The 55,461-nt window shown below is 71.6% G+C and carries 51 protein-coding genes and 1 riboswitch (1 of these 52 only partly in view); of the genes, 16 read left to right on the top strand and 35 right to left on the bottom strand.

The features are described 5' to 3' along the window. Positions 1-415, top strand: the 3' portion of a protein-coding gene (locus ACYVAP_RS10435; RefSeq protein WP_498860593.1) for an acyl-CoA thioesterase. Its footprint begins 65 nt before the window's first position; the window shows 415 of its 480 coding nt (coding positions 66-480); its start codon lies beyond the left edge, outside the window; its stop codon occupies positions 413-415. A 31-nt stretch (positions 416-446) separates the two neighbouring features. Here ACYVAP_RS10435 and ACYVAP_RS10430 read toward each other — a convergent pair whose 3' ends face one another. The 6 genes from ACYVAP_RS10430 to ACYVAP_RS10405 all read right to left on the bottom strand — a co-directional run bounded on the left by ACYVAP_RS10430 (position 447) and on the right by ACYVAP_RS10405 (position 9,286). Then, positions 447-923 carry a globin gene (locus ACYVAP_RS10430; protein WP_498860592.1) on the bottom strand — a complete coding sequence of 159 codons (477 nt, stop codon included), beginning with the start codon at positions 921-923 and terminating at the stop codon, positions 447-449. A 13-nt stretch (positions 924-936) separates the two neighbouring features. Next, positions 937-1,881, bottom strand: coding sequence for a mechanosensitive ion channel family protein (locus ACYVAP_RS10425; RefSeq protein ID WP_498860591.1), 945 nt, complete (start codon positions 1,879-1,881; stop codon positions 937-939). Between the two features lie 46 nt (positions 1,882-1,927). Continuing rightward, positions 1,928-4,483 (bottom strand): M1 family aminopeptidase, encoded by a 2,556-nt coding sequence (gene pepN / locus ACYVAP_RS10420; protein WP_498860590.1) that lies wholly within the window; start codon positions 4,481-4,483, stop codon positions 1,928-1,930. A gap of 295 nt (positions 4,484-4,778) precedes the next feature. Beyond that, positions 4,779-5,396 (bottom strand): ribonuclease FAU-1 family protein, encoded by a 618-nt coding sequence (locus tag ACYVAP_RS10415; RefSeq protein WP_240811133.1) that lies wholly within the window; start codon positions 5,394-5,396, stop codon positions 4,779-4,781. A gap of 234 nt (positions 5,397-5,630) precedes the next feature. After that, entirely contained in the window at positions 5,631-7,517 is a 1,887-nt protein-coding gene (locus ACYVAP_RS10410) for an ABC transporter ATP-binding protein (protein WP_498860589.1), read from the bottom strand. After that, positions 7,514-9,286 (bottom strand): ABC transporter transmembrane domain-containing protein, encoded by a 1,773-nt coding sequence (locus ACYVAP_RS10405; RefSeq protein WP_498860588.1) that lies wholly within the window; start codon positions 9,284-9,286, stop codon positions 7,514-7,516. Before ACYVAP_RS10405 ends, ACYVAP_RS10410 begins: the two co-directional genes overlap by 4 nt. Positions 9,287-9,377: 91 nt before the next feature. Here ACYVAP_RS10405 and ACYVAP_RS10400 point away from each other — a divergent pair, with 91 nt between their 5' ends. Genes ACYVAP_RS10400 through ACYVAP_RS10385 form a run of 4 tightly spaced genes read left to right on the top strand, consistent with a single transcriptional unit; the run spans position 9,378 to position 12,592 of the window. After that, on the top strand, positions 9,378-9,986 hold the full coding sequence (locus ACYVAP_RS10400) for a DsbA family protein (RefSeq protein ID WP_498860587.1): 609 nt from the start codon (positions 9,378-9,380) through the stop codon (positions 9,984-9,986). Between the two features lie 34 nt (positions 9,987-10,020). Then, the gene (locus tag ACYVAP_RS10395; protein WP_498860586.1) at positions 10,021-10,509 is read left to right on the top strand and encodes an RpiB/LacA/LacB family sugar-phosphate isomerase; all 489 of its coding nucleotides are present in this window, start codon (positions 10,021-10,023) and stop codon (positions 10,507-10,509) included. Then, positions 10,509-11,561: an Fpg/Nei family DNA glycosylase gene (locus tag ACYVAP_RS10390; RefSeq protein ID WP_498860585.1), complete on the top strand. Its 1,053-nt coding sequence runs from the start codon at positions 10,509-10,511 to the stop codon at positions 11,559-11,561. The genes ACYVAP_RS10395 and ACYVAP_RS10390 overlap by 1 nt, the downstream gene beginning before the upstream one ends. A gap of 11 nt (positions 11,562-11,572) precedes the next feature. Continuing rightward, positions 11,573-12,592 (top strand): alpha/beta hydrolase family protein, encoded by a 1,020-nt coding sequence (locus ACYVAP_RS10385; protein ID WP_498860584.1) that lies wholly within the window; start codon positions 11,573-11,575, stop codon positions 12,590-12,592. 165 nt (positions 12,593-12,757) lie between these two features. Here the strand turns inward: ACYVAP_RS10385 and ACYVAP_RS10380 are convergent, their stop codons facing one another. Next, positions 12,758-13,093 carry a cytidine/deoxycytidylate deaminase family protein gene (locus ACYVAP_RS10380; protein ID WP_498860583.1) on the bottom strand — a complete coding sequence of 112 codons (336 nt, stop codon included), beginning with the start codon at positions 13,091-13,093 and terminating at the stop codon, positions 12,758-12,760. 60 nt (positions 13,094-13,153) lie between these two features. Between ACYVAP_RS10380 and ACYVAP_RS10375 the strand changes: the two genes are divergently transcribed. Next, positions 13,154-13,621, top strand: a complete 468-nt coding sequence (locus ACYVAP_RS10375; protein WP_498860582.1) for a GNAT family N-acetyltransferase — start codon at positions 13,154-13,156, stop codon at positions 13,619-13,621. On the opposite strand, the gene ACYVAP_RS10370 is transcribed toward ACYVAP_RS10375, so the two are convergent. The 6 genes from ACYVAP_RS10370 to ACYVAP_RS10345 all read right to left on the bottom strand — a co-directional run bounded on the left by ACYVAP_RS10370 (position 13,594) and on the right by ACYVAP_RS10345 (position 20,250). Further along, a complete protein-coding gene (locus ACYVAP_RS10370) occupies positions 13,594-13,986 on the bottom strand; it encodes an ankyrin repeat domain-containing protein (RefSeq protein WP_498860581.1) in 393 nt (130 codons plus the stop codon). The genes ACYVAP_RS10375 and ACYVAP_RS10370 overlap by 28 nt on opposite strands. Further along, positions 13,983-16,016, bottom strand: a complete 2,034-nt coding sequence (locus tag ACYVAP_RS10365; protein WP_498860580.1) for an ATP-binding cassette domain-containing protein — start codon at positions 16,014-16,016, stop codon at positions 13,983-13,985. The genes ACYVAP_RS10370 and ACYVAP_RS10365 overlap by 4 nt, the downstream gene beginning before the upstream one ends. Before the next feature lie 10 nt (positions 16,017-16,026). Further along, on the bottom strand, positions 16,027-16,617 hold the full coding sequence (locus ACYVAP_RS10360; protein WP_264449638.1) for an ECF transporter S component: 591 nt from the start codon (positions 16,615-16,617) through the stop codon (positions 16,027-16,029). A 57-nt stretch (positions 16,618-16,674) separates the two neighbouring features. Next, positions 16,675-16,779: riboswitch (TPP riboswitch) on the bottom strand. A 14-nt stretch (positions 16,780-16,793) separates the two neighbouring features. Next, complete coding sequence (locus ACYVAP_RS10355) at positions 16,794-17,366, bottom strand: hypothetical protein (RefSeq protein ID WP_498860579.1); 573 nt, start codon at positions 17,364-17,366, stop codon at positions 16,794-16,796. Positions 17,367-17,385: 19 nt separating this feature from the next. Further along, entirely contained in the window at positions 17,386-19,356 is a 1,971-nt protein-coding gene (locus tag ACYVAP_RS10350) for a M13 family metallopeptidase (RefSeq protein ID WP_498860578.1), read from the bottom strand. A 51-nt stretch (positions 19,357-19,407) separates the two neighbouring features. Beyond that, entirely contained in the window at positions 19,408-20,250 is an 843-nt protein-coding gene (locus ACYVAP_RS10345) for a hypothetical protein (protein WP_498860577.1), read from the bottom strand. Between the two features lie 102 nt (positions 20,251-20,352). On the opposite strand from ACYVAP_RS10345, the gene ACYVAP_RS10340 reads away from it, so the two are divergent. Together ACYVAP_RS10340 and ACYVAP_RS10335 are read left to right on the top strand one after the other, a co-directional pair. Further along, positions 20,353-21,390 (top strand): ADP-ribosylglycohydrolase family protein, encoded by a 1,038-nt coding sequence (locus ACYVAP_RS10340; protein ID WP_498860576.1) that lies wholly within the window; start codon positions 20,353-20,355, stop codon positions 21,388-21,390. Beyond that, the gene (locus ACYVAP_RS10335) at positions 21,387-22,112 is read left to right on the top strand and encodes an endonuclease/exonuclease/phosphatase family protein (RefSeq protein ID WP_498860575.1); all 726 of its coding nucleotides are present in this window, start codon (positions 21,387-21,389) and stop codon (positions 22,110-22,112) included. Before ACYVAP_RS10340 ends, ACYVAP_RS10335 begins: the two co-directional genes overlap by 4 nt. 28 nt (positions 22,113-22,140) lie before the next feature. Here the strand turns inward: ACYVAP_RS10335 and ACYVAP_RS10330 are convergent, their stop codons facing one another. Further along, the gene (locus ACYVAP_RS10330; RefSeq protein ID WP_498860574.1) at positions 22,141-22,914 is read right to left on the bottom strand and encodes a PIG-L family deacetylase; all 774 of its coding nucleotides are present in this window, start codon (positions 22,912-22,914) and stop codon (positions 22,141-22,143) included. After that, entirely contained in the window at positions 22,911-24,149 is a 1,239-nt protein-coding gene (locus tag ACYVAP_RS10325) for a D-inositol-3-phosphate glycosyltransferase (protein ID WP_498860573.1), read from the bottom strand. The genes ACYVAP_RS10330 and ACYVAP_RS10325 overlap by 4 nt, the downstream gene beginning before the upstream one ends. A gap of 268 nt (positions 24,150-24,417) precedes the next feature. Here ACYVAP_RS10325 and ACYVAP_RS10320 point away from each other — a divergent pair, with 268 nt between their 5' ends. Then, entirely contained in the window at positions 24,418-25,017 is a 600-nt protein-coding gene (locus ACYVAP_RS10320; RefSeq protein ID WP_264449630.1) for a class I SAM-dependent methyltransferase, read from the top strand. 277 nt (positions 25,018-25,294) lie between these two features. Here the strand turns inward: ACYVAP_RS10320 and ACYVAP_RS10315 are convergent, their stop codons facing one another. From ACYVAP_RS10315 to ACYVAP_RS10285, 7 genes are all read right to left on the bottom strand, one after another. Then, positions 25,295-25,708, bottom strand: coding sequence for an SRPBCC family protein (locus tag ACYVAP_RS10315; RefSeq protein WP_498860572.1), 414 nt, complete (start codon positions 25,706-25,708; stop codon positions 25,295-25,297). 10 nt (positions 25,709-25,718) lie between these two features. Continuing rightward, positions 25,719-26,057, bottom strand: coding sequence for a hypothetical protein (locus ACYVAP_RS10310; protein WP_498860571.1), 339 nt, complete (start codon positions 26,055-26,057; stop codon positions 25,719-25,721). Between the two features lie 211 nt (positions 26,058-26,268). Beyond that, positions 26,269-27,138: a spermidine synthase gene (locus tag ACYVAP_RS10305; RefSeq protein ID WP_498860570.1), complete on the bottom strand. Its 870-nt coding sequence runs from the start codon at positions 27,136-27,138 to the stop codon at positions 26,269-26,271. Continuing rightward, complete coding sequence (locus ACYVAP_RS10300; RefSeq protein ID WP_498860569.1) at positions 27,138-28,172, bottom strand: NAD(P)H-dependent flavin oxidoreductase; 1,035 nt, start codon at positions 28,170-28,172, stop codon at positions 27,138-27,140. The genes ACYVAP_RS10305 and ACYVAP_RS10300 overlap by 1 nt, the downstream gene beginning before the upstream one ends. Before the next feature lie 252 nt (positions 28,173-28,424). Continuing rightward, positions 28,425-28,736, bottom strand: coding sequence for a putative quinol monooxygenase (locus ACYVAP_RS10295; RefSeq protein ID WP_047310908.1), 312 nt, complete (start codon positions 28,734-28,736; stop codon positions 28,425-28,427). A gap of 7 nt (positions 28,737-28,743) precedes the next feature. Beyond that, positions 28,744-29,292 carry a type 1 glutamine amidotransferase domain-containing protein gene (locus ACYVAP_RS10290; protein WP_137771137.1) on the bottom strand — a complete coding sequence of 183 codons (549 nt, stop codon included), beginning with the start codon at positions 29,290-29,292 and terminating at the stop codon, positions 28,744-28,746. 491 nt (positions 29,293-29,783) lie between these two features. Beyond that, complete coding sequence (locus tag ACYVAP_RS10285; RefSeq protein ID WP_498860568.1) at positions 29,784-32,462, bottom strand: excinuclease ABC subunit UvrA; 2,679 nt, start codon at positions 32,460-32,462, stop codon at positions 29,784-29,786. Positions 32,463-32,680: 218 nt separating this feature from the next. Between ACYVAP_RS10285 and ACYVAP_RS10280 the strand changes: the two genes are divergently transcribed. Further along, positions 32,681-33,874, top strand: coding sequence for an alcohol dehydrogenase catalytic domain-containing protein (locus ACYVAP_RS10280; protein ID WP_498860567.1), 1,194 nt, complete (start codon positions 32,681-32,683; stop codon positions 33,872-33,874). An 832-nt stretch (positions 33,875-34,706) separates the two neighbouring features. On the opposite strand, the gene hxlA is transcribed toward ACYVAP_RS10280, so the two are convergent. Together hxlA and hxlB are read right to left on the bottom strand one after the other, a co-directional pair. Further along, positions 34,707-35,330, bottom strand: coding sequence for a 3-hexulose-6-phosphate synthase (gene hxlA, locus ACYVAP_RS10275; RefSeq protein WP_024290845.1), 624 nt, complete (start codon positions 35,328-35,330; stop codon positions 34,707-34,709). Between the two features lie 53 nt (positions 35,331-35,383). Beyond that, positions 35,384-35,956, bottom strand: a complete 573-nt coding sequence (gene hxlB, locus ACYVAP_RS10270; RefSeq protein ID WP_498860933.1) for a 6-phospho-3-hexuloisomerase — start codon at positions 35,954-35,956, stop codon at positions 35,384-35,386. A gap of 92 nt (positions 35,957-36,048) precedes the next feature. Between hxlB and ACYVAP_RS10265 the strand changes: the two genes are divergently transcribed. After that, positions 36,049-36,900 carry a LuxR C-terminal-related transcriptional regulator gene (locus tag ACYVAP_RS10265; protein ID WP_498860566.1) on the top strand — a complete coding sequence of 284 codons (852 nt, stop codon included), beginning with the start codon at positions 36,049-36,051 and terminating at the stop codon, positions 36,898-36,900. A 210-nt stretch (positions 36,901-37,110) separates the two neighbouring features. Here the strand turns inward: ACYVAP_RS10265 and ACYVAP_RS10260 are convergent, their stop codons facing one another. Beyond that, positions 37,111-38,868, bottom strand: a complete 1,758-nt coding sequence (locus ACYVAP_RS10260; protein ID WP_498860565.1) for an oleate hydratase — start codon at positions 38,866-38,868, stop codon at positions 37,111-37,113. Between the two features lie 87 nt (positions 38,869-38,955). On the opposite strand from ACYVAP_RS10260, the gene ACYVAP_RS10255 reads away from it, so the two are divergent. Then, positions 38,956-39,687 carry a TetR/AcrR family transcriptional regulator gene (locus ACYVAP_RS10255; protein ID WP_498860564.1) on the top strand — a complete coding sequence of 244 codons (732 nt, stop codon included), beginning with the start codon at positions 38,956-38,958 and terminating at the stop codon, positions 39,685-39,687. 117 nt (positions 39,688-39,804) lie between these two features. On the opposite strand, the gene nhaA is transcribed toward ACYVAP_RS10255, so the two are convergent. After that, positions 39,805-41,649 (bottom strand): Na+/H+ antiporter NhaA, encoded by a 1,845-nt coding sequence (nhaA, locus tag ACYVAP_RS10250; RefSeq protein WP_498860563.1) that lies wholly within the window; start codon positions 41,647-41,649, stop codon positions 39,805-39,807. Positions 41,650-42,107: 458 nt separating this feature from the next. On the opposite strand from nhaA, the gene ACYVAP_RS10245 reads away from it, so the two are divergent. Next, entirely contained in the window at positions 42,108-42,635 is a 528-nt protein-coding gene (locus ACYVAP_RS10245) for a GNAT family N-acetyltransferase (protein WP_264449619.1), read from the top strand. 74 nt (positions 42,636-42,709) lie between these two features. Here ACYVAP_RS10245 and ACYVAP_RS10240 read toward each other — a convergent pair whose 3' ends face one another. Further along, positions 42,710-43,702: an ArsR/SmtB family transcription factor gene (locus tag ACYVAP_RS10240; RefSeq protein WP_498860562.1), complete on the bottom strand. Its 993-nt coding sequence runs from the start codon at positions 43,700-43,702 to the stop codon at positions 42,710-42,712. A gap of 66 nt (positions 43,703-43,768) precedes the next feature. On the opposite strand from ACYVAP_RS10240, the gene ACYVAP_RS10235 reads away from it, so the two are divergent. Next, complete coding sequence (locus ACYVAP_RS10235; protein WP_498860561.1) at positions 43,769-45,049, top strand: MFS transporter; 1,281 nt, start codon at positions 43,769-43,771, stop codon at positions 45,047-45,049. Between the two features lie 507 nt (positions 45,050-45,556). Here the strand turns inward: ACYVAP_RS10235 and ACYVAP_RS10230 are convergent. From ACYVAP_RS10230 to ACYVAP_RS10210, 5 genes are all read right to left on the bottom strand, one after another. Beyond that, positions 45,557-45,886 (bottom strand): metal-sensitive transcriptional regulator, encoded by a 330-nt coding sequence (locus ACYVAP_RS10230; RefSeq protein WP_264449616.1) that lies wholly within the window; start codon positions 45,884-45,886, stop codon positions 45,557-45,559. A 25-nt stretch (positions 45,887-45,911) separates the two neighbouring features. Then, the gene (locus ACYVAP_RS10225) at positions 45,912-48,098 is read right to left on the bottom strand and encodes a heavy metal translocating P-type ATPase (protein ID WP_498860560.1); all 2,187 of its coding nucleotides are present in this window, start codon (positions 48,096-48,098) and stop codon (positions 45,912-45,914) included. An 18-nt stretch (positions 48,099-48,116) separates the two neighbouring features. Beyond that, a complete protein-coding gene (locus tag ACYVAP_RS10220; RefSeq protein ID WP_498860559.1) occupies positions 48,117-49,310 on the bottom strand; it encodes an NAD(P)/FAD-dependent oxidoreductase in 1,194 nt (397 codons plus the stop codon). A gap of 301 nt (positions 49,311-49,611) precedes the next feature. Continuing rightward, a complete protein-coding gene (locus tag ACYVAP_RS10215; protein ID WP_498860558.1) occupies positions 49,612-51,174 on the bottom strand; it encodes a multicopper oxidase family protein in 1,563 nt (520 codons plus the stop codon). Further along, complete coding sequence (locus tag ACYVAP_RS10210) at positions 51,158-51,394, bottom strand: SHOCT domain-containing protein (protein WP_264449613.1); 237 nt, start codon at positions 51,392-51,394, stop codon at positions 51,158-51,160. The genes ACYVAP_RS10215 and ACYVAP_RS10210 overlap by 17 nt, the downstream gene beginning before the upstream one ends. A gap of 194 nt (positions 51,395-51,588) precedes the next feature. Between ACYVAP_RS10210 and ACYVAP_RS10205 the strand changes: the two genes are divergently transcribed. Together ACYVAP_RS10205 and ACYVAP_RS10200 are read left to right on the top strand one after the other, a co-directional pair. Next, complete coding sequence (locus ACYVAP_RS10205) at positions 51,589-52,272, top strand: MtrA family response regulator transcription factor (RefSeq protein ID WP_498860557.1); 684 nt, start codon at positions 51,589-51,591, stop codon at positions 52,270-52,272. 67 nt (positions 52,273-52,339) lie between these two features. Next, entirely contained in the window at positions 52,340-53,416 is a 1,077-nt protein-coding gene (locus ACYVAP_RS10200; protein WP_498860556.1) for a sensor histidine kinase, read from the top strand. Positions 53,417-53,435: 19 nt separating this feature from the next. Here the strand turns inward: ACYVAP_RS10200 and ACYVAP_RS10195 are convergent, their stop codons facing one another. The 3 genes from ACYVAP_RS10195 to ACYVAP_RS10185 are packed head-to-tail and all read right to left on the bottom strand — an operon-like array spanning position 53,436 to position 55,398. Continuing rightward, positions 53,436-54,203: a cytochrome c biogenesis CcdA family protein gene (locus ACYVAP_RS10195; protein ID WP_264449610.1), complete on the bottom strand. Its 768-nt coding sequence runs from the start codon at positions 54,201-54,203 to the stop codon at positions 53,436-53,438. Next, positions 54,203-54,865 (bottom strand): TlpA family protein disulfide reductase, encoded by a 663-nt coding sequence (locus ACYVAP_RS10190; protein WP_264449609.1) that lies wholly within the window; start codon positions 54,863-54,865, stop codon positions 54,203-54,205. The genes ACYVAP_RS10195 and ACYVAP_RS10190 overlap by 1 nt, the downstream gene beginning before the upstream one ends. Continuing rightward, positions 54,862-55,398, bottom strand: coding sequence for a CueP family metal-binding protein (locus ACYVAP_RS10185; RefSeq protein ID WP_498860555.1), 537 nt, complete (start codon positions 55,396-55,398; stop codon positions 54,862-54,864). The genes ACYVAP_RS10190 and ACYVAP_RS10185 overlap by 4 nt, the downstream gene beginning before the upstream one ends. Between the last annotated feature and the right edge of the window lie 63 nt (positions 55,399-55,461).

Raw genomic sequence — 55,461 nt, 5'->3', positions numbered from 1 at the left:
CGCCGCGATTCTGCGGCTGCTCGAGGAGGCCCGCATCGCGGCCTTCTGGCAGGTGCCGGAGGACCAGATCGCCCTCGGCGCCGAGGCGCCCCCGGCCGCGCTGCCCGTCTCGGGCGCCGGCGCACCGGTGAGCACCGTCATCGCCTCCCAGCGGGTGGAGTACGCCCGCCAGCTCGGCCACCGCCGCGACGGCGCCGTGGTGCGGCTGTGGATCTCGCGGATCGGCGGGGCGAGCCTCACGGTGGACTACCTCGTGCTCACCGCCGACGACCCCGACGGCGCCGCGCCGTACGCGCGGGCGCGCACCGTGGTCGTCATGGTGGACGCCGTGAGCGGGCGCCCGGTGCGGCTCGACGCCGCGGCCCGTGAGGCGCTCGCACCGTTCGCGGGCGAGGGGCTCGCCTTCCGCGACTGACGCTCCGCGCGGGGCGGGTCGCCGCCGGCGCTCAGGAGAGGCGGTCGGGGATCTGCTGGCCGGCCATCGGCGCGGCGCCGCCGTCGACCGTGTTGACCATCGAGTGAGCGGCGCGCTCGAGGTAGTCCCACAGGGTCGCCTCGTGCAGCGGCGAGAGCTCGAGCGAGTCCACGGCCGCGCGCATGTGCGCGAGCCACGCGTCCCGGGCGGCGGGGGAGACGGGGAAGGGTGCGTGGCGCATGCGCAGCCGCGGGTGGCCGCGCTGCTCGCCGTAGGTCTTGGGCCCGCCCCAGTACTGCTCGAGGAAGGTCTGCAGGCGCACCTTCGCGGGCCCCAGGTCCTCCTCGGGGTACATGGGGCGCAGCAGCTCGTCCTCCGCGACACCCGCGTAGAAGCGGTCCACGAGCGCGGTGAAGGTCGCATGCCCGCCCACCGCCTCGAAGAAGCTCGGGCCGGGACCGGAAGGCTCGGCGGGACCGACGGGGAGGCTGGGACGGGGATCGGTCATGACCGGGATGCTCTCACTTCGGGAGGTTGTCGGAGAAGCGGGGCTGCGCGAAGGCGACCCCCGCCTCGTGGAAGGCGGCGCGCACACGCCGGCGCAGCTCCTGCTCGGCGTCCCACTGGGCGCCCGCCTCGACGGGCACGACGATCCGGCGCTGCACGCGCGAGCCGTCCACGCCGAGGATGCCGCTCACGGTGGGCTCGCCGGTGACGCGGTCCGACCAGGCCGGATCCGCGACGAACTCGTCGGTCACGCCCTGCAGCAGATCGGTCACGGTGGCGTGGTCCGCCTCGGCGTCGATGTCGAACAGGGCGACGGCGTTGGAGTAGCCCTGGGTGAAGTTGCCGATCCGGATGATCTCGCCGTTGCGCACGGTCCACAGCGTGCCGTCGAGGGAGCGCACCTGGGTGACCCGCAGGTTGATGCCCTCGACGGTGCCGGTCGCGTACTCGAGATCCACGGTGTCGCCCACGGCGACGAGGTCCTCGAAGAGCATGACGATGCCGGCGACGACGTCCTTGATGAGGGTCTGCGCGCCGATGCCGGCGGCGAGGCCCACGACGCCGAGGGAGGCGATGACGGGCGCGACGTTCACGCCGATCTCGCTGAGGATCATCACCGACGCGATCGCCCAGATGACGAGTCGCGAGACGTTCCGGGCGACGCTCGAGAGCGTCTCCGTGCGCTGCTCCCGCCGGGAGCGGGCGGCCTTCGCCTGCCGGGAGTCCCGCTTCGTCATCGAGCCGGCGACGGTGGACAGCCGTGCGGAGGACTGGCTCATCGTGCGGAAGAAGCGCCGGATGAGCCAGCCTGCGACGGCGCTGATCACCGTCGCCGCCACGAGGATGACGACGATGGTCAGGCCTGAGCTCAGGAGCCAGCCCCAGGCGGAGTCCAGAAGGGTCAGCGCGGCGTCCGGGGAGGTTGGCGCGGACAGGTCCGGGAGTGCGCGATCGTCCATGCCGCGACTCTATCCATGCCCACGCCGACCGTCGCCCAGGGCGTCCTCAGGCGTGATCCGCCTCGCGCACCCGCAGCTGGCGGGCCACCGTGTCCCGGCCCTCGATGATCACGCGGCGCAGCCCGAAGGGGGCGTCCTCGTGGTCCGCGAGCCAGGCGTCGGCGTCGTCGAGCACGGACTGCCCGCCGAAGGTCGACGGGAAGTAGCCCTGGACGATCCGGTTGGCGATCTCGCTCGACCGGTCGGCCCAGACCCCGTCGATCATCGAGAAGTACGCGCGCTCGTAGGGGGCGAGCAGGGCCGGGTCGACGACGCGGCGCAGCCCCATGACGACCGCGGTGACGGACTCGTTGGCGAGCTCGTCACGCTCGACGGTGCGCCGCCAGGCGTCGGCCTTGGCCTCGGAGGTCGGCAGTGCGGCGTGCGCCGTGAGGGCGGACTTCCGGCCGGACTGCGTGTCGTCGTCCGCGAGCACCGCGTCGATCCCGGCGGCGTCGATCCCGCCGAGCGCCGCGAGGCCGATGACGAGCTTCCAGCGCTGGTCGGTGTCGATCGTGCGGCCGGGGAGCGTGCGGGAGCCGTCGAGCAGGCCCGCGAGCACCTCGCGATGCTCCTCGGTGGAGGCGAGGCGGGCGAAGGTCTCCACGAGCTGCAGCTGGGTGTCGGAGCCGGCCTCAGCGGCCTCGGCGAGCTCCCACACGGCGCTCGCGGCGCCCGCGGTGCGGGCGGCCCGCTCGGACTGCGCGGCGAAGGGACCGGCCACGGACTCGAGCTGCTGGAGCAGGGTGCGCACCACGCTCGAGGAGTCCTCCCCGGTGAGGTTCGCGAGCACGAGCTCCTGGAAGCGGCGGCTCGGCAGCTCGGCGTCGCGCACCATGTCCCACGCGGCGGACCACAGTAGCGTGCGGGCGAGGGGGTCCTCGAGGTCGCGCAGGTGCTCGGTCGCGAGGGCGAGGGAGGCGTCGTCGAGACGGATCTTCGCGTAGGCGAGGTCGTCGTCGTTGACCAGCCAGAGGTCCGCGCGCCTCCCGACCAGCTGCGGCACCTCGGTGAGCGGGCCGTCCACGTCGAGCTCGACCTGCTCGGTGCGCACGAGGCGCCCGTCCTGGAGGGAGAAGCCGCCCACGCGCAGGCGGTGCGCGCGCAGCGTCGGGTGCTCCTCCGCGGCCTCCTGGGCGATCGCGAAGCGGGTCACGGCGCCCTGGGCGTCGCGCTCGACGACGGGGCGCAGCGTGTTGACCCCGGCGGTCTGCAGCCACTGCCGGGTCCAGGCGCCGAGGTCGCGGCCGCTCGTCGCCTCGAGCTCGACGAGCAGGTCCTTCAGCTCGGTGTTGCCCCAGGCGTGCTTCGCGAAGTAGGCGCGCAGACCCTCGAAGAAGGAGTCCTTGCCGACGTAGGCGACGAGCTGACGCAGCACGGAGGCGCCCTTCGCGTAGGTGATGCCGTCGAAGTTCGTCTCGACCGCCTCGAGGTCCACCATGTCCGCGACGATCGGGTGGGTCGAGGGCAGCTGGTCCTGCCGGTAGGCCCAGGCCTTCTCGGAGCTCGCGAAGGTGGTCCAGGAGTCCGTCCAGCGGGTCGCCTCGGCGCTCGCGAGGGTCGAGGCGTACTCGGCGAAGGACTCGTTCAGCCAGAGGTCGTCCCACCAGCGCATCGTCACGAGGTCGCCGAACCACATGTGGGCGAGCTCGTGGAGGATCGTGAGGTCGCGGCGCTCACGGATCGCGTCGGAGACCTCGGAGCGGAACACGTAGGACTCCACGAAGGTGACGGCGCCCGGGTTCTCCATCGCACCCATGTTGTACTCCGGGACGAAGATCTGGTCGTACTTGCGGAACGGGAAGTCCTGGTCGAAGGCGTCCTCGTAGAACTCGAGGCCGCGGCGGGTCATGTCGATGACGTACTCGGCGTCGACGTGCTCGGCGAGCGAGGCGCGGGCGTAGACGCCCATCGGGATGGTGCGGCCGTCGCGCGAGGTCACGGTGCCCTCACCGCCGCGGTAGTCCCCCGCGATGAGCGCGACGAGGTACGTGGAGATCGTCTCGGTGGGCTCGAAGGCCCAGGTCGCGACGTTCTCGCGGTGGGAGAGCGGGACCGGCTCCGGCGTGGGGGAGTTGGAGATGACGCGCCAGTGGTCCGGGGCGGTGACGGTGAGACGGAAGGCGGCCTTGAGGTCCGGCTGCTCGAAGCAGGCGAACATGCGGCGCGCGTCGGAGACCTCGAACTGCGTGTACAGGTAGACCTCGTCGTCGACCGGGTCCACGAAGCGGTGCAGGCCCTCGCCCGTGTTCATGTAGACGCCGTCGGCGAGGACCCGCACGGTGTTCTCGCCCTCGCGCACGGCGGGGAGCTTCACCCGGGCGCCGTCGAAGCGGGAGGAGGGGTCCTCGAGCAGCTCTCCGTTGAGCTCGATCTCGTGGACGGTGCGGGCGATGAGGTCGAGGAAGGTCTCCTCCGCGGCGCTCGCGGTGAAGGCGATCGTGGTCTCCGTGCGGAAGGTCTCCGGCCCGGTGGTGAGGTCCAGTCGGATGTCATAGGTCGCGGTGGAGAGGAAGGAGGCGCGGCGGCGCGCCTCCTCGCGGGTGAGGTTCTCAGAGGTCATGGGTGCCATCCTGCCACCGCTGTGTCCGGGGTCTCCCGCGCTCGCGCGGCCGAGGGCTGATGGTGGCCGATCTGTGACGTGAGGCTGTCACGTCCGCGGTGGGCGCCATCGGCCCGGCGGGGTGTCCGGAGCGGACCATCACGAGCCAGGGGCACCCTGGACCGTCGCCGACGCGCTGCTCGCCGAGGACGCGATCTGCTCCCGCGCGAACGGATCGCCGCGAGCCCCGGCCTCCCGCGCCGGGAGCGGGTGTGTTGCGCCGTCCGCCCCGTGACGGGCGGGGCCCTCCAGGAGGTCAGCGCCGCGTGAGGTCCACGTCCCAGGTGTAGTGCGCGGGAAGGCGCGGGACGGGCCAGCGCGGGTCCGGGAAGAAGTACTCGTAGCCCGCGGAGAACGGATACGCCCAGCGCTCGATGTGCTCCTCCGCCTGCCGTCCCGCCGCGCGGATCTCCTCGACCTCCTCGGGGGAGAAGTAGCCGGTGCGCTCGGCGCCCTCGAGCTCGTCCTCGTCCTTGTAGTGCCAGTCCCGGCGGGGCAGGACCACGAGGTCGAGGACGAGGTCGCGCGTGCGCACGCCCTCCTCGGTCCGCTCGTAGGGGGTCTCGAGGTTCACGTAGTAGCAGCCGAGCGAGCCGTCGTCCTTGTAGAACAGCCAGACCGAGTAGGGCGAGTCCGGCAGACCGATCATGAGGATCCCGTTGCCGGTCCACAGCTGCTTGGACTGGATCCGCGGCGCGGTGAACATGCCCTCGTCGCCGGCGCGGCGCAGGGCCGCCCCGGATTCGAGGACGGGCAGGAGCACCTCGGTGCCCGGGGCGATCCAGACGACGATGCCGCGCTCGTCGTCGAGCACGACGGTGCCCGGCCTGACGGTGCGCGTGGGGTGCTGAGGGGTGTAGTAGGTCCAGGTCACCTGGTCTCCAGGCGACCACCGTGATGTGGTGGACATGGTGGGGTTCCCGGCCGGCTCGGCCTCCACGGGCGCCCCGTTCCGTCCGGCCGCGGGGCCGGGGCTTCACTGCCCGCGAAGGGGAAGGAGTATGGGCCGACCATACCGCGACCACCCCGTTCGCGGTGCGGGCGACCCGCCGTCGATCCGCGCCGGGGTCCCGGGGGTGGGAGCGCCCCGGGACCGGAGAGCGTCGGCTCAGTCCTCGCCGCTCCAGGCGGCCCAGAGCCGGGCGTACACGCCGCCGCGGTTCACGAGCTCCCGGTGGGGGCCCTGCTCGACGACGGCGCCGTCGGCCATGACGAGGATCCGATCGGCGTGCTCCGCCTGGGAGAGGCGGTGGGCGACGATCACGGTGGTGCGGCCGCGGGCCACCTCGAGCGCGGCGCGCTCGAGAACCCGGGCGCCCGAGGAGCCCTCGTCGGCCGTGGCCTCGTCGAGGACGAGCACCGCCGGGTCCTGCAGTGCGATGCGCGCGAGCGCCAGCTGCTGGGACTGCTCCGCGGTGAGCCGCTCGCCCTTCTCGCCCACCTCGGTCTCCAGACCCTTCGGCAGCGCGAGCGCCCACGCCTCCGCATCGACGATGCGCAGCGCCTCCCGCAGCTCCTCGTCGCTCGCCTCCGGGCTCGCGAGGCGGAGGTCCTCGGCGAGGGTCCCGCGGAAGACGTGCACGTCCTGGCTGACGATGCTCGCGTGGCCGCGCACCGACTCGAGGTCGGCATGGGCGAGATCGGCCCCGCCGTGGAGCACCCGGCCGTGGCGCGGCTCGAGGGTGCCCGCGATGATCGAGGCGAGCGTCGACTTGCCCGCACCGGAGGCGCCCACGAGCGCGATCGTCTCGCCCGCGGCGATGTCGAGGTCCATCTCGCGCAGCACCACGCGCTCCTCGCCCTCGGCATCGGTCCCGTAGGCGTGGGAGACGCCCTCGAGGCGGATGCCCGCCCCGGCCGGGACCTCGTCGCCGGGGGAAGGGGCGGGGTCGATCGCGTCGATGACGCCCACCATGCGGGTGAGCGAGGCGGCGGCGGACTGCACGTCGTCGAGGCTGAAGATGAGGTTCATCATCGGCCACAGCAGGCTGATGAGGTACAGCGCCGCCGCGGTCACGAGGCCCACCGGCGCACCGGAGACGTTGACCATGACGTAGCCGAGGATCAGCACGAGCGCGATCGCGATGTTCTCCGGCCACACCATGACCTTGACGAGCTTCGTCACGAGGGTCATCACGCGCATGCCGAGCACCACGGCGGTCTCGGAGAGCACCGCGACGTGCCGGGTCTCCCGCTTCTCGATGCCGTACGCGTGCACCGTGGGGATGCCGTGGATCGCGGAGAGCAGGCCCTGGGCGCGGGCGCCCATGGCGACCCGCTCCCGGCGGTAGATCGGCGCCGTGCGGCGCAGGTACCAGACCGCGGAGCCCACGTACATCGGCACGACGACCACGACGAGGATCAGCAGCCACGGCGAGAGCACGACCATGCCCACGAGGGTCACGACGACGTAGAAGCCCATCTGGATGAGGTTCGGGACGACGTTGTTCACCGCACGGGCGGTGACGTCGACGTCGTCGGCGACGCGGGAGAGGGCGTCGCCGATCCCCGTGATCTCCATGGTCTGCGCGGGCAGGTCCAGGGCGCGGTCGATGACGTCCTCGCGCATGCCGGCGAGGATCCGCTGGCCGAGCGCGCTCACGAGCGACCAGCCGAGCGCGGCGAGGACCGCCTGCAGCACGCCCGCGAGCATGATCAGGCCGCCCTGGCGCCAGAGCGCCGCGGAGCCCTCGCCGGACTGCACGACGTCCACGGCCCCGCCGATCAGGCGCGGCATCCAGGCGGCGGCGACCGCGCCCGCGGTGACCACGAGCAGCGTCGCGAGCGTCATCCAGCGGTAGCGCCAGAGGCGACCGCCCACATGGCGCAGCGCGGTGGGGACATCCGCGATCGGGAGGATCTGGGCGTGCTCGTCGAGCTGGCGGCGGGCGGTGGCGTCCGCCGCGAGGACGTCGTCGGTCGAGGCGTCCCAGTCCACGAGGCGGAGGTCGGCCAGACCGGTGGGGCCCGTGGGGGCCGTGCGCTGAGCGGTCATCGCTGCACCATCTCCCGGTAGTCGTCGCGGTCCATGAGGTCCTGGTGGTCGCCGGCGGCGGTCACGCGGCCGCCGCGGAGATAGACGACCTCGTCCGCCGCGCGCAGCAGCGCGGGCGCACGGGTCACGAGCAGGGTCGCCCGGTCCTCGAGGTGGCGGGCCGCGACGAGCGCCTCGGCGATGTGCTGCTCGGTGACCGCGTCGACCGCGGTGGTGGGGTCGTGGAGGACGAGCACGGGGGCGTCCGCCGCGACGGCGCGGGCGAGCGCGATCCGCTGGCGCTGACCGCCGGAGAGGTTCGCGCCGCGGTCGAGGATGCGGGTGTCGTAGCCGTCGGGCAGGATCCGCAGGAGGTCGTCGGCGCCCGCCGCGTGCAGCGCACGGTCCTCCCAGCCGGGACCGGAGCCGTCCGGCACCCGGGTCGCGAGCTGCTCGCGCAGCGTGCCGTCGAAGAGGTCGACGACGTGCGGCTCCACGAGGAGGTCCGCGCGGGTCCGGAAGCGCTCCTCGGCGGTGACCTTCATGTCGCCGAGGCGCACCCCGGCATGGCCGCCGCGCCCGCTCACGGCGGCCACGACGGACTCTGCGTCACGGGCGTCGGCGCAGGCGAGGGCGATCACGCGTCCGTCGGGCACGACGAGGTCGAGACCCTGCAGGGTGCCCGTGTCCACCCCCTCCAGGCGCAGACCGCCCACGCCGGGGCGGCGCTCGCCGCGGCGCTGCTCGCCGCGGTCGTCATGGGCGTCGCGGAGCGCGGTCAGAGTGAGCTCGGGGTCGTCGATCGTGCGGCCGAGGTCCGCGAGCAGGTCGCGGACGCGCCGCCCCGAGGTGGACATCGAGGCCCACCACACGGGCAGGCCCGAGAGGCCCTGCAGCATGCCCATGTTCGAGCGGGCCACGCCCACCACGGCGATGAGCGTGCCGATGGTCATCTCGCCGGTGATCGTGCGCTGCGAGGCGATGATGACGACGGCGGCCATCATGCCGGCGGTGACGAGGGTCGTCAGGCCGCCGGCGATGCCGGAGAAGCGGGCGTTCACGAGCGCCGCGTCGAGCGCGGTGCGCGAGCGGCGGCGGTACTGGGCGCGGGCGCGGGACTGCACGCCGAGGCCCTGCAGCACGCGCAGGCCGTGCACGAGGTCCGTCGCGGTCGCGGCGGCGTCGGCCGCCTTGGACTGCTGGGCGTCGTAGCGCGCGGAGAGGATCGGGGAGATCACCCGGATCACGATGATCATCACGACGATGCCGATGAGCGTCGCGACGCCGAGCCACGGATCGAGCCAGGCGAGCCAGCCGCAGGCGACGAGCACCACGGCGGAGGCCGGGAACGCCCAGGGCAGCATGTCCATGACGTCGGAGGCCTTGTCCGCGTCGGAGGTCGCGATCGAGAGCACCTCGCCGGAGGGCCGCTGGACGGGCGTGGAGCGCGGGTCGAGCACGGCGCCGGTGACGGCGACGCGCAGCCGGTGCCGCTCGAACATGCGGGCGCGCTGCGAGGCGGCGAACATGACGGTCCACGCCCATGTGCTCACCAGGCGCATCGCGAAGATGCCGGCGGCACCCGCGATCGTGAGGACGAGGTCGCCGCGCACGATGCCGGCGTCGATGATGAGGCCGACGAGCACGGGGACGAGCATGTCCACGCCCTCGACGACGAAGGACAGCGCCATGATCCAGGGGATCCGGCGGCGGTGGCCGCGCACGATCGACCGCATCACCGAGGGAGCGGCGGAGCGGGAGGGCGAGGGGGAACGATCACGGCGGGGCACCAGGGAATCCAACACCGGCGGACGCCCCTGCGCAACGCCTTTTGCGGGGTGACAGAATGGGGGCTCACCACCGCGAGAGAAGGAGCCCTCCATGAGCGCGCGTCCCGTCGAGCTGTTCTTCGATCCGATCTGCCCCTGGGCCTGGATGACCAGCCGCTGGCTGCTCGAGGCGTCGCAGGTCAGGGAGGTGGAGATCACCTTCTCCATCATGTCCCTGGCCGCGCTGAACGAGGGCCGCGATCTCCCCGAGGGCTACCGCCGCTCCATGGACGACGCCTGGGGCCCCGCCCGCACCGCGCTCGCCGTCGCGCAGCAGGGCTCGCAGGAGGACCTCGCCGCCTTCTACACGGCCTTCGGCACCGAGTTCCACGTGGGCGGGAACGGCGACCGCCGGGCCGCCGCCGTGGCGGGTCTCGCCGCGACCTCGCTCGGCGCCGATCTGATCTCCGCCTACGACGACGAGTCCCTCGACCCCGAGCTCCGCTCGCGCCAGAAGGCCGTCATCGAGCTCGTGGGCGACGAGGTCGGCACCCCCGTCATCTCCTTCGGCCCCGGCCGTGCCTACTTCGGTCCCGTCATCTCGCCCGCCCCCAAGGGCGAGGAGGCGGGCACGCTCTTCGACGGCCTCGAGCTGATGACCCGCACCGAGGGCTTCTTCGAGCTAAAGCGCACCCGCACCGTCGGCCCCATCTTCGACTGACCCGCCCCACCCCGCGAAAGGCACCACCACCCCCATGCGCGTCCACATCGGCACCGATCACGCCGGCTTCGAGCTGAAGAACCGGCTCATCGCCTCCCTCACCGCGAAGGGCCACGACGTGGTCGACCACGGGGCGTTCAGCTACGACCCGCTGGACGACTACCCCTCCTTCTGCACCGATGCCGGCGAGGCCGTCGTCGCGGACCCGGGCTCGCTCGGCGTCGTGATCGGCGGCTCCGGCAACGGCGAGCAGATCGCCGCGAACAAGGTCAAGGGCGTGCGCGCCGCGCTCGTGTGGAACGAGGACACCGCGCGCCTCGCCCGCGAGCACAACGACGCGAACGTCATCTCCGTGGGTGCCCGCCAGCACTCCGAGGAGGAGCTGGAGCACCTCATCGACCTCTTCCTCGCGGAGCCCTTCAGCGGCGAGGAGCGCCACCAGCGCCGGATCGACCTCGTTGCCCGCTACGAGACCACCGGCTCCTACGACCAGGGTGCGGGCTCCGCCGACGCCGCCTCCTGATGCCGGAGGGGCACACCGTCCACCGCCTCGCCGCGGCGCTGCGCCGCGGGTTCGGCGGGCAGCGCCTCCGCATGTCGAGCCCGCAGGGCCGTTTCCCGGAGGCCGCGGCGCTCTCGGGCATGGTGCTGCTCGAGGCGGAGGCGGCGGGCAAGCATCTGCTGCTGCACCTCGGCCCGGAGGAGGGGCTCGCCCCCGGTGCGCCCGGCACCCGCATGGTGCACGTGCACCTGGGCCTGTACGGCTCGTGGACCTTCGCGGGCGAGTCGGCCTTCGCGAGCGCCCACGCGATCGGCGCCCCGCGGCTGCGGGTCGGCGAGCGGGAGGAGGCCCTCCCCTCGGATGGCGGCACCGGGGCCGACGACGCCGCGACCGGGTCCTGGCGGGAGATCATCCCGCGCGAGACGGTGCGCCTGCGGATCGTGGGGGAGAAGGGCCTCGCCGACCTCACCGGCCCCACCGCCTGCGAGCTCTATGACCCGTCCCAGCGCACCTCCCTGCTCGAGCGGCTGGGACCGGACCCGCTGCGCGCGGACGCGGATGCGGACCGCTTCGTGGACCGCGTGCTGCGTTCCCGCACGGCGATCGGCACACAGCTGATGGACCAGTCCGTCGTGGCGGGGATCGGCAACATCTACCGCGCCGAGCTGCTGTGGCGCGCGCGGCTGGATCCCTGGGTGCCGGGCCGGGACCTGTCCCGCGGCCTCGTGACCGGGATCTGGGAGGATCTCGTGCCGCTGATCGGCTACGGGGCCCGCACGGGCAGGATCGTCACCACGCAGCCCGAGCACCGGGCGATCGAGGCGAGGATCGTGGAGCCGCGCCGCGCGACCCGCCAGAACGGGGACGAGCGTGAGGGCGTGGTCCCGCGCGAGGAGTCCTTCTACGTCTACCACCGCCAGACCCTGCCCTGCCGGGTCTGCGGCACCACGGTGCGCAGCGCCCCGATGGCGGGACGCACCGTCTACTGGTGCCCTCGCTGCCAGGGCGTGCGCACGCGCCGCTCGCCGTGGGCGCGCGAGCACCCGGCGGCGGGATGGGCGGCGGCGGGCTAGGGTCGCCGGTCATGGACCCCGACGCGCTCCCGCCGCTCGCCCCGCTGCTCGGGACCGGCCGCCTCCCCGTCGGCGACGGGCACGAGATCGCCTACGAGACCTCCGGCGACCCCGACGGCGTGCCCGCCCTCTACCTCCACGGCGGTCCGGGAGGGCGGCTGAGCTCCGGCTACCGGCGCAACGTCCCTGCCGATCGCACCTACCTCGTGGGCCTCTCCCAGCGCGGCGCGGGGGAGAGCACGCCGAGCGCCGGCGCGCCCGGGCCCGTGGACCTCTCCGCGAACACGACCGCCCACCTCGTCGCGGACATCGAGGCGCTGCGCGAGCACCTCGGGATCGACGCCTGGATCGTCCAGGGCGTCTCCTGGGGATCGACCCTCGCGATCGCCTACGCGCAGGCCCATCCCGAACGCGTGCGCGGCGTGGTGCTCATGGCGGTCACCTCGACCTCCCGCCGGGAGGTGGAGTGGATCAGCGAGGGCGTCGGCGCGCTCTTCCCCGAGGCATGGGACGAGCTCGCCGTGCTCGCCGAGGAGCGGACCGACTACCGCCGCGGCGGGGACCTCCCCCTCGTCGAGGCCTACCGGCGGATGCTCACCGCGGAGGACCTCGAGCTCGTGGACGCCGCCGCCCGCGCCTGGAACGCCTGGGAGGACGAGCACATCCGCATCGGCATCGGGCAGGCGGCACGCTCCCACGCGGTGCCCGAGGACGAGCCCGTGGCCGAGCACGCCCGCGGCTTCGCCCGGCTCGTCACCCACTACTGGGCGCACGACGGCTTCGTCGCGGACTGGGCCGTGCCCTGGGGCGCGGCCCCCGGCAGCGGCCTGCTGGGTGGCATGCAACGCATCGCCCATGTCCCCGCGGTGCTGATCCACGGCCGCCGCGACGTCTCCGGCCCCGTGCTCACGGCCTGGGAGCTGCACCGGGCCTGGCCCGCGAGCGAGCTCGTGGTGGTCGAGGAGGAGGGCCACGGCGGCCCCGTGATGGCGGGCGCCTGGCGGGAGGCGATGGACCGCCTCACGCGGTGACGGGCTCCGCCCTCTCCGGCGTGCGGCTCCCGGTGACGCGGCCCAGCAGCCACGCGAGCACGAGCGCCACGAGGATCCCGTTCAGCGGGGCGATGCCGAGCGCGAGGGCGGCGCCCGCCCCGTCGGTCGTCTCCGCGTCGGGGGTGCAGAGCGGGGAGTGGGGGCTCAGCGCTCGAGCTCCGCGGCCTCCATGCCGACGTCCTCGCTCCAGATCTCCGGGCGCTCGGCGATCATGCGCTCCATGAGCGCCACGCATTCCGCGTCGTCCACGACATCGACCTGCACACCCCGATCGCGCAGCAGCGCCTCGGACATCTCGAAGCTCCGGTTCTCGCCCACCACGATCCGCGGGATCTCGTACAGCAGGGACGTGCCCGCGCACATGATGCACGGCGAGAGCGTCGTGGAGAGCACACTCCTGCGGTACACCGGGGCGCTGCGCCGGCCGGCCCGCTCGATCGCATCGGTCTCGCCGTGCAGGATCGCGGAGCCACGCTGCACGCGCTGGTTGTGGCCCGCGCCGAGACCGGATCGACGCCTCCGGTGTCGTACCGTGGGACCATGTCCGACCTGCACTCCGCGCACCTGCGCGACATCGATCCCACCACCGTGTACCTCCTGGCGAAGCTGCGTCAGGACGTCTTCACGATGGAGCAGGGCGCCACTGATCCCGACCTCGACGGCCGGGACCTCGAGGACGGCACGACCATCCTGTGGATCGAGGCGGGCGGTGTGCCCGCGGCCCACATCCGCGTGCTGACGGAGGCCGACGGCACCCTGCGGATCGGCCGTCTCGCGGTCGCCGCCGCGCACCGCCGCGACGGGTTCGGCGGGCGGATCATGCGCGCCGCCCTCGACCTCACCGAGAAGATCGCCCCCGAGGCCGAGGTGCACATCGACGCCCAGGCCTACCTCGAGAAGTGGTACCAGGGCATGGGCTACGAGACCGTGGGCCCGATGTTCCTCGAGGCCGGGATCGAGCACGTGCCCATGGTGTTCCGTCACCCCAGCAGGTCGACGATCTCCTGACGCCCGAAGTACGCGGCGGTGTCCCTCGCGCTCGGGGTGCCGGCCGCCGGATCGGCGCCCGCGTCGAGCAGCGCCTGCACCACGGCCGTGGCGCCCTTGAAGGCGGCGCCCGCGAGCGGGGTCTGCCGACGGTCGTTCGCGAGGTCCACGTCGGCCCCGCGAGCGGCGAGACCCCGCACGAGCTCCGCGTGCCCGTGGTAGGCGGCGAGCATGATCGGGGTGTTGCCCGCGGCGTCCTGCATGTCCACCGGGGCACCCTGGTCGATGATGGCGAGGAGCGCCGCGTCGCCCTGGCGGGCGAGGTCCATGATCTGCTGGGCGAGGGCCACGACCTGCTCGTCGGCAGGATCGGTCTGGTCGTTCATCCGGGCAGGCTAGCCCAGAGCAGCTGCGCGAGGGCGGGCCAGACCAGCAGCAGGACCGCGACCGCGCCGCCCACGAGGTCCGCCCGGGTGAAGCGGCTGGGCAGCGCCCAGGTGCGCCGGGTCGCGGTCGCGAAGCCGCGCGCGTCGAGGGCGAGGGCCTGCTGCTCCGCACCGCGCAGGGAGTCCACGAGCAGGGCGAGGGTCGCGCCGGCGAGCATCCGCGGGGAGCGGCGGCCGCCGCGGCCGCGCAGCACCCGGGTCGAGGTGATGATCTCCCACTGGCGGCCCGTGTGCCCGGCCCGCACGAGCGCCGCGACGACCGCGACGACGGGCCGCGCCGGCCAGCGCAGCCGCCCGCCCAGCGCGTCGCCGAGGGCCGTGACGTCCAGGCTCGTGAGCGCGATGACCCCGGGGGCGACGAAGGCGGTGATCCGGCAGGCCTCCTTGAGGCCCAGCAGCCAGGCCTCACCGCTGAGCGCCGGGGCCTCGCCCAGCAGGGCCGTCGTCCAGGCGAGGCTCACGGCGGAGAGCAGCACCGGGGCGAGCCGCCAGACCGCGCCGCGCACGGACCGGAGCGCGAGCGGCGCGAGCAGCACCGTGGGCAGCAGGGCGAGCAGCCCGCCCTGCAAGGTGGAGACGGCGTAGGAGCCGACCGCCGCGAGGATGCCGATCAGGCAGAGCGTCAGCGGGTTCAGGGCGTCCGCGGGCCGGCGCGCGGCGCGGGGGACGGGGAGGATCCGACGATCGGGTTCGGCGGAGGCCCCGGGGGCGGGGGGCGTTGCCCCGGCCGACGCGCTCGCCGCCGTCGGGGCGGGGGAGGGGGTGCCCTCCAGGTTGTGCCGGGACCCGGCGGCCGCGACGAGCACCGGGTCGTGGGAGGCGGCGACGACGGCGGTGCCACGGTCTCGGGCCTCCTCGAGCAGGGCGAGGACTGCCGCTCGCCGCTCGGCGTCCAGGCCCACGGTCGGCTCGTCGAGCAGCAGCACCTCGGGCCGCGCCGCGAGGGCGGCGATGATCGCGAGGCGTCGCTGCTCGCCGCCGGAGAGCCGATGCGGGTTCGCGCCGGCGAGATGGGCGAGGCCAGCGCGGTCCAGCAGCGACTGCGTATCCGCCGCGGCCGCGGGATCCGCTGCGTCGCCGAGCTCACCGCGCACGGTCGAGGCGAGGAAGAAGTGCGCCGGGTCCTGGGGGACCAGCAGCAGCGAGCCGGGCCGCCGGCCGGCCTCCGCGGCGAGGGAGCGCAGCAGGGTCGTCTTCCCCGCGCCGCTCGCCCCGGTGACGGCGGTGAGCAGGCCCGGATCGATCCGCAGCTCGGCCTCCGGGGCCGGGCCCGGGGCGGGCTCCGTCTCCTGCAGCTCGGGACGCCGGGCGAGGACCTCCGCGGGTGGGCCGTCGGCGAGCACCTGCGCGCCGGGGCCCAGCACGACGATCCGGTCGAGGTGCTCCCGCCACGGCTCCACGTGGTGGTCGGCGATGACGAGGGTCCGCCCGGCGGAGGCCTCGAGCACGGCGCGGCGCACCGCGGCCGCCGCCGCCGGATCGAGCATGCTCGTGGGCTCGTCGAGCAGCATCGCCTCGGGGTGCAGGGCGAGGGCGCCCGCGAGGGCCACCCGCTGCTGCTGCCCGCCGGAGACGGCGAGCGGGTCCCGGGAGCCGTCGACGTCGACCGCTGCGGCCTCCAGGGCGCGCCGCACCCGCTCGTGGATCTCGGGGCGGGGGAGGGCCGCGTTCTCCGGGCCGATCGCCGCGTCGCGCGCGACGGTCGCACCGACCACCGCGTGCGCGGGGTTCTGCAGCAGCAGCCCCCGCTCCCCGGGGCGGGAGGGCCCGGCGGGGGCCTGCTCGAGATCCCCGGCCTCGGGGTCGAGCAGGCCCGCCAGGGCGCGCAGCACGGTGGACTTCCCGCTCCCGCTCACCCCCGTGAGCAGCACCCTCTGCCCGGCGGGCACGCGCAGGCGCAGGCCGTCGAGAGTGGGCTCGTCGCGGCCCGTGGGGCGCCAGCGCACCCCGTCCAGGAGCAGGTCCCTCACGCAGCCGCCCTCACGAGACGGTCGTGGCGGCGGCGCGGCGCTCGCGATCCCGGTCCCGGCCCGCGGGCAGCGCGTCGAGGGCTCCCGTCGCGCCGAGGGCCCGCACGGCCGCCCAGCCGAGGGCTCCGCACAGCAGCGCACCGGAGACCAGGAAGAAGGCCAGCAGCAGAAGGGCGAAGGTCCAGCTCATCTCGGGGTAGTAGGAGAAGCGCTCCCACACCCATTCGAGCGCCGCCGCGATCACGCCGCCGAGCATCGCGACGGGCAGCGTGAAGCGGCGGTAGACGAAGAGCAGGAAGCCGATCTCGACGCCGCCGCCCTGCAGCAGGCCCGAGACGACGGTGCCCCAGCCCCACTGGCCGCCGAGGATCATCTCGAGGGTCGCGGCGACGAGCTCCGCGAGAAGCGCCGCGCCGGGCTTGCGCACGATGAGCGCGGCGAGCACGGCGGGCAGGAACCAGATGCCCGCGAGGATGCCCTCGGCGGGCTTGAAGGCCGCGGTGAGCGGCCCGATCAGCGAGTACAGGGCCCCGTAGCCCAGGAACGCGACCCCGAAGGCCGCTCCGATCGCGACGCTGACCAGCAGGTCGATCGTCCTCATGCGTGTCATTCCGACTCCTCTCCTCGTGGAAAGGGGCGTCGGGGCACCGGAGGCGCCGCGACGGATATCCCGACTCCCTCCGCCGGCATGACCCGGTTCAGGTTCGAGGGTCTGCGCATGCGCGCACTCTCAGCACCGTGCGGTGCTCCCCTGTCAGTGGATGACCGCGGGCCAGTCTACCGCCGCGCGCGGATCGCCTGGTCGATCGCCTCCGCGGTGGACCGCGGGTCCGTGGGGGAGAACAGGTAGTGGGTGCCGCCGCGACCGATGATCTCGACCTGGGTGCCCGGCCGGGTCACGAGCAGGCGGTAGGTCGCCTGCGTCTCGGCCAGGGTGAGGGTGCGGCGCGAGCCGACGGCGGTGAGCTGCTCCGGGGCGGGGGTCAGCGCGCGGCCGCGACGCCAGCCGTAGCCGCCCACGGTGACGCCCACGACCGTGGCGTCCAGCTCGCGCAGCTGCACGCCGCGGAAGTCCTCGACGGGCCAGGTGGCCTGCGGCCAGAACCCGCCGAGGCTCACGGTCACCCCGCGGCCGTCGACCAGGATGCGCGTCGCATGGTGCATCCACGTCCACACGGCGAGCAGCGCGAAGAGCACGGCCGCGGCGACCAGCAGCGGCGGCGGGACGGTCGCCCGCACGAGCGCGAGCACCAGCAGCACGACCCCGGAGGCGGCGGTGAGCGCGATCCGCGTCCAGCCCACGGCCGAGGGCCGGGTCGTGTCGGTGTACGAGGGCGCCTCGGGCCTCATGCCCGCCCCGCGTGCGCGCTCACCAGATGCGGACGCGCTCGGCGGGCGCCCGGTACATGCCGTCGCCCTCGCGCACGTCGAACGCCTCGTGGAAGGCGTCGAGGTGGCTCACCACCGTGTTGCAGCGGAACTCCATCGGCGCATGGGGGTCGATCGCGAGCCGGCGGATCGCCTCCTGCGGCCGGGTCAGCCCGCGCCACACGGTCGCCCAGGACCAGAACACGCGCTGCAGGCCGGTGAGGCCGTCGAGCTCGGGGGATCCCTCGCCCGCCGTCGCGAGGTAGGCCTTCACCGCGATCGTGAGACCGCCGAGGTCGCCGATGTTCTCGCCGACGGTGAGGGCGCCGTTGACGTGGTGGGCGTCGTCGAGGTCCCGGGGCGAGAGCGCCGAGTACTGCTCGATGAGGGCCGCGGTGCGCTCGTCGAAGGCGGCGCGGTCCTCCTCGGTCCACCAGGTGACGAGGTTGCCGTGGCCGTCGAACTTCGAGCCCTGGTCGTCGAAGCCGTGGCCGATCTCGTGGCCGATCACGGCGCCGATCCCGCCGAAGTTCACGGCGTCGTCGGCCTCCGCGTCGAAGAACGGCGGCTGCAGGATCGCGGCGGGGAAGACGATCTCGTTGCGACCGGGGTTGTAGTAGGCGTTGACCGTCTGCGGGGTCATGTGCCACTCGGTCTCGTCGACCTCGCCGCCCACCTTCGCGTACTCGAACCCGGCGTCGAAGCGGCGCGAGGCGCGCACGGTCGCGACGAGGTCGCCCTCGACGATCTCGAGGCCCTCGTAGTCCCGCCAGGTCTCCGGGTAGCCGATCTTCGGGACGAACAGGGAGAGCTTCTCGAGCGCCTTCGCGCGGGTCTCCTCGGTCATCCAGTCCAGGCCCTCGATCGAGACGCGGTACGCCTCGAGCAGCGCGGCGACCAGACGCTCCATGTGCGCCTTGTGCTCCGGCGGGAAGTGGCGGGAGACGTACTCGCGGCCCACCTCGAAGCCGACGGCGCCCTCGACGAAGCCGACGCCGCGCTTCCAGCGCTCACGCAGCTCCTCCGCGCCCGAGAGCACGGTGCCGAAGAAGGCGAAGTTCGCGTCGACGAGCGCCGCGGGGAGATAGGGGGCGTAGGCGGAGACGGTGTGCACGGCCATCCAGGCGCGCAGCACCGCGAGGTCCTCGGCCGCGAGCAGCTCGGCGGCCGCGGAGACGAACTCGGGCTGTCCCACGGAGACCACGTCGAAGGTCCCCGCGGGGGCGCCGGTCCCCTCGACGAAGGCGTCCCACGGGAAGGCGGGGGCGAGCTCCGCACGCTGCGCGGCGGTCATCGGGTTGTCGGACTTCTCGCGGTCGCGCACACGGACGACGTCGACGTGGCACGCGGCGAGGCGGGTCTCGAGATCCAAGACGGCCGCGGCGAGCGCCTCGGCGTCGCCCTCGGGGAGGCCGGGGCGGCCGGGGAGGTCGGCCAGGCGCGCGAGCTCGGCGAGGTGCGCGACGTAGGCCTCGCGGATCGCCGCATAGGACTGCTCGCGGTAGTAGGACTCGTCCGGCAGACCCAGACCGCCCTGGTGGATCTTCACCTGGTAGCGGCTGGAGTCGTGGTCGTCGGTCCACACGTAGGCGAGGACGGCGGAGGTGCCCGAGTCCGGGGAGGCCATGAGGCGCACGAGGTCCTCGAGGGAGGCCGCCTCGCCGATCCCGCCCAGCAGCGGCTCGAGCGGCGCGATGCCCGCCGCCTCGATCGCCTCGGTGTCCATGAACATCCGGAACAGGCGGCCGATCCGTCCCGGCTCCTCCGCGCCCGCGGCATCCTCGACGATCTCGCGGACCTGCTCCTCCGAGAGGTCGCGCAGCGCGTGGAAGGCGCCGTCGGTCGAGCGGTCCGCGGGGATCGTGTGCTCCCGCAGCCACGTGCCGTTGACGTGGCCGAAGAGGTCGTCCTGGATCCTCACCGCCTCGTCACGGGTGCTGAGGTCGAGGCCGGAGGGGCGGGGTGTCGTCATGAGGGCGACCTTTCTGACGGTCAGCGGGCGAGGGCGGTGGTCGGGCGTGGGTCAGGCGGTGGCGAGACCGAGGACGGCGAGCAGCAGGGTGAGCACGCCCACGCCGAGCGGGACGTACGCCCAGGCGGTGCCGGCGCGCTCCGCCGGCGGGCGGCGCTGGAGCACGAGCGTGGAGAGGCCGGAGCCGATCGAGAGCACGGCCGTGCCGATCACGAGCACGGGGGAGAGGATGACCAGCACCGTCGCCCCCACCTGGAAGCAGGCGGTGCCGATGACGTCGAGCAGGCGCATGACGACCGTGGAGCGGGCGCCCACACGATGGTGCAGGAGCGTCGCCACGGCGTCCTCCGCCCACTGCGAGGGGCTCGCGATCCGGCGCCGGGTGGAGACGGTCTGCGCGGTGGCCAGCACGAGCCACACGATCGCGGCGCCCGCGCCGATCCACACGCCGAGCTCGCCGCGCAGCTCCCCGGGCCACAACAGCAGGCCCAGCAGCACGGACGCCACGCGCAGCAGCTCCTCGACCGTGCTGCGCACGGCGAGCAGCCCCGGGTTCACGGCCAGCTGGCGGCGCGTGCGGCTCACGAACAGGCTCGTCACCACGAGGGAGAGCAGGTGCGCGGCGCCGAGCCCGAGGCCCAGCACGAGCGGCAGCGGGGTCGAGGGCGCCATCGGCAGGATCGCGAGCAGCAGGACGACGATCACGACGGGGATCAGCAGCGCGACGATCGAGAGCCCGCGCACGAGGTCCCGGACGAGGTCCGCGCCCGTCGGCGGATGGTCGTGGTCGGAGTGGTCGTGCGGGTCGTGGGCCGTGTGCGGATCCTGCGGCGTCGCGGCGCAGGAGTCGGCGGTGCCCTCCACGCGGGGGGAGGTCCCCGGGGTCTCGGTCATGGAGCTCCTTCTGGTCCCCACCAGGGTACCGGGATCAGGGTGGCCCCGATCCGATGTGCGACGATGCCCCCTGTGACGTCGGACGGCAGGAAGGTCGAGGGCATGGGGCTGACGCCTGCGCAGAGGCAGCGAGCGCTCGGTACCGTGGTCGCCGCGGCGACGGGGGACGCCCTCGGCGCGCCCTACGAGTTCCAGGCGCCGGTGGCCGCCTCCGACGACGTCGACATGGTGGGCGGCGGCATCCTCGACTGGCAGCCCGGCGAGTGGACCGACGACACCTCGATGGCGATCGTCGTGCTCGAGGCGGCGGCGACGTCCCCGGGGCTGCACGACCTCCGCGTCGACTCCGCGCAGGACCAGATCGCCCGCGAGTGGTACTCGTGGTCCCTCGGCACCCCGGACATCGGCACCCTCACCTCCTCCGTCATGCGCCGCGCCGCGGACAACGCCCGTGAGGACGGCCACTTCGCCCCGCGCGCCGCGGACCTCCGCCGCGCCGCGGAGGCCGCCCACGAGGCGACGCCCCGCAACGCCGGCAACGGCTCGCTCATGCGCACCCACGCCGCCGTGCTCCCGTACCTCCTCACCTCCGAGGACGACGCCGTCTCCGGCATCGAGGCCGTGTGCACGCTCACCCACGTCCACCCCGACACGGTCGAGGCGTGCATGCTCTGGGGCCTTGCCGTGCGCCATGCGGTGCTGACCGGGGAGATCGACGTGCGGCGCGGCCTCGAGCGGCTCGACGAGGACCGTCGCGCCTTGTGGAGCAGCCGCATCGACGAGGCGGAGGGCGCCGCGCCGGAGGACTTCCGGCGCAACGGCTGGGTCGTCCACGCCTTCCAGGCGGCGCTCGCCGCCGTCCACGGCGCCGGGCCGATCCCCGAGGACCGCTTCGCCCGCCGCGACATGCTGCGCCGCGTGCTCGACTCCGCGGCGCGCGCCGGCTACGACACCGACACCGTCGCGTGCATCGCGGGTGCCCTCGCCGGCGCCGCCCTCGGCGTGAAGTCCGTGCCGCCCGAGTGGCGGCGCATGCTCTTCGGCTGGCCCGGCTACGAGCTCGACGAGCTGGTCAGCCTCACCGACCGCGTGATCGGTCCGGTCGGGGGTGCCGGCGAGGGGCGGGAGCGGTCTGCATGAGCGACGCCGGCTGGGACCTGCGGATCCTCTCCTGGAACCTGTGGGAGCTGCGCGGCGACCTCCCCGCGATCATCGACACCGTCGAGGACCTCGCCCCGGACGTCCTGCTCGTCCAGGAGGCGCCGCGCTTCGTGCTGCCGCGCGCACGGCTCGGCTGGTTGTCCCGGCGGCTGGACCGGCGCGTGCTCGTGGGCGGCGGGGCCCGCGGCCGCGGCCTCGCCGTGCTCGGGACCGATGCGGTCGCCGCGCAGGTGGTCCGCCGCGGGGCGCACGGGGTCTCCCAGAGGGTCTCGGACCTGAACTCGACCTACCCGCGGGGCGTCGCTGCGCTGCGGCTCTCCGTCCCGGAGGGGGACGGCCGCTCGGTCGTCGTCGCCGCGACGCACCTCGCCCTGCAGGAGGACAACCGCCGTGCCCACGCCGAGCACCTCGCCGCGCTCGTGCGCGGCGCCGGGTCGCCGGTGATCCTCGGAGGGGACCTCAACGAGACGGCCGACGGCACGGCCCGCACGCTGCTCGCTCCGCTGTGCGACGATCCCGCCGACCAGGGCGAGTGGACCTTCCCGGCGCGCCGGCCGCAGCGCCGGATCGACGCGGTCCTCGCCTCGCCGGGGGTGCGGGTCCGGGCGGCGCGGTCGGTGCACGCCACGGAGCGCGTGAGCCGGGACCGGCTGGCAGGGGCCTCCGACCACCTGCCGACCCTGCTCGACGTCACCCTCTGAGCGTCACCGCCCCGACCCTGCCCCGGGCTCAGGACCGAGCGTCGGTCGCCGCGGTGCGGAAACCGGCGGCGAAGGGCACGAGCTGGTCCTGTCCGCCCACATGGCGCACGAGAACCCCCGCGTCGTCGGCCGAGACGACCGTGAGCTGGGTGCGGTAGCAGCGCAGCGCCGCCGTCACCGCCGCGGCGGTGCCCGGCAGCTCCCGCACCGCGCCGTGCTCGGAGATCTCGAGCATCGGGACGGAGCTCTCCGCGCTCGCCGCGCGCGCCAGGTGGTGGGTGCGCACGTGGTCGGGATGGCCGTAGGTGCCCTCGTCGTCGTAGCTGACGATCACGTCGGGGCCGGTGGAGGCGATCAGCGCGAGGAGGTCCGCGACCTCCGTCTCGAGGGGCCGACGGGTGAGGCTGTCCTCCCCGGCGGTGTCCGAGGGGCCGGCGAGCCCCTCGCGGATCCACTGCATGCCCGAGTCGCGGTAGCGGCGCGGGGCGGCGCCCGCGGCGAGGGCCGGCGCCGTCCCCAGGAGGTGCCGGGCCGCGAGGCCGAGTGCGCGGGTCGCCCCGTCGATCTCCGCGGCGCGGACCTCGTCGAGCGGTCGGTCGTCGTCCTCCGCGATCGCCCCGGGGACCACCTCGCCCTCCTCGCCGCGGGTCGCGGTGACGAGCTCGACGTGCACACCGCGCGCGGTGAGATCCGCGACGAGCGGGCCGGTGGAGAGGGTCTCGTCGTCCGGATGGGCGTGGACGACGAGCACCCGGCGGGCGGCGTCGAGCAGCGCCCACGGGTCCTGCGGGGAGGGGGTCATCGCCGGGCCTCCGAGCGCGCGAGCTGCTCGCGGTACAGCGCGGCGAGGGCCTCCCCGGAGGCCTCCCAGGTGCGGGTCGTCGCGAACTCGCGGGAGGCGGCGACGGACTCCGCGAAGTGCGCGGGGTCGCCGAGCAGCGACTCCACGGCCTCCGCCCAGACGTCCGGGTCGCGGCTGCCGAGCACCACGCCGCCCGGTCCCACCGCCTCCTTCACGCCGCCCGCGCAGCGCCAGGCCACGACGGGGGTGCCGCTCGCCTGCGCCTCGAGCGCGACGAGGCCGAAGGTCTCCGACCAGCTCGTCAGCAGCAGCACGCCGGCCCCGCGCATGGCCGCGGCGAGCTGCTCCCGGCCCATCGATCCCGCGAACTCCACCCGGTCCTCGACGCCGAGCTCACGGGCACGGTCGCGGAGCTGCTGGAGGTACGGGGCGAAGTCCTGGGAGACGCCGCCCGCGAGCACGAGCCGGGCCCCGATCGCGGGGTCGAGGTTCGCGAGCACCTCGAGCGCGAGATCGGGGGCCTTGAGCGGCTGCAGGCGTGCCGTGAACAGGAGCATGGGGCGCCGGCGGCGCTCCTCGGGATCCTCCGGCGAGGGGCGGAAGCGCTCGACGTCGACCCCGGGGCGGACGATCGTGATGCGCTCCCCGGGCACGCCGTAGCGCTCGGCGACGGTGCGCGCCTCCGCCTCGGAGACCGCGACCACGAGGTCGGAGCCCTCCGCGACGGCCGCCTCGCCGGGGATCCGGCCGGGCGACTCCGCGGGCTCGCCCGCGTCGAGCGAGCCGGAGCCCTCCGGGGCCGCGACCGAGTGGAAGGACTGCAGGTGCGGGATCCCGAGCTCGCGCGCCACGGGCAGGGCGGCGACGCCGCTGAACCAGTGGTGGGAGTGGACGAGGTCCACGTCGAGCTCGGCGAGCAGGCCGCCGAGGTGCTCGCGGAACGGGGCGATCGCCTGCTCCATCGCGCTCTTCGCGAGCGTCGCGGGCGGGCCCGCGTCGAGGTGGTGCAGGCGCACCCCCGGGGCGACGTCGACCACGTCCGGGGCGTCCGGCGCGGCGCGGCGCGTGATGAGCTCGACGGTGTGGCCCGCCCGGGCGAGGGCGAGGGACAGTTCGAGCACCACGACGTTCATGCCGCCGGCGTCGTCCCCGCCCGGGTCCTCGAGCGGGGAGGTGTGCAGCGAGATCGCGGCGATCCTCAGGGGAGCGCCGCTTCGCGAGGTGGTCTCCGGCATGGGAGCCATCCTAGGTGGGAGCACGGTCGGTGCCGTGCCGGCACTCGGCCCCCGCCGGTGCCGGGAGACGTCCCCGGTGCGCCGCCGGGCGGGGTCCGCGACCGCGGCGAGGGCCCCGGCGCGGTCCTCGTCCGGAGGTCCCGAACCCATACTCCCCGGGGGTCCCGTCTATTCCCCGCCGGCACCCGTGTTCGCCCGTGACGAAAACCGGGGCGGCCTGGGTCACGAGAAGTTGAACACGCCCCGACAAGGGTCCAGAGTCGTGGGCATGGACACAGCCCAGACGGTGGATTGGGGGGCGCTGAACGCGAGCGCCGCCGGGCGACCCGCGCGCCGCCTGGTGGACCGCGCGATCACCGCCGCCGGTGGCGCGCGCCGCCCCGGCACCGTGCTGGACATCGGCGCCGGCGCCGGCGCCGACTCCCTTCAGTTCGCCCGCCGCGGCTGGACCGTGCACGCCTACGACGCGGACGACACGCTGGCCGCGCGGCTCGTCGAGAACCAGCGGATGAGCGGCAGCGTGCGCTTCCACCACACGGACGTCACCTCGGTGCTCGAGTTCCCGCCCGCGCGGATCGTCTACTCGACCTACACCCTCTCTCTGCTCGGCGAGGAGGGACTCACCCGGACCTGGCCCCGACTGGTCTCCGCTCTGCCCCGCGGCGGCGTGATGGCCGTCGACGTCATCGGCCGGAACGACTCGTGGGCCGAGCGGGACGACATCGCCGCTCTCGACGCCCCGCAGATCGACGCGATGTTCCGCGGCTTCCAGGTCCTGGATCGCTCGATCCGCGACGAGGACGGCCGCTTCCAGGCGGACAAGAAGCACTGGCACGTCATCACGACGCTCGCGCGGAAGACCGCCTGACCGCCGTCGCGGTCCTCAGCGCACCGAGGGCCCCGTCGCGGAGCCGTGCGGGAGCGCCGTCCACCATCTCCGTGCGCGCCCTGACGGTCGAACCGAGCCGCCGCGCCTGAGCGGCCGGTCCCGCCGCCGCGCGTGCGCGTCACGGGCGACATCGCCCGACTCCAGCAGGTGCTCGTCCACCGCGAGATCGGGATCCCGCTCGCCCGGATCGCCCTCATGAGCGAGAGCGCCGCCTGCTGGGACTGAGCGACCGCCGCCGGCGGGGGCGAGCCGCGGGTCAGCGCTCCTCGAGCAGGCCCTTCAGGGTCACGAGGTCCGCGCTGACCGCGGCCTCGTCGGCCGCGAGCTCGTCCTCGCCCATCGTGCCGCGGCGCAGGGTGAAGACCACCTCGCTGCGCTCCTCGCCCAGCGGCAGCACCCGCATCGGGTTCAGCGTGGACTCGCCGCTCTCGAGGGTGACGGTGTGGTCGAGCACCCCGTACGGGTTCTCGGGCGCGAAGCTCACGAGCACCCTGCCCATCGGGGAGCTCATCGACCACTGCTCGATCTCCCGCTGCGGGTCGCTGCCCGCGAGGCCCGCGGCCCAGCGCGGCAGGTTCCGCGGATCGGCGGCGAAGGCGTAGACGTCCTTCCAGGGACGCTCCACGACCACGCTGAGGTGCCGGCTGTCGCTGCTGCTCGTCGTGCTCATGCGATCGACGCTAGCAGGCGCGGTGCACGGGGAGCCCGGCTCCGCCCGCGGCGCCGTCGAGGGCGCGCAGCACCGTGCGCACGAGCGCGGCGGTGCCACGTGGCTCCTGCACCATCGCCCCCTCGCCCGCGGGGGAGACGACCACCCAGCGGGCGCGGCCCCGGCGGGGCAGGCGGCCGATCTCCACGTGCCGCCCGCCCGCGAGCGGGATGGTCAGCGCGCCGCTCGGGCCGCGGGTGATGTGCGCGGCGAGTGCCGGGCGCGCCTCCAGGAGGCCCTCCAGGATCCGGTCGCGCTCGACCTCGGCGGGGCTGCGACCGGAGGACCGGTCGAGGATCGTCGGGGACATCGGCTGCCTCCTTCCGTGGCGTGATGCTCACGCTAAGGAAGGGGGCCGACGGACGAACGACGGCCGCGGACGGGGCGGAGGTCTCCCGGTCCTTCCCTCGCTCCATCCCCCCGGGCCGGTGCCCGGCGAGCAGTCGGCGTCCCCTTCCCGTCAGCGGAAGAAGACGCCGACGGCGCACGCGTCAGCGCGTCATGGCGCGGGGTCGCCGGGATCAGCGGCCGCGCCTCCAGACGAAGCGGGCGGTCTCCTCCGGATCGAGCACCGCCGCGGGATGGGGGCCCGCCGCCCACCAGTGCTGCGACTGCTCGTCGATGTCCGCCGCGGCGAGGGCGCCGCCGGCGAGGAGCACGTAGTTGCCGAAGTCGCCGCGCTCCACGAGGGCGGCCGCCGTCAGCATCCACACGCCCGGCAGGCCGAGGGAGACGCTCGCCGCCTCGAGCGCCGCGGCCTGGGCCGCGATGAAGCGCTGCCCGGCGTCGTCGCCGACGTTGACCAGCAGCAGACCATCCACCTCGAGGTGCTCGAGCGCCTCGACGTAGAACTCCTCGGCGGCGAGGTGCGGGGGAGAGGCCTCACCGGAGAAGACGTCGAGCACCACGACGTCGAAGAGGCGGCCGGGCATCTCGCGCAGCCGGTCGCGCGCATCGCCCACCACCACCTCGAGCCGCGTGCCCGCGGGCAGGGGCAGCGCGCCGACGACGAAGCTCACGAGCTCGCGCTCGAGCTCGAACACGAGCTGCTCGGAGTCGGGCCGCGTGGCCTGCACGTAGCGCACGAGGGTGAGGGCGCCGCCGCCGAGGTGGGCGATCGTGAGCGGTTCGCCGCGGGGCCGCACGGTGTCCACGGCTGCGGCGATGCGGCGGAGGTACTCGTGGGAGATCCGCGAGGGATCCGCGAGGTCCACGTGCGACTGCTCGATCCCGCCGATCCTCAGCACCCACCCCTCGTCCCAGTCGGAGCGCTCGACCACGGCGGGCAGGCCGCTCTCGGACAGGTGCACGGTGCGGGGCCGGGCCGGGCCGTCCGGGGTGCGGGGCAGATCGTCGTCCGGGGGGCCCGTGACGGGGTGGGTGCGTCCCATCAGAGGTCGCGGGCGAGGTCGTCGATCACGGTGCGGGCGGAGACCGCGCGTGCCGCACGGAACCCGGTGCCGGCCCAGAGGTGCACGAGCTCGGCCAGGCCGCGCCGGCTCGCCTCGGCCCGCAGGGCACGGGTGAGGTGGTGCACGGCGGGATAGGCGGCGGGCGCCTCCGCCTCGTGCCGCTGAAGGAACGGGGTGCGCAGCGCGCGGGCGGGTCGTCCGGTGAAGGCCCGGGTGACGGCGGTGGCGGTGAAGCGCGGGTCGGCGAGGGCGTCGCGGTGCGTCGCGGAGGTCCCGGCCTCCGCGGTGCGCAGCAGCAGGGTGCCGACGGCGACCGCCTCGGCCCCGGACTCCCGGAGCGCGGCCACGGCGGCCGGGCCGTCCACGCCGCCGGCGGCGACGAGGGGGAGGCGGGTCTGCGCGCGGACGGCGCGCACCACGGCGGCGGTGTCCTCCTCGCCGATCCGCCGCCCCGGGTCCCAGGTGCCCGAGTGGCCGCCGGCGCGCGGACCCTGCACGACGAGGCCGTCGGCCCCGCGCGCCTCCGCCTCGCGGGCCTCCTCGGGCGTCGTCACGGTGACGAGCACCCGGGAGCCGGCGCGTTGCAGGGCCGCGACGTCGGACGCCGCGGGCGGGGCGAAGGTGAAGCTGACGAGCGGGACGGGGTCGCCGAGGAGCAGCGCGAGCTTCGCGGGATAGGCGTCGTCGTCCATGCGCGGCGCGGGGTCGAGGCTGATGCCCAGCTGTTCCGCCTCGGGGGCGAGGCGCTCCGCGTAGCGGGCGAACGCGTCCCGGTCGAAGTCCGGGGGACCGGGTACGAAGAGGTTCACGCCGAAGGGGTGACCGGTGGCCCGCGCCGCGGTGACGCGCTCCCCGAGGGCCCCGGGGGAGAGGTAGCCGCCCGCGACCATGGGCAGGGCGCCGCCGGCGGCGAGGGCGGCGACGAGCGCGGGGGAGCCGGGCCCGCCGGCCATCGGTGCCCCGACGAGGGGGAGGTCGACGCCGAGGGAGGACAGCAGCGGGGACGGGGTCATGGTCCGACGGTAGCGCTCGGCGGCCGGGGACGGGTGCACCGGGAGCGCTGGTCGGAAGGCTCCGCGATCCGATGCCGATGCTGCCCGTCCGTGCGCGGCGACGATCGCATCACCGCTGCAGGCCGGTCGGCCGCGGGGCCCCGTCCCTCGCGGCATCCGGGATCGGCAGGTGCGATGAGTCGGCTCCACAGCCGGGTTCACGGCTGTGGAGCCGATCGGGGCCTCATCCCGATGTCGATCGACGCTGATGCTCTAGGCGGTCTCGCCGGGCAGCTTGTACGCGATCACGTCGACGTTCTGGATGCTCGGCTCGGTGCTGAACAGATCAGCTCCCTGCGCAGCGAGTGCCTGACCGACGCCACCCGAGAGGTGGGTCTGGCGGGCCTCGTCGTCGGGGAACACGTCGAAGATCCCGAAGGTCGATGCGTCGAACTGCAGGGCGAACCAGGCCTGCGTCCCCTCCTCCTGCTCGACGATGGGGCGGGCGCTGCGGAGGAAGTCCGCGACGTCCTGCTCCTTTCCCGGCTTGGCGTGAACGACGACCGACAATGCAACGTTGACCATGTTCTCCTCACTTGTCCTGGCTGAACAGCTCGACCATCGCGGCGTTGAAGGCCGGGAGATCCTCGGGCGAGCGGCTGGTGATCAGGTTCCCGTCGCGCGCCACCTCTTCGTCGACGACGTTCGCTCCGGCATTGCGCAGGTCGGTGCGGATGCTCGGGTACGAGGTCAGCGTCCGACCCTTCGCGACACCGGCCTCGACCAGCGTCCACGGTCCGTGGCAGATCGCGGCGACCGGCTTGTCGGCGACCATGATGTCGCGCACGAATCCGACGGCGTCGGCGTCCATGCGCAGCTGATCGGGGTTGACCGTGCCGCCGGGAAGCAGCAGGGCGTCGTACTCGTCGGCCGAGGCGGACTTCACCAGGGCGTCGACCGAGAACGTTCCGGCCTCGTCCAGGTCGTTCTCGCGGGCCTTGATCTCGCCATCGTGCAGCGAGAGCAGCACGGTCGTGGCCCCGGCGTCCTGAAGAGCCTGTCGCGGCTGCTCGAGCTCCACGCGCTCGACGCCGTCCGCGGCCAGGATCGCGATCCGCTTGCCATGCAATTCGTCTGCCATGTTCTGCTCCGTTCTGCGAGAGATGACGGCTCGCCCGTGGGGGCGAGCCGCACGCCGTCCGTACCGGGCGGCGTGGTTCGGGTGCAGGACGACTCGGGTGCAGTCGTCATTGCGCTCATCGAGGTCCCGGCAGGTGGTGGCTGCCGATTCTCGGGCCGGGTGGTGGGGGACGGAGAAGAAGCTTCGGCCCGGAGGTCGTCGCTGACGTTCCGCCATCGACGGTGGGGCTTCTTCACCGAGGCCTGGCCGAATGTGAGCGTCTGGCCCGTCAGCCAGTGTAGACCTCGCACGTCAGCGACGGGGCGCCCGTGGCCATCTCATCCGGGACGCCGGGACGCCGGGACGCCGGGACGCCGGGGCACGAGGACGTCGACGACGCCGCAGGACGTCCGGTCAGCGTCGTCCGAGGGTCGCCGATCTGGCGACGCAGCCTGTTCGTCCGATGCGCTCCCTGCGACGAGGTCATCGACCCCGTCGCAGCCGTCCGACGCTCACGCCCGGGAGGCGGCCTCCCGGAGCGCGGCCTCGAGGTACGGTGCCGACGCACCGGCTCCGGACGAGGCGACCTGCGCGGGCGTGCCTGAGGCGACCACCGTGCCGCCATCGTCCCCCGCCCCGGGCCCGAGGTCGATGACGTGGTCGGCCACGGCGACGATGCGCATGTCGAGCTCGACCGCGACGACGGTGTTGCCTGCGTCCACGAGGGTCTGGAGATGCGTCACGAGCCGATCGGAATCGGCGCTGTGCAGCCCGGACGTCGGCTCGTCGAGGACGTAGAGGGTGTCACCGCGCTGGGATCGTTGGAGCTCGGAGGCGAGCTTCACCCGCTGCGCCTCGCCTCCGGACAACTCGGTGGCCGGCTGTCCGAGACGGAGATATCCGAGGCCGACGTCGACCAGCGCCGCGAGCGACCGCATGATGTCGAACTCGCCCTGGAAGAAGTCGTGGGCCTCCTCGACGCTCATGGCGAGGATCTCCGCGATGTTGCGGCCGCGCCAGGCGATCTCCAACGTGCTGGACTGGTAGCGGGTGCCGTGGCAGTCGGGGCACTCGGTGTAGACCGAGGGGAGGAAGAGCAGCTCCACCATGACGGATCCCTCGCCCTTGCAGGTCGGGCAGCGACCGCCGGTGACGTTGAAGGAGAACCTGCCCGCCTTGTACCCGCGAGCGCGAGCCTCGGGCGTCTCCGCGAACCTCCGCCTCACGTGGTCGAACAGGCCCGTATAGGTGGCGACGTTCGAGCGCGGGGTGCGCCCGATGGGCTTCTGGTCGATGCTCACGACGCGGCGCACCCCGTCGACGTCGCCGCGGATCTCTCCCTCGAGCTCGTCGGGCTCGTCCGACAGCAGGAGCTCGTCCCCTTCGGCGGCGTCAGCGTCCTCCGCCTGGTCAGCTCGTCCCTGCCGTTCGTCGAGCAGTGCGGGGAGGGCCTGGCTGACCAGGCTGGACTTGCCTGATCCCGACACTCCGGTGACGGCGGTGAACACCCCGAGCGGGAAGGAGATCGACACGTCGCGCAGGTTGTTGCGCGTGACGTGCTCGAGCTTCAGCCATCCCTGCGGCTCGCGAGGCGTCCGGTGGGGCAGGCCGCTGCCCCCGAAGACGTACCCGCGGGTGACGGACTCCTCCACCTCGGCGAGCCCTTCGTAGGGCCCGCTGTAGACGACGCGGCCGCCGCGCTCACCCGCGCCGGGCCCGATGTCGACCAGCCAGTCGGCGTGCCGCATCACGTCCACCGAATGCTCCACCACGAACAGGCTGTTGCCCCGGCGCTTGAGCCCGTCGAGGATGCCGAGCAGCGCGCTGACGTCCTGCGGATGAAGCCCAGCGGACGGCTCATCGAGCACATAGACCACACCGAACAGCTCGGAGGTCAGCTGGGTCGCGAGTCGCAGTCGCTGCAGCTCCCCGCCGGAGAGCGTGGGTGTGGTGCGGTCCAAGGACAGGTACCCCAGACCGAGATCGATGATCGGCCGCAGTCTGTTGACGAGTTCCGCGCCCAATCGCGCTGTCGCGGCCAGCTTCTCGACCGATCGGTCAGGCGCCGGGCTCACGCCGTCGGCGGCCGCGGGCGCTGATCCCGCGGAGTCGGCCCGCTGCCCGGCGTCGCGTCGGGCAGCCCGGCCACCGGTGCTGCCCGCCGAATCGGCGCCGTCGAGAGCGCTGGTGGCCCGTTCGACCGCCCGGTCGATCAGCGTCGAGAGCTCCGCGAGCGGCAGAGCGGAGAGATCGGCGATGTCGAGGCCGTCGAACGTCACGGACAGGGCCTCCGGCTTCAGCCGCTTCCCATGGCAGGCGGGGCAGGGAGCAACCGTGAGGAACTCCGCCACGCGACGCTTCATCGACCCGCTCTTGGTGTTCGCGAACGTGTCCAGGACGTACCGACGAGCTCCGACGAAGGTGCCCGAGTAGCTCGGTTCCACGCCTGCCGCGGTCGCGGCCTGCGCCTCGGAGAGCGTGAGCCGCGAGTGGACCGGGACGTACGGCGTCTCGTCCGTGTAGAGGATCCAGTCCCGATCCTCCTTCGGCAGGTCCTTCCAGGGCACATCGACGTCGTAGCCGAGCGCGACGAGCACATCGCGCAGCTGATGACCGTGCCAGGCCGTCGGCCAGGAGGCGATGGCCCGCTCGCGGATCGTCAGTGAGGGGTCCGGCACCATCGTGTCCTCGGTGACCGCGTACACCCGGCCGATGCCGTGGCACTCCGGGCATGCGCCCTGCACGGTGTTGGCGGAGAAGTCCTCGGCGTAGAGCATCGGCTGGTCATCGGGGTAGTGGCCGGCCCGGGAGTAGAGCATGCGCACCAGTGACGAGAGCGTGGTGATGCTGCCCACCGAGGACCGCGCGCTGCGGCCCCCGCGCTGCTGCTGAAGAGCGACGGCCGGCGGCATGCCCGTGATGGAGTCGACGTCCGGGACGCCTGCCTGGTCGATGAGGCGACGAGCGTAGGGGGCGACGGACTCGAGATAACGGCGCTGGGACTCCGCGAACAGGGTTCCGAACGCCAGAGACGACTTCCCCGAGCCCGAGACGCCGGTGAACACCACCAGCGCGTCGCGGGGCACCGTGAGGTCGATGTCCTGGAGGTTGTGCTCCCGTGCGCCGAGAACCTGCACGTCGGGCTGGACGGGTGAGGAGTCCGACGGTGCGGACCTGCGTGCTTCGACCATGCCGGGGACACTAGCAACGCGTTCCACCGATCGGTCGGAGCATGGCCCCGTCCTCCACGGCCCACCTGCCCGTGGCGCCTGTCGCCGCAGCGGCGGCAGGGTGGAGCACGGGGCTCCGTCTGTCCTATGCTCGAAACGAGCCGAGGTCACGGGCGACGGGCATCCGAATGACCGTGGCACTTCCGCGACCGGGCCATCCACAACTGGAGGAGATCGTCATGGCAAGCAGCAACCGCGCCGTCGTGTTCCAGAACGTCAAGGACATGCGCGTCGAGACCCTCGACTTCCCGAAGCTCGAGATGCCGAACGGCAGGAGCGCCCCGCACGGCGTCATCCTCAAGATCGTCGCCACCAACATCTGCGGCTCCGACCTGCACATCTACCGCGGTTCCTTCCCCGTCCCCCAGGGCATGGTGATGGGGCACGAGATGACCGGCGAGGTCGTCGAGATCGGCGCCGACGTCGAGTTCCTCTCCGAGGGCGACCTGGTCTCGGTCCCCTTCAACGTCGCCTGCGGCCGATGCCGCAACTGCCGCGCCCGCCACACCGAGGTGTGCGAGACCGTGAACCCCGACGTGTCCTGCGGCGCCTACGGGTTCAACCTGGGCGACTTCCAGGGTGGGCAGGCGGAGTACCTGTTCGTCCCCTACGCCGACTTCCAGCTGCTCCGCTTCCCCGACAAGGACCAGGCCATGGAGAAGATCCGTGACCTCGCCCTGCTCTCGGACATCCTGCCCACCGCGTTCCACGGCCTCGTCGAGGCCGGGGCGAAGCCCGGCTCGACCGTCTACATCGCCGGCGCCGGTCCCGTCGGACGCTGCGGCGCCGCGGCGGCCCGTCTTCTGGGGGCGTCCTGCATCATCGTCGGTGACTACCACCAGGACCGGCTGGACCTGATGAAGAACAACGGCTGCGAGACCATCGACCTGAACCAGGACGTGCCGCTGACCGATCAGATCGAGGCCATCCTCGGCGAGCCCATGGTGGACTGCGCCGTCGACTACGTCGGCAACGAAGCCCACGGGATCGGCCGCGAGGCCGAGGACATGAGCCCCGCACACGCCATCAACCAGGTCATGGACGCCACCCGCGCAGGCGGTGCCACCGGCATCGTCGGCGTCTACGGCCCCGACCCGCTGGCCTCCTCCAAGGCCGAGCAGCAGGGCACCTACCCGCTCGACTTCGGCAAGGCGTGGATCAAGTCGCCTCGGATCTCCGGCGGCCAGGCCCCGATCATGCACTACAACCGTGAGCTGATGATGTCGATCCTGTGGGACCGCATGCCCTACCTCAGCGACATGCTCAACACCCAGGTCATCAGCCTTGACGAGGCCCCCGACGCCTACGCGAAGTTCGATACCGGTGTCTCGGAGAAGTTCATCATCGATCCCCACGGCATGATCCCCGCCTGATTTCGGGCCGTCACGCACCCGGCCCGCGATCGTCGCTCCAGCGGCGGTCGCGGGCCGGCTCTGTGCACGGACCCGTCGCCCCTGGACGATGCCCGGCGCGGGCCCGGCGCCGGTGGGGCCGGCATGCCGGAGCTCAGCGGCGATGACGAGTGCGCAGGGGCGTGTTCGGGGGAGACGGTGCAGGTCGCTGCGACGCTCCTGACTGGACGCCCCTCACCTCCCGATCCGGGTCGCCTCGCGGGGCGAGGTGGATGATCACCGGCGCCCGGGCCGTCGGGACGCGCTGCGGCGCCGCCAGGAACGTCTCGATCATCATGACGCGGATCGAGCGCTTCTGCGAGAGCATCGCCGCCGCCCGCGCCGGACGCTCGGTGAGATCGCGTGCTCCGAGGCCCCGACGGCGGTCGATGAGCCGGAGTCCACTGCTGCCGATCGAGCCGTTGCGGGGAGTCCGGCGTCGGCGCGTCAGGACAGCAGTCATCGCCGGGATCGAGCGGACCTCCGAGCGACGCCGATGCCGGGCACGCCTGGGTCGGTCGACCCCCATCGGGGAGACGGACCGCCCTGCACCCCGTCGCGGCCCGGCACCTCGTCGTGCAGCACCCCCGTCCCTCGTTCTGCCCGGCGCCTCGCGGGGGAGTGGACGGGTGCTGGTGGGCGAGCGTGGCGTCGGGAACCGATCACCGTCCGGCACGTCTCTGGGGCTGAGGCCATGTGGCTCTCTGCGCCACGGGGCAATCGTCTGCGGCATCAGTCCACCGCACCCGGGGAGGGGACAAGGTCCGGGCGTGCCGTCACCTGCCCCCTCATCACGGGATGCGGTGGGCGGTGGTCACCGGATGGCGGAGCGGATGGCGGCGGCCGCGGCGGCGACGTCCGATGCGCTGTAGATGGCGCTGCCCGCGACGGCCACGTCGGCTCCCGCCTGCTGGACGGCCTCGACAGAGTCCGCGCTGACGCCGCCGGCGACGGAGAACGGGACCTCGGCGGCCTTGCCGGCGGAGAGCAGGGCGTCGAGGCTGTAGCCGTCCTCCGCCTGCTCGTCGAGGCCGGCGTGCATCTCCACGAAGACGGCGCCGAGGGCGACGACCTCTCGGGCCCGTGCGGCCTTGTCGGACACGCCGATCAGATCGACGACGACGCCCTTGCCGTGCTTGGTCGCCGCGGCGACCGCTCCGGCGATCGTGCTGTCACCGGCGACGCCGAGCACGGTGACCAGATCGGCTCCGGCGGAGAAGGCGATGTCAGCTTCCAGCTCGCCGGCATCCATGGTCTTGAGATCGGCGAAGACGGTCTTGTCGGGGTGGGCGGCCTTGACCGCCGTGATCGCCGCGAGGCCCTCGCTCTTGATCAGAGGGGTGCCCAGCTCGAGGATGTCGACGTAGGGGGCGGCCTTCGCGGCGAGGTCGAGGGCGGACTCGGTGGTCAGGGTGTCCATGGCGAACTGCAGTCGCATGTCAGGGTGTCTCTTTCTCGTGGTGGTGTCGATGGTGGAAGGGGGAAGAAAGGTCATTCGAGGTTGGCATGACGTGGCCAGAGCGCATCCGCGCTCACTCCGCTCTTCTCCCACAGGACGTCGAAGAGAGCGTCGCCGACGAGGACGAGGAGCTGCTCGAAGAGGCTGCCGGCGTACTGGGCCGACTGCTGCTCGGACCGGTCCGTCTTCGTCGCCGCCCGGATGACCAGGACGGCGTGGGACAGCTGAGCAAGCGGTGACTCGGGGTCGGTCGTGATCCCGATGACGCGGGCACCGACGGATCGCGCCGTCTCGGCCGCGCTCACCACCCCCGAGGTCGTGCCGGAACCGCTGGCGGTCAGGAGCAGGTCGCCCTCTCCGATCGCCGGGGTCGTCGTCTCACCGACGACGTGGACCTGCAGCCCGAGATGCATGAGGCGCATGGCCGTCATCCGCAGCGCGAGCCCGGACCGTCCAGCGCCGTGGACGAAGACTCGCCGGGCGTCCGCTGTCAGCTCGACGGCGGCCGCGAGCGCGGGCGCGTCGGGAAGGGCAGCTGCCCCCCCGATCTCGTTGATGATTCGCGCCAGCGAATCCTGGATACCTCGTTCTTCCATGTCGACCAGCATGGACCGGCCCGCGGCGCTCCACTGCTGCCCGATGAGCGGGGCGCCCTCTCCGATCGGGTGGGCCTCCCGGATCGAGCTAGGCTAGGGGAGTGAGCGACCTCCCGACCCCGCTGGAACGTGCCCGCTCCCTGTCACGGGACCGTGCCCTGACCGAGCAGGCCGATCAGCATGCGATCACCCTCGAATCGATCCTCGCCGTGCTCCGCTCCGGCCGACTCGCGGATGCGGCCGCGCGCAGGGAGGCCACGGAGATCGCCTCCTCGGCGCTCATCCGTGCTCGTTCGGTCCACGAGCAGCAGGAGAGCGTGCTCGAGCCGGTGGCCGACGCGTTCTCGCGCCTGCGCACCGAACTGCGTCCCCTGATCCGCTCCGGGCCGCTGCACGTCCAGTTCGCCGAGCCTCCTGCGCGAGGGCGGGCGCTGCCGGGCCCGGTCGCTCGGGAAGCCCGCGCCATCTCCCGCACAGCGGTGGTCTCGCTCATGGACCGCGCGGACGCTGCACGCGCGCGGGTCGGCTGGGACTGCGATGGCCGCAACCTGCTGATGGAGGTCCGTGACGACGGGGGAATCGCGGTGACGGCGCACGACGACTCCTTGCGTCCGATCGTGGAGCGGGTGGCGGCGCTCGACGGAACCATGGACGTGGAGACGACCCCGGGCTGGGGGACGACGCTGCGGATCGAGATCCCGCTGGACCCACCCAGCGCAGCGCTCACCGTGGAGGGCGCCGAGGAGCTCACCGACCGCGAGAAGCAGGTGCTGCGCCTGGTCGCGACCGGGATCTCGAACCAGCGCATCGGCGATCAGCTCGGGATCACGGCCAACACGGTGAAGTACCACGTGGCCAACCTGCTGCGGAAATACGGTGCCCGCACGCGCGCCGAGCTCGCAAGCATCACTCACTCCCCCGATGCGCACCATCCGAGGTCCCAGACTCGATAGCGGGCCCCGGTCCGGACGGCGGCTGCGGGGCCCCGATCTGGCATCCGGCGCGGCAGATCCCACCATCGCCGGTCGGCCGGCGCTGCGCGCGGCAGCCCCCGCGACACGTTCTCGGGCTTCGAGCTCGCGGCACCGTCATCCCGCCGACCAGCCCCTGGGTGCGCCTCGGGTCCGAGCCGAGGCGCACCCCCGGGTGGGCGGGAACCAGGCTCACATCAGACCGTGCTCCTCGAGGAGCTGGCCGATCTCCCCGTGCTCGAGCCTGCCGCGCAGGTAGCTGCGCAGCGCGGCCGGGCCGGGGATCTCCACCTTCTCACCATCGCGCATGCGCGCCGCGGCCTCGAGGAGGTCGCGCACGTCGTACGTGGAGCCCCAGGTCTCCGGCACGCCGCGCTCCACGTCGAGGAGCGCGTAGACGGCCTCCATGCCGGTGCGCACCGAGTACTCGGTCGTGAAGATCGTGTCGCGGCCGGTCTCCGCGAACTGCCCGAGGAAGGCGAAGTTCTCGGCGCCCTCCGGGACGACCCGGGGCCGATCCCCCGCGCGGCGGGGCATGAAGAAGCTCGTCACGTAGGGCATCATCACCGGCACGCACCGGGCACCGGTCGCCGCGAGCTCAGGGATCTCCTCCACGGGCACGCCCAGGTGGTAGAGCCACTCCTGGGTGATCTCCTCGCCGGTGCACTGCGCCAGGGGCTTCTTCACGTAGTCGCCCTCGACGTCGACGAACAGGCCGTAGACCCAGACGACGATCTGATCCTTCGGCTGCTTCTTGAAATGCGGCTGGCGATTGACCGTCCAGCTCAGCAGCCAGGAGGAGTCCTCGGCGGTGACGATGCCGCCGGTGACCACGCGGCCGCTGAACGGATCGCGCTGGGCGATGCGCTCGATGTAGGCCGGGATGCGCTGATCGAGCGTCGTCACGGTGGCCGACTCCCACTTCGTCTCCTCGATCGAGGAGCAGAAGACCTCCGGGCGCCCGAACGACGCGTCCTTCTTCGCGATCCGCTTCCAGAGGTCCCAGGCCGGGGCCGGGCCCTCACGGAGCACGGCGGGGGTGTGGTGGTCACCGTCATCGGAGTTGTCCACGAGCGAGCCGATCGTCATCAGGGCGAGGTCGTGCTCGCCGAGCTCGATGGTCTCCTCGGCGCCGTCGCGGCGGCAGTGGACGGCCGTCGCGCGGATCTCGCCGTCGCGGTGCGCGAAGTCCACATCGAGGACCTCGGTGCCGGACTGGAAGTTGACGCCGTGCTCGGTGAGGTAGTGCATGAGCGGCAGGACGAAGGACTCGTACTGGTTGTACTTCGTGAACTTCAGCGCCGTGAAGTCGGGCAGTCCGCCGATGTGGTGGACGAAGCGGTGGAGATAGAGCTTGAACTCGAGCGCGGAGTGCCATTCCTCGAAGGCGAACATCGTCCGCCAGTACATCCAGAACGGCGAGTCGAGGAACTCACGGCCCATGACCTCGTCGATGCGCTTGCCCTCCATCTCCGCGCGCTCGGCGAGAAAGATCTTGAGCAGGTCCTTCTGCGCCCGCTTCGGCAGGTCGAAGCGGCCATCGTGCCCCGCGTCCTCTCCCTGACGGACGGTGGCCCGGCGCAGCGAGTAGTTGGGGTCGTCCTTGTTGAGCCAGTAGAACTCGTCGAGCACGGAGGCGTCCTCGAGCTCGAGGGAGGGGATGGAGCGCATCATGTCCCACAGGCACTCCATGTGGTCCTCCAGCTCCCGGCCGCCACGGATGACGAAGCCCTTGTCCGGCACGTCGAGGCCGTCGAGCGCACCGCCGGCGATGTCGCCCTTCTCGAGGATCGTGACGTTGGCACCGGGGACCCCGGCGTCGCGGATCAGGAAGACGGCCGCCGCGAGCCCGGCCAGCCCGCTGCCGACGATGTAGGCCTTCGTCTCCTGGGCGTGCCGTGCGGGGCGGGGGCGCGCGAATGCCTCGTAGTTACCTGCCGTGTGCTGCATGGTCCATCCTTCCCGACGCGTGCCGGACGGCGGTCGTCCGGGCTCAATATTGAGTCTACTCAATATTGAGTCGACTACAATGGATGTATGGGAACTCAGGACGACACGAGGCGGGGGTCGTCGGCGCGGCCGGGCAGGCGCGAGCAGGCGAAGGCGGACAAGCGCGCCCGCATCCTCGCCGCCGCGCGCGCCCTCTTCGAGGAGCGAGGATTCCAGCGGACCTCGATGAGCGAGGTCGCGCGCGCGGCCGACGTGGCTGAGGGGACCGTCTTCCAGTACGCGGCGACGAAGACCGACCTGCTGATGATGGTCGTCGATGCGCTCTGGGGAGCCCACGAGCAAGCGATGACCACCCCTGCGCGCGCCACGTCCGCCGCGCCCGACGGAGCCGCCGCGGCGCCGCCGGCAGGGGAGTGCGCGGACCAGATCGCGGCGCTCGTCTCGCCGCTCGTCGCCGCGATGCGCCGCTGGCCCGAGCCCACGACATGGGTCGCCCGCGAGATCCTCTTCGGTGCAGAGATGCCGCACCGACGGCAGGTCCTCGACCATGTCGATCGCCTCGAGGAGCAGATCGCCGCGCGCCTGCGGGACAGCCGGGGCGACGCCTCGGGTGCGGTCGCCGTGGCGCGGGACGGCGCGGCCGGAGCTGCCGGCGGGGCCTCCGGTGATGTCGAGGCGACCGGCGCCCGGCTCATCGTCACCGGGGTGCTGGCCGAGCTCAACCGCTCCCGACAGGGGCGCAACGAGGGCGAGAACGTCGAGGCGGCTCTGCGTCAGCTCATCGACCTCGTGGTGGCAGGGGCGAGCGCCTCGCGGTGACAGGGGAGCCGTCTCGTCGACACCGCTTTCACCAGGACCGATACGGTGACGAGGGCGCCCTCGGCGTGCTGTGCAGGGCGCCCGCCTCCCACCGGGTTCCGGGTTCGCGGATCGGCCTCAGGCCTTCGCCGCCTGGGTGCGGCCCCCGCGACGGCTGGATTCCAGCATCTCGGTCAGTGAGCGCGCGTCATAGCTGCCCACCATCCGGCAGCCGTCGACGAAGAACGTCGGGGTCATCTTGGCGCCGCTCGCCTCCGCGCTCGCGATGTCCCGCTGCACCCGCGCGGCAACCTCGTCGCTGTCGAGATCCTCGACGAACGCCTCGACATCGAGTCCCAGCTCCGCCGCATAGCCGATGAGATCCTCCCGCTCGAGCGCGTCCTGCCGAGCGAAGACGAAGTCGAGCCACGGCCAGAACATCTCCTGCTTCGCGGCCGACTCCGCGGCCCGTGCGGCGAGGGGGCCATGAGGATGGTGAGGCAGATGCCGCACGACGTAGCGCAGATCGTCACCGAAGCGCCCGTGCAGGTCCTCCCATGAGCCCGTGGCGTGCGCGCAGTACTCGCACTCGAAGTCCACGAACTCCACGAGGGTGAGCCGGGCGTCCTCCGGTCCGCGGATGTGATCCACCTCGGGGTCCACCGGGGAGTCGAGCGTCATCGGGAGATCCGCCGTCTCCTCTCCCCACCGACGGGCCGCGACCTTGAAGATCGACCAGCCCAGAACAGTGGCGAGCACCATCGCCACGAGCACGCCCAGCGTCGCCTGGCGCCCCAGATCCGAGGAGGAGTCGAAAGCGAGGCTGATGACCAGCAGCGACACGGTGAAACCGATGCCCGAAACTGCTGCCCCGCCGAACACGCTGCCCATTCCGACCCCCTCCGGCAGTCGGCCTGCGCCCATCCGAACGGCGAGGAGCGTCGCGATCCCGATTCCGAGGAGCTTGCCGAGCACGAGCCCTGCGATGACGCCCCACGTCACAGGCGAGCTCAGCGAGTCGGCCACCACCCCGCCGCCCAGGTCGACCCCGGCATTGGCCAGAGCGAAAATCGGCACGACCAGCAACGCCGTGGGGAGACGGAGGTACTCGTACAACCGCTCGTTGACCGACACGCCCTTGGACAGCCCCCGACCGACGGCACGCGCCGAGGAAGCGCTCGGGGATTGCCAGAAGTCGCGGAACAGCTGCCGGGCGGCGACCACCTCCTGCCGTTGCGTCGGGTAGGCGGGGATCAGAAGGCCGGCGATCATGCCCGTCAGCGAGGCGTGGATGCCGGAGGAGAGCGTCGCCAGCCACATGACGATGACGATCCCGACGTACGGAGCGGCGCTCCACTGCCGGGAACGGCCCACCAGCCACAGGGCGACGAGGCAGCCGAGAGCGAGCAGCAGCGGGACGGGTCGGATCTCGTCGCTGTAGAACACCCCGATGATCGACACCGCGAGGAAGTCGTCGACCACCGTGAGGGTCAGGAGGAAGACGCGCAGCTGCCCGGAGAGCCGGGGGCCGACGATCGCGAGAGCACCGAGCATGAACGCCGTGTCCGTTCCGACGACCGCCCCCCACCCGCGAAGCCCCTCGCCACCGGACGCGCCGACGACCAGCACGTACACCAGCGCGGGGAGCGCCACACCCGCGACGCCCGCGATCGCCGCCAGGCGGGCGCGACTGCTGTCCCGCAGAGCCCCGTGTGCGAACTCCTGGCGCACCTCGAGACCCACGACGAAGAAGAACACGACCATCAGTCCGTCGTTGATCCAGTGGTGCAGATCCAGATGCAGGCCGAACGGGCCGACGTCGATCCCGACGCTCTGCTGCCACAGCTCGACATAGGACGAGGACAGGGGCGAGTTCGCCCAGAGGAGAGCGAAGGCCGTGACGACGATGAGCAGGACGGCCGAGCCCGACTCCGTGCGGAGTCGTCCGGCGATGCCGCGTGGGGGCGTGGATTCATGGGGCACGGCTCGATTATGTCGGAGCACGGGCGCCCCGTGCCGTTCGCGGTCGTACGGAATGTCTCGCCGGCGGGTGTCCGAGGGCTGGGGCGCGCCGGGGCCGCGTCGGCGGCGACGAGCCGCGAGACCCGAGAACGTGCACGAGGTGTAGGTTCTCGCGCGATCTGTCAGGACGGCAGAGCGCTGACCTGCGATGTGACAGTCGGGGCAAGTGCGCAGATTCTCGCTAAGTTGTCAGATTCCTCAGGCGCGCTGGGGGATGAGACGGTCTCAGACGCCTCGGCGACGGTATGTGTAGTCGAAGAAGAGGCCCCGAGCCCTCATCCGGCGGATCAAATCCAGCCGTGGGCTTTAGCGTGTTTCGCGGCGGCCTGGCGACGCGCACGAGGGGACCCTCGGAGCTACCAGAACCCGTCGGATTTTCTTTCGGCTCCCCAGGCGGCCGCATCAGAGAGACTGACCTGATGGGCAACCACGCTGATCTAGCGATCACTCTCAGAGCCGGAACACCACCTGATATCGAGCAGTGCGTCTCGCTCTGGGTCGAGGCCTGCGCTGCGCGTGACGGTCGCCTCATCGGTGGTATCGCGGATCGCGCCCGGCCGAAGTTCGATAGGAGCATCGGCTGGATCGTTGCGCTTCGCGGCGAACAGGTTGAAGGATTCGTCCTTTCAACCGCCCCCGGAAGCGGCATGCCGATCGATCCCCCCGACGCTGCGGTGGTCGGTCTACTCGCGGTCAATCCGAAAAGGCAAGCTCGCGGACTGGGGCGCACGCTACTGCAAGCGATCGCTAGGCAACTCGCCGAGGCTGGTTACGGGCAGGCGGTGCTCCACGCCCTTCTCGACAATCAGCCCGCACTCAAGCTCTATCGGAATGAAGGTTGGATAGCCGTGGGCGACGAGTATGAGCACTCGCTACTGAAGAGACCATTGCAAACCTTTTCGCGATCCCTACTGGCGGACGGGCTCGAAGGAGCCAGCGGAGGGTGAGACCGGGCCCCTCGCTTCTCCAACCACAAAGACGGAGCTGCTGCGCCGACTACTACGGGATCGCTCGGCGTCTCTCACCCCTGCTCGCCGACGAGCGCCTCTCCGAGCTCGGTGCGCCGGTAATGGACCTCGCGTCCGGTGCGAGCACGGTGCACGAGCCCGGCGCCCTCGAGCACGGCAAGGTGCCCGCCGACAGTGCCGAGCGCATACCCGAGATCGGCGTGCAGTTGGGAGGGCGTGGCCTGAAGGTCCAGCGCCAGCAGCACTGCGGCTCGCCCGGTGCCGAGCAGTCTCCCGAGCGCCCTCCCGGTGCGCGGGGAGACGGCGGCGCGTGAGCCCCGCGCCCCATACACGAGCGCGACGCCGACGGGCCCGTCGCAAGTCCACCTGCCCCTGACCTGCGTGGTCGGGACAAAACAGAGGTGGGAGGAGACGGTGAGGCTGCGATCCACGCGGCGGGAGACGAGCAGTGCATCGGGATCCTCCCAGGCGACGTCGCGGGCGATGCCGTCCACTGCACCTGCCCAACCGGTCGTGCCGATCAATGCCGTGCGGAACGCAATTTCGCGGCGCAGGATCCGTTGCCGGCGCGGCCAGTCCGCCGCGATGAGCTGCTCCCACGCTGAACCGAGCAGATCCGCGATCCGATCGGGGAGGCTCGGGGCGGCGAGCCATGCCGTCTGTTGCGGCGTCCACGCTGCGGCGACCGAGTCCTCGAGGGTACTCACGGCGGCCTGCGGGTCCCACGCGGCGATCTGGGCGAGCTCGTCGATGAGTCGCACTTCCCCGGTCGCGGGCGGAGCAAGTCCGACGAGGTCCGGAAACCACTTGGTGTGCGCGATGAGGTCGGTGAAGGCGTAGTGCAGCGGGTCTTCAAAGCGCCAGCGGTGGAGGGCGGCGTGGTCGAGCCCTTCGGTCCTCGAGGGCGCGGGGGACTGCTGCGGAAGGACGCGGCGCGGCTCTTCGAGCGCTGTCACGCCGCTGGTGAGCGTCCCGATCAGCTCTGCGAGCGGAGAGACGACGAACCGCGTGCGCGCGAGTGCACTGGGGGTGAGAACGAATCGCATGACCTCGTCTTTTCGGTTGACACCGAAAGCCTAGGGGTCAGGAAGCGGGCCGTCCACGATGGTGCGATGCCTCCACCTTCGCCCGCTTCCCCGTTCGTGTCAGCCACCCCGTGGACCCCCGCCTTCACACGCTTCTTTCTCGCTCAATGCCTCTCGTGGCTGGGCAGCTCGATGACGCCGGTGGCGCTGAGCTTTGGGGTGCTGCGTGCGACGGGCTCCACCACGGATCTAGGCCTGGTTCTCGCGGCGAGCACGATCCCGATGGTCGCGCTGCTGCTGGTGGGAGGAGTGGTGGCGGACAGGGTGCCCCGTCGGGCGCTGCTGACCCTCACCCACCTGCTCGCGGGCCTCGCTCAGGCGGGCAGCGCACTGTGGTTCCTGCTGGACGCGCGGACGCTGCCACTGCTACTGGTGGTGGCGGCGCTGGGTGGCCTGGCCTCGGCGTTCACGGCCCCGGCGCTGCGCGGCATCATCACCGACCTGGTGCCGTTTGACGCGATCGGCCGTGCGAACGCCGTGCGTACCACCTCGCGCAACCTCACCCGTATGCTCGGCCCGGCCGCTGCGGGCCTGTTGGTCGCCGCAGCGAACGCCGGCTGGGCCCTCGCGATCGACGCCGCCTGCCTGCTGCTCGCCGCCGCGGTCCTCGCCACCATCCCGAACGCGACCGCCGCGCGCACGCCGGTCGGAGCCTTTCCCCGCCCCGACCGCCTTGCTCTCGGTGCCGCCCTCCGTGTCCTCGTCGAGGATCTATCCGGGGGCTGGCGTGAGTTCGTCAGCCACCGCTGGCTATGGCTTGTGACCTGTGCTTTCACGGGGATGAACGTGTTGATCGGGGGGATCTGGCTGGTGCTCGGTCCGGCCAGTGCAGAGCACACCATCGGTGCTGCTGGCTGGGGATTCCTGCTCGCGGCGCGGGCGGCCGGCCAGGTGGGCGGCGGAGTGCTCGCCTATCGCTTCTCACCGAGTCGACCGATGGTCGCGGTGCTGCTGATGTCCCTGCCGTATGCAGCGCTGTTCGCGGCGCTCGCTGCTAGGAGCGGCCTGCCGCTTCTGCTGGTACTCGCGGTGCTGGCCGGGATCGGTACGGCGGTCGAGAACGTGCTGTGGGAGACGGCCCTGCAACAGCGGGTCGCCCGCGAGGCGCTCTCCCGCGTGGCCTCGATCGACATGCTCCTCAGCTTCGTCTCGGTGCCGGTGGGGCAGCTCGCCGCCCCCATGGCCGCAGCTCTGCTAGGTGTGCCAGTCGTGCTCGCGATCGGTGCCGGCCTGTGCGTGGTGACTCTGCTGGCCCCGCTCGCCTCGGCCGACGTGCGCGGCCTGCGCCGGGCCCCAGCCCTCCCTTGAGGCTCCCCGTCATTTCCACGTCGACTCCACGTCGACGTGTCCTCGTTCCCGGGGACGGTTCACCGCTGCGCGGTGGTCCCGCTAGCGCCCACGTCCCCATCGTTGGCTACTGACAGATTGACGAGACCACTGGCAGGCCACTGGCAGATCGACGAGATTACTGCCAACCTGCCGAGAACCTACACGTCCTGTAGGTTCTCGCACGATCTGTCAGAGGTGCAGAAGCGTGGCCTGCGGTTATAGCGAAAGGGGCACTTGATCCGATTCTCGATAAGTTGTCAGATCCCTCAGGGGAGCATGCATGGAAGGCTGTGTCGTAGGATGCAGGAGCCGACTGAGGCAGCTGTAGAACTCCGTACTGACCTGGAGTTGACCAGCTTCAGATGGAAATGTCACGAGGATTGCGGCCCTCGTGAAGTTGAGAGATGCTTCAAGGTAACTCACGAGGTCCCGCAGTCTCGCTGAATCGAAGCTATGCAGCTGAGCCTGTTGGAGGCGGCGAGCAGGTCACGACTTGACGAGGCGTCGTACCGCGTCGGAGGCCTCCTTGAGCTTGGCCTCGGCCTCGTCTCCGCCCCCGCGGGCGGCATCGAGGACGCAGTGGCTGAGGTGGTCGTCGAGCAGGCCCAGCGCGACGTTCTCGAGCGCGCTGTTCAGAGCGGAGATCTGGGTGAGGATGTCGATGCAGTAGACCTCCTCGTCGACCATCCGGGAGATTCCGCGGGCTTGGCCCTCGATGCGCTTGAGACGGTTGAGATAGCGGGGCTTGTCTTGGATGTATCCGTGAGGCCCGCCGTGGCAGGCCTGGTCTTCGGCGATCTTGGGGATAGTGGTCATCTGTGTTTCCGTTCGGTGAGGGAGGTCAGCGGCGGGCTCGTACGGCGGCGACTGTCGCCTCCGGATGCAGGTCGAGGCGGCGCAGGAGCTGGGCGTTCAGGGCGACGACGATGGTGGATAGGGACATGAGGATCGCGCCGACGGACATCGGCAGGACGACGCCGATGGGGGCGAGGATCCCGGCTGCGAGCGGGACGGACAGCAGGTTGTAGCCCGCGGCCCACCAGAGGTTCTGCTTCATCTTCCGGTAGGCGGCGCGGGAGAGTTCGATGACCGAGAGTACTGAGCGCGGATCGGAGCTGGCGAGCACGACCCCGGCGGAGGCGATCGCGACGTCGGTGCCGGCGCCGATGGCGATGCCGACATCTGCCTGGGCGAGGGCCGGGGCGTCGTTGACGCCGTCGCCGACCATTGCAACCTTCTTGCCCTCCTTCTGGAGCTGCGCGACCTTCGAGGACTTGTCCTCGGGGCGCACTCCAGCGAAGACGCGGTCGATACCGAGCTCGCGGCCGACGCTGTTCGCCACTGCCTCGGCGTCGCCGGTGATCATGACGACCTCGACGCCCAGGCTGTGCAGCGCATCGATGGCGTCGCGAGATTCGGGGCGTACCTCGTCGTGGAGCTTGAGGCCACCGATCACCTCACCGTCGCGGAGGACGTGGAGAATGATCGCGCCCTCCTCGCGCCAGGCCTCGGCATCATCGACTTCGCTCGCTCCGGTCTCCTCGAGCAGGCTGGGACCGCCCACGCGGATCTCGTGCCCATCGACCTGGGCACTCACGCCAAGCGCAGGTGTCGAACTGATGTCGGAGCCCGCAGGGATCTGAACTCCTTCGTCCTGGGCCTTGGCGGTGATGGCGCGGGCGAGCGGGTGCTCGCTCTCCGCCTCGGCAGCGGCGGCCAGGGCCAGCACCTCGGTCTCCTCCGCACCGCGGGTGATGATCTCGGCGAGCACGGGCTCGCCCTTGGTGAGGGTGCCGGTCTTGTCGAACAGGACGGCGTCGACGGTGCGCATCGCCTCCAGCGCCAGACGGTCCTTCACCAGGACGCCACCGCGGGCAGCGCGCTCCGTCGCGATCGAAACGACCAGCGGGATCGCGAGCCCCAATGCGTGAGGGCAGGCGATGACCAGGACAGTCACCGTGCGAACAACGGCGTCATCGGGCATGCCGAGCAGAGACCAGGTGATCGCGGTGATCACGGCGGCGCCGAGCGCGAACCAGAACAGCCACGCCGCAGCGGTATCGGCGATGCGCTGTGCCCGGGAGGAGGAGTTCTGTGCTTCGGTCACTAGGCGCTGGATGCCGGCGAGGGCGGTCTCGTCGCCGGTGGCGGTAACCTCGATGCGGAGGCTGGAGTCGGTGGCCACGGTGCCTGCCACGACGGAGTCTCCGGTGGAGCGCGTCACGGGCCGGGACTCGCCGGTGACCATGGACTCGTCCACGTCGGCGCGGCCGTCGAGGATCGTGCCGTCGGCCGGGACGCTCGCGCCCGGGCGCACCAGGATCAGATCCCCGTGCCGCAGCTCGGTGGGCGAGACGCTCACGAGTTCGTCGCCTTCGATGCGCTCTGCCGTGTCCGGCAGCAGTGCTGCCAGGGAGTCGAGTGCGGATGTCGTCTGGGCGAGGGATCGCATCTCGACCCAGTGGCCCAGCAGCATGATCACGATCAGCAGGGCGAGCTCCCACCAGAACTCCAGCTGGTGGTCGAGGAGGCCGAGGGTGGCTCCCCAGGAGGCGATGAATGCGACCGTGATCGCGAGCCCGATCAGCAGCATCATCCCGGGCTGACGAGAGCGGATCTCCGAGACCGCCCCGGTGAGGAACGGGCGGCCGCCCCAAATGTACATGACGGTGCCGAGGACCGGGGCGATCCACATCGCACCGGGAAAGTCGGGAACGCTGTACCCGAGCAGCATCGCGAACATCGGAGAGAACACGACCACAGGGACCGCAATGATCAGGTTGATCCAGAACAGGCGCTGGAACTGTGCGACGTGGTCCCCGTGACCGGCGTGGCCCCCGTGCCCGGAGTGATCCTCGTGGCCCGAGTGGTCCTCATGGTCGCCGTGAGATGCGTGATCGCGATGCGCGTCGGGAGCGTCGTGTTCGGCAACGCCGGTGTGCGCGCTATGGGCTGTGGGGGAGGGGTGGGGGCGTTGCATGCCGGATTCTTCGGGGTCGTGTCGGTGGGTGTGGTTGCCAGCATTCATGACCCCGACCCTATACCCCTAGGGGGTATAAGTCGAGGGGTGAAACTCTGCCGTGAGCGTCTTCGGAGTCGGAGTATGGAGGTGCGGTACGAGCCCCATCACATCGGGAGCGGCGTCCAAGCCGCTGACTCCGACGAGCACGCCCGCATGCTCATGCGTAAGTACCAGAGGGTCGGTGGAGGCGGTGCGTGGAATACCGAGCGGGCTGGTGTGTCCGGCGGCGAAGTAGTGGTGCTGGTGGATCTGTGCGCTGTAGAGAGTGCGAGGATGATAGGGACCGGGATCGTCCCCGAGCCCGACGGCTGACAGGAGGCTACGTGCGGCGTGAGTGCCCTGGGCCGCGGCGTCTCCCCAATGATCGATGCGCCAGGTCCTACCGTCGAGCTCATGGACCGCCACGCCTCCTGCGGCGTAGACGTTCTCGTGGTCACCGCTGCGTAACCGGGAATCGACGAGGATCGGCCCGTTCCACGGGGCAGGGGCATCTGGGCGCGTGCCGAGAGCGGTGATGGCCAGGTCCGCGGAAACGTCATGGCCGTCGGCGAAAACTGCGTGCAGGCCGCTCCCGAGGAGATCAAGGACGGTCAACGGGTGACCGAAGCGCGTGTCGACGGAGCCCTGGTGTGCCTGAGCGAATTGCTCGGCGATCCGCACGCCGAAGGCCGTGATCCCTGGGATAGGCGAGGAGGCGGCGAGCGTGATCCTGCATCCCGCGTCGCGGAGGATCCCGGCGGTCTCGGCTCCGATAAACCCTGCCCCGTAGATGAGGACCTGGGGAGAGTGCGTGCGCTCGAGGATTGCGCGGACCCGGAGCGCATCGTCCAGGGAGTGCAGATGCGTCACCCGTCCGCTATTCAGGGCTGCGGGGCTGGCGATGCTCGGAGGAAGGGGGCGCGGCGCGCTTCCCGTGGCAACGATGAGCGCGTCATAGTCCAGACGGGCTCCGGAGCGCAGGTGGACAGTCTGCTCGAGAGGATTGACGGCGCGCACGCCATCGCGGATCGAGGGGGCGGACGGATCCGGCAGATGTGCCTGGTGGACGTCGACAAGGCCGGTGATGACCGCTTTGTTGATCAGCGTGCGGTTGTACGGGCTGACCTCCGCATTGATGATCGCGGTCGCGGTGATCTCTTCGTGCTGGGCGAGTTCCCGGATGGCGGCCGATCCCGCTGTTCCTGCACCGATGACGAGAATGCGTGTCGAGCCGGGCATGGTCGAACTCCAATCTGGATGAGAAAGGGGGCGCACTGTCAGGCAGTGCACCCCTCTCCCGTTGAGTAGTGATGCTCAGGCGGCGACGTACTTCTGCGGATCGGCATCGAACAGGGGCCCGCATCCGGCGCAGCACAGCCGGTAACGGGTGCCGTCGTAGTCGCAGAACCCTGCTCCCAGCCTTCACCGTTTCCGAAATGCGCTGAGGGCCGTGCGAGTGCAGTAGTCGGCTCTCGCTCCTGCCGGGTCATAGTTCCCTGGCTTTCTCCTCCTCCGCCGTCGGGGACCGGACCGTACGGCGTCAGGACGCGTAGTCGATACCGGTCATCATGCCGACTTCCTGGTGGTAGGCGTTGTGGCAGTGCGCTGCCCACCGGCCCGGGTTGTCCGCATCGAAGTCGAGGGCGAACGATTCCATGGGGGCCATCATCACGGTGTCCTTGCGAAGACCGGACGGCAGGGCGAAGGTGTGGCCGTGGATGTGAAGGGGGTGGCTCATCATCGTCTGGTTGGTCGCGATGATCCGCACTCGCTGTCCCTCGCGGATGCTGAGAGGAATGTTCTGCCCGTAGGGCGCTCCGTTGATGGCCCACTGGTACGGTTGCATCGAGCCTTGGAATGCGAGCTCGAGCTCGGTGTCGACGGCGCGGTCCTCGAGTCGCGAGGCCTCGGCCGGTTCCAGGGTGGATCCGATGAGGACCTCCCCGTCGAGCTCTCGGACCTGGACGTCCGGAGCGGACACTTCCCCGGCACCGGTCCTCAGCACGGCAAGTCCCTGACCGCCGCTGGTCTTCCCGACGGGCCGCGCCACCAGGGGGAACATGCCGTCCTTGACGGTGACCACCACGTCGTAGCGCTCGCCCATGCCGAGGTAGAGCGCCTTGGCGGTGACCGGCTCGACGGCGAATCCGTCCGAGTGGGTGATGGTGAGATCGTGGTCTCCGAGGGCGAGGGTGAAGATTGTGTCGGCGGAGGCGTTGATCAGGCGGAGGCGCACGCGCTGGCCGGGCTTCGCCTCGAAGATCTCCGGCGCTTCGGGAACGCGGCCGTTGATGAGGAAGTGGGGGTAGGTCACGTCACCGGCGTCTCCCCAGGGCTCCTCGCCCATCGGCATGCCGCCATGGTCCATACCTCCAGGCCCACCGCCGGCGTCGTCGTCGCCCATGGGCATGTCGTCGTGGTCCATGCCGCCGGAATCTGAGGGCCCGGCGCTGGTCAGCGCGGCCAGGACGTCGTCGGGGGTCTGTCCGGTCCCATCGATCCAGTCGTCGAGGGTCACGATCCATTCCGCGTCGTAGTCTCCGGGTTCGTCGGGATCGTCGATGATCAGTGGGGCGTAGAGCCCGCGGTCGAGCTGCAAGCCGACGTGGGAGTGGAGGAAGTAGGTGCCGGGGTCGGGGGCGACGAACTCGTAGGTGAAGGAGGTGTCCGGCTCGACCGGGTCCTGGGTCATTCCGGGCACCCCGTCGGCTGCGTTGTGCAGTCGGATGCCGTGCCAGTGGATCGTGGAGGTCTCGGGCAGGCGGTTCTCGAGCGTGATGCGCAGCAGATCGCCTGCCGTGGCGCGGATCAGTGGCCCGGGGAGGCTGTCGCCGTATGCCCAGGTTGAGACGGTCTTCCCTCCGAGATCCACCGTCGTCGGAGCCGCGGTGAGGGTCTGGGTGAGGACATTCTGACCGGCTTTCGGCGTCAGGGCAGGAGGCTGCGGGAATGCTCCGGCGTCGGTCGGGGCGGTGCGGTCGCCACAGGCCGCGAGCGTCAGCGCTGCCGCGCTGAGGCCTCCGGTGAACACGGTGCGGCGGGAAATACTCTTCACAGGTGCAGTCCTTCTGGAGGGAGGGGTGGTGTCATGGCCGAAAGGCATCCAGGACTAGTTGTCGCTGTTGTTCGAACTCGTCGGCCGTGATTTCTCCTCGAGCGAGACGCAGCGAGAGTTCTCCGATCGCCTCGTTCTCGTCCCGCGCGCGTCGGGGACGCCCGGGTAGCACGGTGCGCGCCAGCAGCAGTGCCGAAGCCCAGAGGAGAATCAGGAGACCGGCGACCATCACCCACACCAGCCACGACATCGCATCGGTAGGCATCATCGAGGGTCTCCTTGGTGGGTCGAGTTCGTACGCGACGTGGTCCCCACCAGGTTCCCCGGGCCGGGCGAAGTTCTCGTCGAGAGTTCCTCAAGATCTGGTCCAGATAGTTTGCTCAGATCCTCGCAACCGCACGGGGCCCAGGAACGGAGACCAGACTGGAGCCCATGAGGAGTGAAGCGGATCGAGCGGCAGCGATGGTTCTCGTCGTCGAGGACGAAGCCGCGCTGTCGGACGTGGTCCAGGCGTATCTCGTGAAGGCCGGCTACGCGACTGCGAGCGCGCGGAGTGGTCCGGAGGCGGTGGAGGTGGCCCGCGCCTTGTCACCGGACGTGATCATCCTCGATCTCGGCCTGCCTGGGTTCGACGGTCTTGAGGTGATGCGCAGGATCCGCGCCTTCTCCGACTGCTACGTGCTGATCACGACGGCACGGTCCGAGGAGGTGGATCGACTGGTGGGCCTGTCGGTGGGCGCGGATGACTACCTCACCAAGCCGTTCAGCGTGCGTGAGCTCGTCGCCCGGGTCCAGGCCGTACTGCGCAGGCCCCGCGCCGAATCCGGGACGGCGTCTTCGGACACAGTGCGCACGTACGGAGAGCTCGAGATCGACACGGCTGCCCAGGAGGTGCGACTCGCCAGCCGGCCACTCCCGCTGACCCCCACCGAGAGGGGACTCCTGATGACCCTGGCGCACAGTCCTGGCCAGGCCTTCAGCCGCAGACAGCTAATGGAAGCCGTATGGGGCGACAGCTGGATCGGAGATGACCATCTCGTCGATGTGCACATCGCCAACCTCCGCCGAAAGCTCGACGAGACGGCTGAGTCCGCACGGTTCGTCACCACGGTGCGCGGTATCGGATACCGGATGGGGAAGGGATGAGCTTGTGACTGCACCGATCTCATCTGTTCGAACGGTTCGTTCTGGCACCAGCTTGGCCTCGCGCCTGATGATCGGCCAGCTCATCGTGCTGCTCGCCGGCGCACTCACCATCACGGCGCTGACGGTGATCATCGGGCCCGCCGTCTTCCACTACCACCTGCTCCAGACCGACCTCCCCGTGGGCAGTGCCGAACTCGTCCACATCGAACGCGCCTACCGCGACGCACTCGCACTCGCCCTCGGCGTCGGACTGGTGGTCTCCCTCCTGGCCGCGGGACTGGTCACCTGGAACCTGGCACGACGACTCCGCCAGACGCTTCACGGCCTCACCTCGGCTGTCGATGAACTGGCCCGCGGCCACTACTCCACACGCGTGCCCTCCGTCGGAGCCGGGACCGAGCTGGACTCGCTGGCCGCCACGCTCAACGACATGGCAGCACGCCTGGATGCCGTCGAAGAAACCCGACGCCAACTGCTCTCCGACCTCGCCCATGAGCTGCGCACTCCGATCGCCGCCCTCTCGGCGCATCACGAGGCGATGGCCGATGGTGTCATCGAACCCGAGGTGGCCATGCCCATCCTCGCCAGCCAGACCATGCGCCTGTCGCGGTTGGCTGACGACATCAGTGAAGTGTCTCGTGCCGAGGAGGGCCAGCTCCCGGTGGAGCTGCGCCCCCTCGCCGTCGATCACCTGCTGGAGTCGATACTCCGGGAGTGGGAGGAGCGGTTCGAGACGGCCGGGGTGGCATTGCGACGAGAAATGGCCCTGCCCCACTCTGCGACGATTCACGCAGATCCCGACCGCCTCGCTCAAGTGCTCGGGAACCTACTGAGCAATGCTCTGCGGCACACGTCACCCGGAGGCACCGTCACGGTCTCGGCGGCCACCCACGGCAGCACGGTGGAGATCGCGGTAACGGATGACGGCGAGGGGTTCACCAATGAGGACAGCTCACGCCTGTTCGAACGGTTCTTCCGCGCCGACAGCTCCCGCACCCGTGAGAACTCCGGATCGGGTATCGGCCTGACGATCAGTCGAGCCCTCGTCGATGCGCACGGCGGGACCATGGCCGCAGCCAGTGAGGGGCCCGGACAGGGAGCCACCTTCACCATCCGGCTTCCCCGAGCGCCCGCAGGCCGCTGAGCCCGCCGCACTGCACCCCTCAGACGATCGTGGTGAAGTTGCCGATCTGTACCTGCAGCAGTGCCATCCACTGCTCCCACACGCCGGTGACCAGCAGGAGTCCGATGGCGATGAGCACGCAGCCACCGATGATCTGAAGCGTGCGGCGATGCCGGGACAGCGCTTGGGAGATGCCGAGGGCGCGCCGGAACACGAGGGCGAAGAGGATGAACGGAATCCCGAGCCCGATCGCGTAGCCGAAGGCGAGGAGTGCGCCGCGGCTCGCGGAGGCCTCACCGAGGCTGAGTGCGGCGACCGCGGCGAACGTTGGGCCGATGCACGGGGTCCAGGAGAAGCCGAACGTGATCCCGAGCAGGGGTGCGCCGGCGAGTCCGGCATCGGGGCGCTTCCGGATCCGTTTCTCACCGGAGAGACGGGGGAAGATGCCCACGAACACCAGGCCCATGAGGATCACCAGCACCCCGGAGATCCGATTGATCGCGCTCGTGTACTGGACCATCAATGACCCGAGGGCGCCGACGAATCCGCCGATGACCAGGAACACCGCAGTGAATCCGGCCACGAACAGCACCGCGCCGGCGACCAGGCGCCACGGACGCTCCCCAGGATCGCTGGTGCTGCGCGATCCGGCATTGTCTCCGGTGAGTCCGGTGATGTATCCGAGGTAGCCAGGGACCACCGGGAGCACGCACGGGGAAAGGAACGCGACCAGACCGGCCACCATCGACAGGAGCAGGGCTGCGGCCAGGGGTCCGCTCAGCACGGTGGTGGCGAAGAGTTCACCCATCAGGCACCCTCCGCCAGCACCGTCTCCAGGAGACTCTCGAGGGTGCTCTGATCGGCCGCGCCCGTGATGCGAGCGGCTACTCGTCCTTCAGCATCCAGGATCAATGTCGTGGGGACGGCGTTGGGCGAGACGCTGCCGTCCATGGACGCGATCACCGCGCCGTCGGGGTCCGGGATCGAGGGATAGGTGATGCCGAAGGTCTCCTCGAACGCGGCGGCCGGTCCGGCCTTGTCGCGGGTGTTCACGCCCACGAACTCCACTCCCTGGGCGCCATACTCGGAATACACGGACTTCAGCGCTGGCGCTTCGACCCGGCACGGCGGACACGAGGCGTACCAGACGTTGATCACCAACGGTGCACCGCGCAGCGCCGTGGAGTCGAAGTCGTCTCCGTCATAGGTTGTTCCCCGGATCTCCAAAGGCTCGGCGCGACCCTCCGGGGGGATCTCGACGACAACACCATCACCGGAAACGTACCCGGCATTCGCCTCGCTCGCCGCATCCGAGGAACCGCTGCACGCCGCAAGCAGGGGAGCAAGGACGAGCAGACCGCCGCCCAGTCGGAGCGTGGTCCGCCGACTCGGGCTGGGCCGAGCCCCACTCCGCACGACTGGGTCGATGACGGGGCGTCGAAGTGCGGTGCGGATGCTTCGTCGGCTCACGTCAGCTGGAGACTGGTCAGACAGGTCAGATCATCCTCTGCCTGGGTCGAGATGGACGCGACCCCGGTGTCGTCCTCGAGGGTGCACGTGAGCTCCGCGGTGATCCCGCGCGGCAGCCAGAAACCGATGAACCCGTTGTCATGAGAGGTGCGAGTGCCCTCCTCGAGGATCTCGCCCGAGCTGCTGTCGACCACGCTCACGGAGATCTCGCGGCTGCGCAGCTCCCCGCGGCACGTCGTCAGACTGTGGAACACGCACTCGTGCGTGGTCTCCACGAACGGGGCCACCGACAGGTAGAACTGATCCTGCGGAAGGGGCAGCTCGGCCTCGCGCCCCGCATCGTCTCGGAGCTGGAGGGACGTCGCAGTGAGGCTGGCGATCAGGTTCTGTGGTCGCTCGGCCACCGGGAGCGCCTCGAGCTGATCGATGATCTCGTGCGCGTCGGCGTCGGCGAAGCCATGTTCCCGGAGCAGCACCTGATCACCCGTGACGGATGCGGGCTCGGACCCGCCGGTCCCGCAGCCGGCGACCACGAGCGGGAACAGGCCGGCACCGATCAAGAGCGATCGCCGGGGCAGCCGCACGGTACGACGACG

Source organism: Brachybacterium horti (assembly GCF_054777615.1).
This window is presented reverse-complemented; position numbering and strand designations above follow the sequence as displayed.

Coding starts and splice junctions, on each gene's coding strand:
- ACYVAP_RS10430 (WP_498860592.1), bottom strand. CDS start 923: ATGACCGATCCCCGTCCCAGCCTCCCCGTCGGTCCCGCCGAGCCTTCC.
- ACYVAP_RS10385 (WP_498860584.1), top strand. CDS start 11,573: ATGGACCCCGACGCGCTCCCGCCGCTCGCCCCGCTGCTCGGGACCGGC.
- ACYVAP_RS10325 (WP_498860573.1), bottom strand. CDS start 24,149: ATGCCGGAGACCACCTCGCGAAGCGGCGCTCCCCTGAGGATCGCCGCG.
- ACYVAP_RS10375 (WP_498860582.1), top strand. CDS start 13,154: ATGTCCGACCTGCACTCCGCGCACCTGCGCGACATCGATCCCACCACC.
- ACYVAP_RS10360 (WP_264449638.1), bottom strand. CDS start 16,617: ATGAGGACGATCGACCTGCTGGTCAGCGTCGCGATCGGAGCGGCCTTC.
- ACYVAP_RS10335 (WP_498860575.1), top strand. CDS start 21,387: ATGAGCGACGCCGGCTGGGACCTGCGGATCCTCTCCTGGAACCTGTGG.
- ACYVAP_RS10340 (WP_498860576.1), top strand. CDS start 20,353: ATGGGGCTGACGCCTGCGCAGAGGCAGCGAGCGCTCGGTACCGTGGTC.
- ACYVAP_RS10255 (WP_498860564.1), top strand. CDS start 38,956: ATGGGAACTCAGGACGACACGAGGCGGGGGTCGTCGGCGCGGCCGGGC.
- ACYVAP_RS10300 (WP_498860569.1), bottom strand. CDS start 28,172: ATGACCCCGTCCCCGCTGCTGTCCTCCCTCGGCGTCGACCTCCCCCTC.
- ACYVAP_RS10240 (WP_498860562.1), bottom strand. CDS start 43,702: ATGCGATTCGTTCTCACCCCCAGTGCACTCGCGCGCACGCGGTTCGTC.
- ACYVAP_RS10215 (WP_498860558.1), bottom strand. CDS start 51,174: ATGCCTTTCGGCCATGACACCACCCCTCCCTCCAGAAGGACTGCACCT.
- ACYVAP_RS10290 (WP_137771137.1), bottom strand. CDS start 29,292: ATGGCAGACGAATTGCATGGCAAGCGGATCGCGATCCTGGCCGCGGAC.
- ACYVAP_RS10315 (WP_498860572.1), bottom strand. CDS start 25,708: ATGAGCACGACGAGCAGCAGCGACAGCCGGCACCTCAGCGTGGTCGTG.
- ACYVAP_RS10400 (WP_498860587.1), top strand. CDS start 9,378: ATGAGCGCGCGTCCCGTCGAGCTGTTCTTCGATCCGATCTGCCCCTGG.
- ACYVAP_RS10195 (WP_264449610.1), bottom strand. CDS start 54,203: ATGGGTGAACTCTTCGCCACCACCGTGCTGAGCGGACCCCTGGCCGCA.
- ACYVAP_RS10205 (WP_498860557.1), top strand. CDS start 51,589: ATGGTTCTCGTCGTCGAGGACGAAGCCGCGCTGTCGGACGTGGTCCAG.
- ACYVAP_RS10425 (WP_498860591.1), bottom strand. CDS start 1,881: ATGGACGATCGCGCACTCCCGGACCTGTCCGCGCCAACCTCCCCGGAC.
- ACYVAP_RS10210 (WP_264449613.1), bottom strand. CDS start 51,394: ATGATGCCTACCGATGCGATGTCGTGGCTGGTGTGGGTGATGGTCGCC.
- ACYVAP_RS10330 (WP_498860574.1), bottom strand. CDS start 22,914: ATGACCCCCTCCCCGCAGGACCCGTGGGCGCTGCTCGACGCCGCCCGC.
- ACYVAP_RS10230 (WP_264449616.1), bottom strand. CDS start 45,886: ATGACCACTATCCCCAAGATCGCCGAAGACCAGGCCTGCCACGGCGGG.
- ACYVAP_RS10295 (WP_047310908.1), bottom strand. CDS start 28,736: ATGGTCAACGTTGCATTGTCGGTCGTCGTTCACGCCAAGCCGGGAAAG.
- ACYVAP_RS10355 (WP_498860579.1), bottom strand. CDS start 17,366: ATGAGGCCCGAGGCGCCCTCGTACACCGACACGACCCGGCCCTCGGCC.
- ACYVAP_RS10200 (WP_498860556.1), top strand. CDS start 52,340: ATGATCGGCCAGCTCATCGTGCTGCTCGCCGGCGCACTCACCATCACG.
- ACYVAP_RS10245 (WP_264449619.1), top strand. CDS start 42,108: ATGGGCAACCACGCTGATCTAGCGATCACTCTCAGAGCCGGAACACCA.
- ACYVAP_RS10350 (WP_498860578.1), bottom strand. CDS start 19,356: ATGACGACACCCCGCCCCTCCGGCCTCGACCTCAGCACCCGTGACGAG.
- ACYVAP_RS10285 (WP_498860568.1), bottom strand. CDS start 32,462: ATGGTCGAAGCACGCAGGTCCGCACCGTCGGACTCCTCACCCGTCCAG.
- ACYVAP_RS10235 (WP_498860561.1), top strand. CDS start 43,769: ATGCCTCCACCTTCGCCCGCTTCCCCGTTCGTGTCAGCCACCCCGTGG.
- ACYVAP_RS10345 (WP_498860577.1), bottom strand. CDS start 20,250: ATGACCGAGACCCCGGGGACCTCCCCCCGCGTGGAGGGCACCGCCGAC.
- ACYVAP_RS10395 (WP_498860586.1), top strand. CDS start 10,021: ATGCGCGTCCACATCGGCACCGATCACGCCGGCTTCGAGCTGAAGAAC.
- ACYVAP_RS10260 (WP_498860565.1), bottom strand. CDS start 38,868: ATGCAGCACACGGCAGGTAACTACGAGGCATTCGCGCGCCCCCGCCCC.
- ACYVAP_RS10225 (WP_498860560.1), bottom strand. CDS start 48,098: ATGAATGCTGGCAACCACACCCACCGACACGACCCCGAAGAATCCGGC.
- ACYVAP_RS10220 (WP_498860559.1), bottom strand. CDS start 49,310: ATGCCCGGCTCGACACGCATTCTCGTCATCGGTGCAGGAACAGCGGGA.
- pepN (WP_498860590.1), bottom strand. CDS start 4,483: ATGACCTCTGAGAACCTCACCCGCGAGGAGGCGCGCCGCCGCGCCTCC.
- ACYVAP_RS10410 (WP_498860589.1), bottom strand. CDS start 7,517: ATGACCGCTCAGCGCACGGCCCCCACGGGCCCCACCGGTCTGGCCGAC.
- ACYVAP_RS10320 (WP_264449630.1), top strand. CDS start 24,418: ATGGACACAGCCCAGACGGTGGATTGGGGGGCGCTGAACGCGAGCGCC.
- hxlA (WP_024290845.1), bottom strand. CDS start 35,330: ATGCGACTGCAGTTCGCCATGGACACCCTGACCACCGAGTCCGCCCTC.
- ACYVAP_RS10390 (WP_498860585.1), top strand. CDS start 10,509: ATGCCGGAGGGGCACACCGTCCACCGCCTCGCCGCGGCGCTGCGCCGC.
- ACYVAP_RS10280 (WP_498860567.1), top strand. CDS start 32,681: ATGGCAAGCAGCAACCGCGCCGTCGTGTTCCAGAACGTCAAGGACATG.
- ACYVAP_RS10310 (WP_498860571.1), bottom strand. CDS start 26,057: ATGTCCCCGACGATCCTCGACCGGTCCTCCGGTCGCAGCCCCGCCGAG.
- ACYVAP_RS10305 (WP_498860570.1), bottom strand. CDS start 27,138: ATGGGACGCACCCACCCCGTCACGGGCCCCCCGGACGACGATCTGCCC.
- ACYVAP_RS10370 (WP_498860581.1), bottom strand. CDS start 13,986: ATGAACGACCAGACCGATCCTGCCGACGAGCAGGTCGTGGCCCTCGCC.